57 protein-coding genes and 1 riboswitch (1 of these 58 only partly in view) are annotated in these 54,796 nt (G+C 72.1%); of the genes, 45 read left to right on the top strand and 12 right to left on the bottom strand.

The window, feature by feature from the left end:
• A riboswitch (cyclic di-AMP (ydaO/yuaA leader) is annotated at window positions 1-206 on the bottom strand; it reaches 19 nt to the left of the window's first position.
• Window positions 207-325: 119 nt separating this feature from the next.
• From BUE48_RS22335 to eboE, 8 genes are all read left to right on the top strand, one after another.
• Entirely contained in the window at window positions 326-886 is a 561-nt protein-coding gene (locus BUE48_RS22335) for an amino-acid N-acetyltransferase (RefSeq protein WP_012854789.1), read from the top strand.
• Between the two features lie 8 nt (window positions 887-894).
• On the top strand, window positions 895-1,623 hold the full coding sequence (locus tag BUE48_RS22330) for an RDD family protein (RefSeq protein WP_012854788.1): 729 nt from the start codon (window positions 895-897) through the stop codon (window positions 1,621-1,623).
• Between the two features lie 6 nt (window positions 1,624-1,629).
• Window positions 1,630-2,154: an RDD family protein gene (locus BUE48_RS22325; RefSeq protein WP_286990939.1), complete on the top strand. Its 525-nt coding sequence runs from the start codon at window positions 1,630-1,632 to the stop codon at window positions 2,152-2,154.
• Between the two features lie 692 nt (window positions 2,155-2,846).
• On the top strand, window positions 2,847-3,098 hold the full coding sequence (locus tag BUE48_RS22320; RefSeq protein ID WP_286990937.1) for a histone-like nucleoid-structuring protein Lsr2: 252 nt from the start codon (window positions 2,847-2,849) through the stop codon (window positions 3,096-3,098).
• A gap of 402 nt (window positions 3,099-3,500) precedes the next feature.
• Window positions 3,501-6,014, top strand: a complete 2,514-nt coding sequence (locus BUE48_RS22315) for an ATP-dependent Clp protease ATP-binding subunit (RefSeq protein WP_012854785.1) — start codon at window positions 3,501-3,503, stop codon at window positions 6,012-6,014.
• A 226-nt stretch (window positions 6,015-6,240) separates the two neighbouring features.
• Window positions 6,241-7,497 (top strand): ScyD/ScyE family protein, encoded by a 1,257-nt coding sequence (locus BUE48_RS22310; RefSeq protein ID WP_286990935.1) that lies wholly within the window; start codon window positions 6,241-6,243, stop codon window positions 7,495-7,497.
• Between the two features lie 146 nt (window positions 7,498-7,643).
• Complete coding sequence (locus BUE48_RS22305) at window positions 7,644-7,853, top strand: hypothetical protein (protein ID WP_012854783.1); 210 nt, start codon at window positions 7,644-7,646, stop codon at window positions 7,851-7,853.
• A 1-nt stretch (window position 7,854) separates the two neighbouring features.
• The gene (eboE, locus tag BUE48_RS22300) at window positions 7,855-9,006 is read left to right on the top strand and encodes a metabolite traffic protein EboE (protein ID WP_286990933.1); all 1,152 of its coding nucleotides are present in this window, start codon (window positions 7,855-7,857) and stop codon (window positions 9,004-9,006) included.
• A gap of 17 nt (window positions 9,007-9,023) precedes the next feature.
• Here eboE and BUE48_RS22295 read toward each other — a convergent pair whose 3' ends face one another.
• Entirely contained in the window at window positions 9,024-9,914 is an 891-nt protein-coding gene (locus BUE48_RS22295) for an HhH-GPD family protein (protein ID WP_286990931.1), read from the bottom strand.
• Window positions 9,915-10,058: 144 nt separating this feature from the next.
• Here BUE48_RS22295 and BUE48_RS22290 point away from each other — a divergent pair, with 144 nt between their 5' ends.
• Window positions 10,059-10,688 (top strand): hypothetical protein, encoded by a 630-nt coding sequence (locus BUE48_RS22290; RefSeq protein WP_052305587.1) that lies wholly within the window; start codon window positions 10,059-10,061, stop codon window positions 10,686-10,688.
• Here the strand turns inward: BUE48_RS22290 and BUE48_RS22285 are convergent.
• Window positions 10,651-11,148, bottom strand: coding sequence for a MarR family winged helix-turn-helix transcriptional regulator (locus BUE48_RS22285; RefSeq protein ID WP_012854779.1), 498 nt, complete (start codon window positions 11,146-11,148; stop codon window positions 10,651-10,653). The two genes, BUE48_RS22290 and BUE48_RS22285, sit on opposite strands and share 38 nt — an antisense overlap.
• Window positions 11,149-11,208: 60 nt before the next feature.
• Here BUE48_RS22285 and BUE48_RS22280 point away from each other — a divergent pair, with 60 nt between their 5' ends.
• Complete coding sequence (locus tag BUE48_RS22280; RefSeq protein ID WP_012854778.1) at window positions 11,209-11,634, top strand: MarR family winged helix-turn-helix transcriptional regulator; 426 nt, start codon at window positions 11,209-11,211, stop codon at window positions 11,632-11,634.
• Between the two features lie 272 nt (window positions 11,635-11,906).
• Here BUE48_RS22280 and disA read toward each other — a convergent pair whose 3' ends face one another.
• The 3 genes from disA to BUE48_RS22265 form a co-directional block, all read right to left on the bottom strand.
• Window positions 11,907-12,992, bottom strand: a complete 1,086-nt coding sequence (disA, locus tag BUE48_RS22275; protein ID WP_012854777.1) for a DNA integrity scanning diadenylate cyclase DisA — start codon at window positions 12,990-12,992, stop codon at window positions 11,907-11,909.
• A gap of 128 nt (window positions 12,993-13,120) precedes the next feature.
• A complete protein-coding gene (gene radA, locus BUE48_RS22270) occupies window positions 13,121-14,527 on the bottom strand; it encodes a DNA repair protein RadA (protein ID WP_286990926.1) in 1,407 nt (468 codons plus the stop codon).
• A gap of 37 nt (window positions 14,528-14,564) precedes the next feature.
• Window positions 14,565-15,263: a class I SAM-dependent methyltransferase gene (locus BUE48_RS22265; protein ID WP_502694622.1), complete on the bottom strand. Its 699-nt coding sequence runs from the start codon at window positions 15,261-15,263 to the stop codon at window positions 14,565-14,567.
• Window positions 15,264-15,501: 238 nt separating this feature from the next.
• On the opposite strand from BUE48_RS22265, the gene BUE48_RS22260 reads away from it, so the two are divergent.
• The 12 genes from BUE48_RS22260 (at window position 15,502) to BUE48_RS22205 (ending at window position 26,006) form a co-directional block, all read left to right on the top strand.
• On the top strand, window positions 15,502-16,386 hold the full coding sequence (locus BUE48_RS22260; protein ID WP_012854774.1) for a sugar phosphate isomerase/epimerase family protein: 885 nt from the start codon (window positions 15,502-15,504) through the stop codon (window positions 16,384-16,386).
• Entirely contained in the window at window positions 16,386-16,982 is a 597-nt protein-coding gene (locus BUE48_RS22255) for a TetR/AcrR family transcriptional regulator (RefSeq protein WP_012854773.1), read from the top strand. The genes BUE48_RS22260 and BUE48_RS22255 overlap by 1 nt, the downstream gene beginning before the upstream one ends.
• A gap of 67 nt (window positions 16,983-17,049) precedes the next feature.
• Window positions 17,050-17,820, top strand: a complete 771-nt coding sequence (gene ccmA, locus BUE48_RS22250; RefSeq protein ID WP_286990923.1) for a heme ABC exporter ATP-binding protein CcmA — start codon at window positions 17,050-17,052, stop codon at window positions 17,818-17,820.
• Entirely contained in the window at window positions 17,817-18,551 is a 735-nt protein-coding gene (locus BUE48_RS22245; protein ID WP_286990921.1) for an ABC transporter permease, read from the top strand. The genes ccmA and BUE48_RS22245 overlap by 4 nt, the downstream gene beginning before the upstream one ends.
• Before the next feature lie 107 nt (window positions 18,552-18,658).
• A complete protein-coding gene (locus tag BUE48_RS22240; RefSeq protein WP_148233080.1) occupies window positions 18,659-19,786 on the top strand; it encodes an LCP family protein in 1,128 nt (375 codons plus the stop codon).
• Between the two features lie 114 nt (window positions 19,787-19,900).
• Window positions 19,901-20,821: a proline dehydrogenase family protein gene (locus BUE48_RS22235; RefSeq protein WP_286990919.1), complete on the top strand. Its 921-nt coding sequence runs from the start codon at window positions 19,901-19,903 to the stop codon at window positions 20,819-20,821.
• 31 nt (window positions 20,822-20,852) lie between these two features.
• On the top strand, window positions 20,853-21,656 hold the full coding sequence (gene proC / locus BUE48_RS22230; RefSeq protein WP_012854769.1) for a pyrroline-5-carboxylate reductase: 804 nt from the start codon (window positions 20,853-20,855) through the stop codon (window positions 21,654-21,656).
• A 68-nt stretch (window positions 21,657-21,724) separates the two neighbouring features.
• Complete coding sequence (locus tag BUE48_RS22225; protein ID WP_012854768.1) at window positions 21,725-22,162, top strand: hypothetical protein; 438 nt, start codon at window positions 21,725-21,727, stop codon at window positions 22,160-22,162.
• Window positions 22,163-22,226: 64 nt separating this feature from the next.
• Entirely contained in the window at window positions 22,227-23,594 is a 1,368-nt protein-coding gene (locus BUE48_RS22220) for an efflux RND transporter periplasmic adaptor subunit (RefSeq protein WP_012854767.1), read from the top strand.
• Window positions 23,591-24,310 (top strand): ABC transporter ATP-binding protein, encoded by a 720-nt coding sequence (locus BUE48_RS22215; protein WP_012854766.1) that lies wholly within the window; start codon window positions 23,591-23,593, stop codon window positions 24,308-24,310. The genes BUE48_RS22220 and BUE48_RS22215 overlap by 4 nt, the downstream gene beginning before the upstream one ends.
• Before the next feature lie 37 nt (window positions 24,311-24,347).
• Entirely contained in the window at window positions 24,348-25,535 is a 1,188-nt protein-coding gene (locus BUE48_RS22210) for an ABC transporter permease (RefSeq protein WP_286990914.1), read from the top strand.
• Between the two features lie 261 nt (window positions 25,536-25,796).
• Window positions 25,797-26,006 carry a DUF397 domain-containing protein gene (locus BUE48_RS22205; RefSeq protein WP_286990912.1) on the top strand — a complete coding sequence of 70 codons (210 nt, stop codon included), beginning with the start codon at window positions 25,797-25,799 and terminating at the stop codon, window positions 26,004-26,006.
• Window positions 26,007-26,123: 117 nt separating this feature from the next.
• Here the strand turns inward: BUE48_RS22205 and BUE48_RS22200 are convergent, their stop codons facing one another.
• Entirely contained in the window at window positions 26,124-27,206 is a 1,083-nt protein-coding gene (locus tag BUE48_RS22200) for an alpha/beta hydrolase (RefSeq protein WP_286990910.1), read from the bottom strand.
• Between the two features lie 137 nt (window positions 27,207-27,343).
• Between BUE48_RS22200 and BUE48_RS22195 the strand changes: the two genes are divergently transcribed.
• The 6 genes from BUE48_RS22195 (at window position 27,344) to BUE48_RS22170 (ending at window position 32,416) form a co-directional block, all read left to right on the top strand.
• Window positions 27,344-28,582: an acetoin utilization protein AcuC gene (locus BUE48_RS22195; protein WP_012854762.1), complete on the top strand. Its 1,239-nt coding sequence runs from the start codon at window positions 27,344-27,346 to the stop codon at window positions 28,580-28,582.
• Window positions 28,579-29,421, top strand: coding sequence for a phosphatase (locus tag BUE48_RS22190; RefSeq protein ID WP_286990909.1), 843 nt, complete (start codon window positions 28,579-28,581; stop codon window positions 29,419-29,421). Before BUE48_RS22195 ends, BUE48_RS22190 begins: the two co-directional genes overlap by 4 nt.
• A gap of 110 nt (window positions 29,422-29,531) precedes the next feature.
• Window positions 29,532-29,735 carry a helix-turn-helix domain-containing protein gene (locus BUE48_RS22185; RefSeq protein ID WP_012854760.1) on the top strand — a complete coding sequence of 68 codons (204 nt, stop codon included), beginning with the start codon at window positions 29,532-29,534 and terminating at the stop codon, window positions 29,733-29,735.
• Between the two features lie 511 nt (window positions 29,736-30,246).
• A complete protein-coding gene (locus BUE48_RS22180) occupies window positions 30,247-30,345 on the top strand; it encodes a 30S ribosomal protein bS22 (RefSeq protein WP_012854759.1) in 99 nt (32 codons plus the stop codon).
• A 47-nt stretch (window positions 30,346-30,392) separates the two neighbouring features.
• A complete protein-coding gene (locus BUE48_RS22175) occupies window positions 30,393-31,493 on the top strand; it encodes an NAD-dependent epimerase/dehydratase family protein (RefSeq protein ID WP_012854758.1) in 1,101 nt (366 codons plus the stop codon).
• 38 nt (window positions 31,494-31,531) lie between these two features.
• On the top strand, window positions 31,532-32,416 hold the full coding sequence (locus BUE48_RS22170; protein ID WP_286990900.1) for a lysophospholipid acyltransferase family protein: 885 nt from the start codon (window positions 31,532-31,534) through the stop codon (window positions 32,414-32,416).
• Window positions 32,417-32,427: 11 nt separating this feature from the next.
• Here BUE48_RS22170 and BUE48_RS22165 read toward each other — a convergent pair whose 3' ends face one another.
• The 3 genes from BUE48_RS22165 to BUE48_RS22155 form a co-directional block, all read right to left on the bottom strand.
• On the bottom strand, window positions 32,428-33,300 hold the full coding sequence (locus BUE48_RS22165; RefSeq protein WP_012854756.1) for an HAD family hydrolase: 873 nt from the start codon (window positions 33,298-33,300) through the stop codon (window positions 32,428-32,430).
• A 62-nt stretch (window positions 33,301-33,362) separates the two neighbouring features.
• Entirely contained in the window at window positions 33,363-33,599 is a 237-nt protein-coding gene (locus BUE48_RS22160) for a hypothetical protein (RefSeq protein ID WP_286990899.1), read from the bottom strand.
• Window positions 33,600-33,641: 42 nt separating this feature from the next.
• Window positions 33,642-34,304, bottom strand: a complete 663-nt coding sequence (locus BUE48_RS22155) for a sigma-70 family RNA polymerase sigma factor (RefSeq protein WP_012854754.1) — start codon at window positions 34,302-34,304, stop codon at window positions 33,642-33,644.
• A 203-nt stretch (window positions 34,305-34,507) separates the two neighbouring features.
• Between BUE48_RS22155 and BUE48_RS22150 the strand changes: the two genes are divergently transcribed.
• The 8 genes from BUE48_RS22150 (at window position 34,508) to BUE48_RS22115 (ending at window position 42,956) form a co-directional block, all read left to right on the top strand.
• Window positions 34,508-35,836, top strand: a complete 1,329-nt coding sequence (locus BUE48_RS22150; RefSeq protein ID WP_012854753.1) for a putative quinol monooxygenase — start codon at window positions 34,508-34,510, stop codon at window positions 35,834-35,836.
• A complete protein-coding gene (locus BUE48_RS22145; protein ID WP_012854752.1) occupies window positions 35,833-36,090 on the top strand; it encodes a glutaredoxin family protein in 258 nt (85 codons plus the stop codon). Before BUE48_RS22150 ends, BUE48_RS22145 begins: the two co-directional genes overlap by 4 nt.
• A 340-nt stretch (window positions 36,091-36,430) precedes the next feature.
• Window positions 36,431-37,252 (top strand): redox-sensing transcriptional repressor Rex, encoded by an 822-nt coding sequence (locus BUE48_RS22140; protein WP_012854751.1) that lies wholly within the window; start codon window positions 36,431-36,433, stop codon window positions 37,250-37,252.
• On the top strand, window positions 37,249-38,553 hold the full coding sequence (locus BUE48_RS22135; protein WP_286990897.1) for a glutamyl-tRNA reductase: 1,305 nt from the start codon (window positions 37,249-37,251) through the stop codon (window positions 38,551-38,553). The genes BUE48_RS22140 and BUE48_RS22135 overlap by 4 nt, the downstream gene beginning before the upstream one ends.
• Window positions 38,550-39,485, top strand: a complete 936-nt coding sequence (hemC, locus tag BUE48_RS22130; RefSeq protein WP_286990896.1) for a hydroxymethylbilane synthase — start codon at window positions 38,550-38,552, stop codon at window positions 39,483-39,485. The genes BUE48_RS22135 and hemC overlap by 4 nt, the downstream gene beginning before the upstream one ends.
• Window positions 39,472-41,052 (top strand): bifunctional uroporphyrinogen-III C-methyltransferase/uroporphyrinogen-III synthase, encoded by a 1,581-nt coding sequence (locus BUE48_RS22125; RefSeq protein ID WP_012854748.1) that lies wholly within the window; start codon window positions 39,472-39,474, stop codon window positions 41,050-41,052. The genes hemC and BUE48_RS22125 overlap by 14 nt, the downstream gene beginning before the upstream one ends.
• A gap of 34 nt (window positions 41,053-41,086) precedes the next feature.
• Window positions 41,087-42,076 (top strand): porphobilinogen synthase, encoded by a 990-nt coding sequence (gene hemB / locus BUE48_RS22120; RefSeq protein WP_286990895.1) that lies wholly within the window; start codon window positions 41,087-41,089, stop codon window positions 42,074-42,076.
• Window positions 42,077-42,296: 220 nt separating this feature from the next.
• Window positions 42,297-42,956: a bifunctional DNA primase/polymerase gene (locus tag BUE48_RS22115; protein WP_012854746.1), complete on the top strand. Its 660-nt coding sequence runs from the start codon at window positions 42,297-42,299 to the stop codon at window positions 42,954-42,956.
• 25 nt (window positions 42,957-42,981) lie between these two features.
• Here the strand turns inward: BUE48_RS22115 and BUE48_RS22110 are convergent, their stop codons facing one another.
• Entirely contained in the window at window positions 42,982-44,655 is a 1,674-nt protein-coding gene (locus tag BUE48_RS22110) for a serine/threonine-protein kinase (RefSeq protein ID WP_169313047.1), read from the bottom strand.
• A gap of 214 nt (window positions 44,656-44,869) precedes the next feature.
• Between BUE48_RS22110 and hemL the strand changes: the two genes are divergently transcribed.
• The 7 genes from hemL to ccsB all read left to right on the top strand — a co-directional run bounded on the left by hemL (window position 44,870) and on the right by ccsB (window position 52,031).
• On the top strand, window positions 44,870-46,165 hold the full coding sequence (gene hemL / locus BUE48_RS22105) for a glutamate-1-semialdehyde 2,1-aminomutase (protein ID WP_012854744.1): 1,296 nt from the start codon (window positions 44,870-44,872) through the stop codon (window positions 46,163-46,165).
• A gap of 70 nt (window positions 46,166-46,235) precedes the next feature.
• Window positions 46,236-47,186 carry a LysR family transcriptional regulator gene (locus BUE48_RS22100; protein ID WP_286990894.1) on the top strand — a complete coding sequence of 317 codons (951 nt, stop codon included), beginning with the start codon at window positions 46,236-46,238 and terminating at the stop codon, window positions 47,184-47,186.
• 65 nt (window positions 47,187-47,251) lie between these two features.
• A complete protein-coding gene (locus BUE48_RS22095; RefSeq protein WP_041440234.1) occupies window positions 47,252-47,890 on the top strand; it encodes a histidine phosphatase family protein in 639 nt (212 codons plus the stop codon).
• Between the two features lie 45 nt (window positions 47,891-47,935).
• A complete protein-coding gene (locus BUE48_RS22090) occupies window positions 47,936-48,517 on the top strand; it encodes a TlpA family protein disulfide reductase (protein ID WP_286990892.1) in 582 nt (193 codons plus the stop codon).
• A 91-nt stretch (window positions 48,518-48,608) separates the two neighbouring features.
• Entirely contained in the window at window positions 48,609-49,370 is a 762-nt protein-coding gene (locus BUE48_RS22085; RefSeq protein ID WP_012854740.1) for a cytochrome c biogenesis CcdA family protein, read from the top strand.
• 1 nt (window position 49,371) lies between these two features.
• Window positions 49,372-51,006 carry a cytochrome c biogenesis protein ResB gene (resB, locus tag BUE48_RS22080; RefSeq protein WP_286990891.1) on the top strand — a complete coding sequence of 545 codons (1,635 nt, stop codon included), beginning with the start codon at window positions 49,372-49,374 and terminating at the stop codon, window positions 51,004-51,006.
• A gap of 5 nt (window positions 51,007-51,011) precedes the next feature.
• Window positions 51,012-52,031, top strand: a complete 1,020-nt coding sequence (gene ccsB, locus BUE48_RS22075) for a c-type cytochrome biogenesis protein CcsB (protein ID WP_286990889.1) — start codon at window positions 51,012-51,014, stop codon at window positions 52,029-52,031.
• Window positions 52,032-52,161: 130 nt separating this feature from the next.
• Here ccsB and BUE48_RS22070 read toward each other — a convergent pair whose 3' ends face one another.
• A complete protein-coding gene (locus tag BUE48_RS22070) occupies window positions 52,162-52,464 on the bottom strand; it encodes a PLDc N-terminal domain-containing protein (protein WP_012854737.1) in 303 nt (100 codons plus the stop codon).
• A gap of 130 nt (window positions 52,465-52,594) precedes the next feature.
• On the opposite strand from BUE48_RS22070, the gene BUE48_RS22065 reads away from it, so the two are divergent.
• Together BUE48_RS22065 and BUE48_RS22060 are read left to right on the top strand one after the other, a co-directional pair.
• Window positions 52,595-53,542 (top strand): hypothetical protein, encoded by a 948-nt coding sequence (locus BUE48_RS22065; RefSeq protein ID WP_012854736.1) that lies wholly within the window; start codon window positions 52,595-52,597, stop codon window positions 53,540-53,542.
• Between the two features lie 16 nt (window positions 53,543-53,558).
• Window positions 53,559-53,801 (top strand): hypothetical protein, encoded by a 243-nt coding sequence (locus BUE48_RS22060; RefSeq protein ID WP_286990887.1) that lies wholly within the window; start codon window positions 53,559-53,561, stop codon window positions 53,799-53,801.
• A gap of 546 nt (window positions 53,802-54,347) precedes the next feature.
• Here the strand turns inward: BUE48_RS22060 and BUE48_RS22055 are convergent.
• Window positions 54,348-54,554 (bottom strand): BldC family transcriptional regulator, encoded by a 207-nt coding sequence (locus tag BUE48_RS22055; protein ID WP_012854734.1) that lies wholly within the window; start codon window positions 54,552-54,554, stop codon window positions 54,348-54,350.
• Window positions 54,555-54,796 lie beyond the last annotated feature (242 nt).

Here is a 54,796-nt window from a genome sequence, read left to right as displayed (position 1 = left end):
TACCGGGTTAGCTGACGGGTTCGGGCTAGGAGCAGCCCTACCGCGACCGGCGCGCCCGGGTGCGCCGGAACGGATTCACCCCGGGGGAACACCCTCCATTGGGTCCGACGGAGCCGGCCGGCTCCTGCCTGCCCAGGGGAACTGTCGGTGGGTCCCCGGCTTCGCCGACCGCTGGCTGCGTCCGGCGAACTCGGCGGTTTCAGCGTCTGCATTCGCTGCGATGCCAGCGTCGCAGACTAACGAAGTCGCCGCGCGCTGCCAACCAGAACGGCGGAATTCACAGGCCTCCGAGAGAGTGATCCACACGACGGCGGCGGTGGGCGGTATGCCCGGCAACGGTGACCGATGGCGCTTGCCGACCGATTACGCTCACCTGATTGTGGAGGTCACGATCAGGCGGGCCCGGACGGCCGACGTCCCCGCGATCCGCCGGCACATCGACACGTACGCGGGCACCGGCAGGACGCTGAGGAAGTCGACCGTGACCCTCTATGAGGACATCCAGGAGTTCTGGGTCGCCGAGGACGCCGAGCTCGGCGTCGTCGGCTGCGGAGCACTGCACGTGATGTGGGAGGATCTGGCCGAGGTCCGCTCGGTCGCGGTGGACCCGCGCTGCAGCGGCCGGGGCATTGGGCACCGGATCGTCAGCAGGCTGCTGGAAACCGCCCGAGAACTCGGCGTGCGACGGGTCTTCTGCCTTACCTTCGAAGTGGAGTTCTTCGCGCGTCATGGCTTCCGCCCGATTCAGGGCACACCGGTGTCGCCTGAGGTGTACGAAGAGCTCTTGCGTTCTTATGACGAAGGCGTGGCCGAGTTCCTCGATCTCGACCGCGTGAAGCCGAACACCTTGGGCAACACCCGGATGCTGCTTCGCCTGGAGGAGTGACCATAGCGATGAGCGACCCGTACCGCGGGCGGCGACACTACAACCCGCACTGGCAGGGCGGCCATCCGCCCGCTCAGTGGCAGCAACAGCCCGCGCCGGGGCAATGGCAGGAACCGACGCCCTATGCCCATGGCGGGTATGGCGGTTATCAGGACTCGGCCGTGGACCTGCCGCAGGCGCCCATTCACCGCAGAGCGCTGGCCCGGTTGATGGACAACGCTCTTGTGGCGGTGTTCGGATTCGCGCTCGTGCTGCCGATCGCCTTCGGCGTGATCGGCCTGGACGCGCCGGGCAGCGATACCCGCACCGAGGGCGGAGTGTGGAACTGGCCGATCATCATCACGCTCTTCGTGGTCCTGGCGATCCTGCCTTTCATCTATGAGGCGGTTCAACTGTCCTTGTGGGGTCACACTCTCGGTAAGCGAGTGCTCGGGATGAGCGTGGTGCGGGCCGATCCGCTCGGCGATCCGATGACGGTGCCGCAGGCGGTCTGGCGGGCGGCCATCAACAACATCGGCTACCAGATCGGCCTGTTCTTCTTCTTGATCCTGATGGTCATGGTCTGGGAGTACGCCGCCTACGGGCTGCTGCTGGCCGCGGTGGGCACGCTGCTGGCCTATCTGTGGGCGATCTGGGACGAGCCGCTCCACCAGGCCGTGCACGACCGCTTCGCCGATACGGTCGTCGTCGATGACCGTATCGTCCATGAGGACGACCATTACGGCTACGACGAATAAACCCATATGCACGACGAGGGACACCAAGAGGGCCGTAAGGAAGAGGGCCTGGAGGAAGGGCCGGCCGAGCCTGCGCAACGGCTGGTCGCCCGGGTGGTGGACACCCTCGTGGTGGGGCTGCCGGTGATGCTGGTGGTCCACTCGCAGGCCCTGGGGCTGTCCAGGCCCACCGCGGATCTGGTCGCCGTGCCGGTCCTGGCGGCCCTGCTGCTGGTCTACGAGTGGCTCCAGCTGGCGCTGTGGGGCCGGACGCTCGGCAAGCGCCTGGTCGGCCTGGAGGTGGTGGCCGAGCGCCCGGGTGCGGGCCTGGGGCACCGCCGGGCGCTGCTGCGCTCGGCGGTGTACGCACTGCCGATCGCCCTTCGGCCGGTGCCGCTGCTGGGGCCGGTGGCCGGGCTGTTTTGGGTGGTGAACGCGGGTCTGGTATTGGAGGAGACGCGACGGCGGGCACTGCACGACCGTTTTGCGGGTACCGTTGTGATACGGCGCGCGCGGCCGCAGACAACGGCGGATGGCGCCCCCGGACGATGAGTACGCCGCGACCGGCACGGCGTGGCGGGCCGGCCCGGATACCGGCCGGCGAAGAGGGCGGGGTGAGCCGATAGGAGCTTTCCTGCCCTATCCGGCTCAGGTGAGTTGATAACCACCGGGGCGGGCCACTACGGATTTCGTGGCCTGAGCGCGCCTTCCGGTCTGCCGGGCCGCGCCGAGAGCCGATGTCACCGGCTCTGACGCTACCGGCGCATTCCGTAGCCTTGACCGGCTTAGCGATGTTACCCAAGGGTTAATCGAAGGAGCCGGAGGGGACCTGGGAGCTCCGTTAAGATGGTACTGGGCACATTTTTCCCGTATCTTTCTCTCTAACCGTGCCTTGTGGAGAGGCAGGGTCGCCGTGCAGGGCGGCTCTCGGTCTTTAGCCGGGATGCTTCGTTTCGCCCGCCGGCCCAAGATCGCCATCGTCCCCGGTGATCGGCCATGGCACAAAACGCCCATGCGAGGGCGGTCTGCCGCGATGGGCGGCCGGACAATTCAACCGCTGCGGGGCGGTCACCCTCCCCGCCCGCCGAGTAAGCCGGGCATAGCGGAATCGCTTCCCCCGATTACGGGGAGTTACCGCCCCTAGCCGGAAACTCCGTCGCGCCGCGTTGAATTGTCATCCGCAAGCCCTTCGGTATATCTTCAGAAACCGAATGTAGTTTGCTCCGGCGGAAAGGTCTGTCCCCATGGCACAGAAGGTTCAGGTGCTTCTCGTCGACGACCTCGACGGTGGCGAGGCGGACGAGACCGTGTCGTTCGCGCTCGATGTGGAGCACGCCCGGAAGGCGGGCACCACTCGTCGCCGTCGCTCCCGCGGTGCCTCCAGCCGCGAGCGCAGCGCGGACATCCGCGCTTGGGCCAAGGCGCGCGGCATCAAGGTCAATGAGCGCGGCCGGATTCCGGCGAGCGTCGTGGAACAGTACGAGGCGGCTCACTGATTGCGTCATCTGGCAACGGCCCGTCCGCCATCACCGGCGGACGGGCCGTTCGCTTGCGGCGAAGCGCCGCGGCGCCGCCGGCGGCCCGCCGGGTGCCCGCCGCGCCCGCCTGCTCGGCTCGAACCCCCTGCGGCTAGGGGAAACGCGCAGGTCAAGGCGGGTTTGAGAATCTTGTTGCCGTCCTTTGATGATCTCCTGACCACGATAGTGCCGTCGTTCGCTTGGGGCGTAGCGGGAACATGCCGCGCCCACGTGGTAGTTGGATGGGGATGAACAGCGCTTAGCTGGGGAACGTCTCCTGGTGGGAGTGCACCGGGTGGCCTCCTCGGGGCGGGCTAGCATGCGGAAGGACGGGTCCGGACATATCGGGCTTGATCCAACCGCTCTGTGAGGAGCGACGAGATGTTCGAGAGGTTCACCGACCGCGCGCGGCGGGTCGTCGTCCTGGCCCAAGAAGAGGCCCGGATGCTCAACCACAACTACATCGGCACCGAGCACATCCTCCTTGGGCTGATCCACGAGGGGGAGGGCGTCGCCGCCAAGGCACTGGAGAGCCTGGGGATCAGCCTTGAGGCGGTGCGGCAGCAGGTCGAGGAGATCATCGGCCAGGGGCAGCAGGCTCCTTCTGGGCACATTCCGTTCACTCCGCGGGCCAAGAAGGTGCTGGAGCTGTCGCTGCGCGAGGCGCTGCAGCTCGGCCACAACTACATCGGCACCGAGCACATCCTTCTCGGCCTGATCCGCGAGGGCGAGGGCGTGGCCGCCCAGGTGCTGGTCAAGTTGGGGGCGGACCTGAACCGGGTGCGCCAGCAGGTGATCCAGCTGCTGCACGGTTACACCCAGGGCAAGGAGCCCGCATCGACCGGGCCCTCGGAGTCGACCCCGTCCACCTCGCTGGTGTTGGACCAGTTCGGCCGCAACCTGACCCAGGCCGCCCGCGAGGGCAAGCTCGACCCGGTCATCGGCCGGGAGAAGGAAATCGAGCGGGTCATGCAGGTGCTGTCGCGGCGGACCAAGAACAACCCGGTGCTGGTCGGCGAGCCCGGCGTGGGCAAGACCGCGGTGGTCGAGGGTCTGGCGCAGAAGATCGTCAAGGGCGAGGTGCCCGAGACCCTCAAGGACAAGCAGCTGTACACCCTCGACCTGGGGGCGCTGGTCGCCGGGTCCCGCTACCGCGGTGACTTCGAAGAGCGGCTGAAGAAGGTCCTCAAGGAGATCCGCACCCGCGGCGACATCATCCTGTTCATCGACGAGCTGCACACCCTGGTGGGCGCCGGCGCCGCCGAGGGCGCCATCGACGCCGCCAGCATCCTCAAGCCGATGCTGGCCCGCGGCGAGCTGCAGACCATCGGCGCCACCACGCTGGATGAGTACCGCAAGCACCTGGAGAAGGACGCCGCGCTGGAGCGCCGCTTCCAGCCCATCCAGGTGGCCGAGCCGTCGCTGAGCCACACCATCGAGATCCTCAAGGGGCTGCGCGACCGGTACGAGGCGCACCACCGCGTCTCCATCACCGACGGCGCGCTGGTGGCGGCCGCCCAGCTGGCCGACCGCTACATCTCCGACCGGTTCCTGCCCGACAAGGCCATCGACCTGATCGACGAGGCCGGTTCCCGCATGCGCATCCGCCGCATGACCGCCCCGCCGGACCTGCGCGAGTACGACGAGAAGATCGCCCAGGTGCGCCGGGAGAAGGAATCGGCGATCGACGAGCAGGACTTCGAGAAGGCCGCCGCGCTGCGCGACAAGGAAAAGCAATTGCTGGCGGCCAAGGCGCAGCGGGAGAAGGAATGGAAGGCCGGCGACATGGACGTGGTCGCCGAGGTGACCGAGGAACTGATCGCCGAGGTCCTGGCCACGGCCACCGGCATTCCGGTCTTCAAGCTGACCGAGGAGGAGACCTCCCGGCTGCTGCGCATGGAGGAGGAACTGCACAAGAGGGTCATCGGGCAGGAAGACGCCATCAAGGCCCTCTCGCAGTCCATCCGGCGCACCCGGGCGGGCCTGAAGGACCCCAAGCGCCCCGGCGGCTCGTTCATCTTCGCCGGCCCCTCGGGCGTCGGTAAGACCGAGCTGTCGAAGACTTTGGCGGAGTTCCTCTTCGGCGACGAGGACGCGCTGATCCAGCTCGACATGAGCGAGTTCATGGAGAAGCACACCGTCTCGCGCCTGTTCGGTTCTCCGCCGGGATATGTCGGCTATGAGGAGGGCGGCCAGCTCACCGAGAAGGTGCGCCGCAAGCCCTTCTCCGTGGTGCTGTTCGACGAGATCGAAAAGGCGCACCCGGACATCTTCAACAGCCTGCTGCAGATTCTGGAGGACGGCCGGCTGACCGATGCCCAGGGCCGGACGGTGGACTTCAAGAACACCATCATCATCATGACCACCAACCTGGGCACCCGGGACATCTCCAAGGGCCAGTCGCTGGGCTTCGCCCGTCCCGACGACCACGTCGGCGACTACGAGCGGATGAAGGCCAAGGTCCAAGAGGAGCTCAAGCAGCACTTCCGGCCCGAGTTCCTCAACCGGGTGGACGACATCGTGGTCTTCCACCAGCTGACCCCCAAGGAGATCATCCAGATCGTGGATCTGATGATCGCCCGGGTGGACGAGCGGCTGCGCGACCGGGACATGGGCATCGAGCTCAAGCAGGAGGCCAAGCAGCTGCTGGCCGAGCGCGGCTACGACCCGGTGCTGGGCGCCCGTCCGCTGCGCCGCACCATCCAGCGCGAGATCGAAGACAGCCTGTCGGAGAAGATCCTCTACGGCGAGCTGAAGCCCGGTCAGATCGTGCTGGTGGGCGTGGAGGGCTCCGGCGAGTCGGCCAAGTTCACCTTCACCGGCATGCCCAAGCCGTCCACCGTTCCCGACACCCCGCCGCCGGTGGAGGGCGCGGTCAACTTCAACAAGGATTGACGGTCTGCAGACCGGCCACAAAGGGCCCGCACCGCCTTCGGTGCGGGCCCTTTGCCGTCGCCGGGCCGGCGCCGACCGGCCCGACACCCCCGGCCGAGACGCGCTTGCGCCGGTCATGATCAACCAGCCGGGGCGCCGCGCCGCAGGTGAAAAGCGGCGTGGCGCAGCTGGGCACCTTCCCCGGTGGCGCGGACTGGTGATCCGCGTGAGACCCAAGGGGAGGAAGATGAAGAAGACACGCATGCCCTGGAGCGTGGCCTGCCTGGCGGCCGCGAGCGGGGTCGCCCTGGCGCTGATTCCCGGAGCGGCGGCCCGGGCGCAGGCGCCGGCCCTCGAGGTGATCGCCGAAGGACTCAACAACCCGCGCGGCGTCACACTGCTGCAGGACGGCACCATCTTGGTGGCCGAGGCCGGGACGGGCGGCAAGGACATGTGCGTCGGCACCGGCGCAGGCCGGCGGTGCCTGGGCCGCAGCGGTGCGATCTACCAGATCAGGGGTCACCGCCAGGGCCGGGTGGTGCAGGGCCTGCCGTCGGTCGGCGACGGTGCGGGCCGGGAGGTCGTCGGGCCGGTCGATGTGACGGTCTCAGACGGGGAGTACGTGGTGCTCAGCGGCGCCGGGATGGACGTCCGGGAGCGCGCCCGCTACGGCCCGCACGCCCGGCCGCTGGGCACCGTGTACCGGGTGCCGGCGGACGGGCGCGACGTCCGGGTCATCGCCGACCTGGTGGCCTACGAGAGCCGGCCGGACCGGATGCGCACGCGCGACGGCGCGGTCTCCCAGACCGCGCACTCCAACCCGTGGCGGCTGGTGCCGGCGAGCGAGGGCTGGCTGGTGACCGACGCGGGCACCGACGACCTGCTCGGGGTGCGTGCGGACGGCACCATCACCACCGAGGCGGTTTTCGGGCACGATGCGACCGCCGCCACCGCCGGCCGGTCCGCCCGCGCCGACGCCGTCACCGAGCTGGCGGCCCACCTGGTGCCCGTCGGCACGGCCGGTGCGCAGCCTGTCGCAAAGAGCGGGAGGGCCAAGGGCAAGAAGGGGAGCAAGGCCGGGCGGGCCGCCGAGGCCACCGCGGTGCAGTCGCTGCCCACCGGCATCGTGCGCGGCCCGGACGGCGCCTACTACGTCGGCGAGCTGGCGGGCATGGTGCCCGGGGCGGCCCGGGTCTGGCGGTACGTGCCGGGGCAGCGGCCGCAGGTGATCGCCTCCGGCCTGACCGCGATCAGCGACATGGCGCTGGACGGGAACGGCGACCTGGTGGTGCTCAGCATGAGCGGCGGCTACGGCGCCGGCGGCAAGCCGACCGCCGGGTCGCTCCACCGGATCGACCTGCAGACGCTGACCAGAACGGAGATCCCCACCGGCGGCCGCCTGACGATGCCGACCGGCATGGCGATCGGCCAGGACGGCGCCATCTACATCTCCAACAAGGGCACCGGAAACGGGGCCGGGCAACTGGTGCGCGTGAGGTCCTGACCGTACCGGGGGCGTTGAACGCATGGCGGCCTCCGGACGGGTTCCGGAGGGCCGCCATGCGTGCGTCCGAGCATGCGGGGGAGTGGGAAATTCGGTCGTGATGTGGGGTTCTGGGCCACCCTCGCCCCTTAATGGACGAAGATCGGATGGTGACGATCCTCAAGCAGGCCCGGCGCCGAACGGGTCCGGTGACCCCCGCCGCGACCGTGCCCGCGGCGGGTTTCACCCTGGGCGATGTGGACACCGTTGTGTGGGACCATACGGCGGCCCGCCGCGGGCGGAGCGGCCGGCCCGCCCTCGCCGAGGCGGAACCCGTGACGTTCCACGCCGGCAATACCATCAAGCGAGGCGGATGACATGCGCTTCAGGCACCGCGACGGCACTCTCGTGCACGTGGCGTACTGCACCAACGTTCACCCTGCCGAGGACCTGGACGGGGTGATCGCCCAGTTCACCCGGTACGCCCGCCCCATCCGCGACCGGCTGGGCGTGGACCGGATGGGGGTGGGGCTGTGGCTGTCCCGCCCCGTGGCCGACACGCTGACCGCCGACCCCGGCGAGCTGCTGCGGCTGCGCCGCGCCGTCGAGAAGGCCGGGCTGGAGGTCATCACCCTCAACGGCTCCCTCTACCAGGGGTTCCAGTCCGAAAACGTCAAGTACGACGCCTACCATCCGGACTGGACCCAGCCCGAGCGCATGCGCTACACCCTCGACCTGGCCCGGATCCTCACCCGGCTGCTGCCGGAGGATGTGCGCTGGGGCAGCATCTCCACCCTGCCGCTGGCCTGGCGGGAGCCCTGGTCGCGAGCCCAAGACGAGCTGGCCCGGCGGCGGCAGGACCGGCTGGACCGGGAGATGACCGCGCTGGCCTCGGCCACCGGCCGGACGATCCGGGTGGGCTTTGAGCCCGAGCCGGGCTGCCTGGTGGACTCGGCCGCCCGGGCCGCCGAGCGCCTGCTGGGCGGCCGGCGTTTCCTGGGGGTGTGCCTGGACGCCTGCCACCTGGCATTGGGCTTTGAGGAGCCGGCCGAGGCCCTGCGGCGGCTGTCGGAGGCCGGCCTGCCGGTGGTGAAGTTCCAGGCGTCCTGCGCCCTGCAGGTCGATCGGCCCGCCGAACCGGCCGCCCGGCGGGCGCTGGCGGCCTTCGCCGAGCCGCGCTTTCTGCACCAGACCAGGGAGCGGGGCGTCGCGGACGGCGTCGATGACCTGGACGCGGCGCTGGAGGGGGAGCTTCCCGGCGACCAGGAGTGGCGGGTGCACTTCCACGTCCCGCGCAACGCCGTCCTTCCCCAGGAGCTGGGCACCACCCGAGCGGTGCTGGCCGAGGCGCTGGAGGCCCTGTTCGGCGGGGAGCGGGCGCTGACCGATCACGTGGAGGTGGAGACCTACAACTGGGACGTGCTGCCCGGGCACCGGCTGACCAAGGAGTCCCTCATCGAGGGCATCGCCGCCGAGCTGGCCTGGACCCGCGAGCAGCTGGTCCGGCTGGGGCTCAAAGAGGAGAGCTGACCGGCGGGCGCCGGCGGTCAGGAGGGGAGCGCGTAGCGGCCGTCCTCCAGCGGGTCGACCAGCCCGTCGGCGATCAGGCCGTCCAGGGCGCGCTCGCGCTGGATCGGGTCGGACCAGACCACATCCAGCGCGGCCTTCTCCACCGGGCCGTCGGCCTCGCGCAGCACGGCCAGCAGGCGGCCCCGGCACTGCCGGTCGGTGCCGGCATAGGCCTGGCCGCGCCGGGGCGGGCCGTCGTAGGCCGGGCGTCCGGCGCGCTGCCAGGCGCACTCGGCCAGCACCGGGCAGTCCACGCAGCGGGGGTTGCGGGCGGTGCACACCAGCGCGCCCAGTTCCATGATCGCCACCGACCAGCGGGCGGCGGTGGGCGCGTCGTGCGGCAGCAGGGACTCGGCCAGCGCGACCTCGGCGGCCGTCTGTGACCTGGGCGGGTACTCCACCCCGCTGATCAGGCGGGCCAGCACGCGGCGCACGTTGGTGTCCAGCACGGCGTGGCGCTGCCGGTAGGCGAAGCTGGCCACCGCCGCGGCGGTGTAGGCGCCGATGCCGGGCAGCTCCCGCAGCGCCTCGTAGGAGGAGGGGACCTGCCCGCCGTGCCGTTCGGTGATGGCCACCGCGCAGGCGTGCAGGCGCAGCGCCCGGCGCGGGTAGCCCAGCCGGCCCCAGGCGCGGACGGCCTCACCGGAGGGCTCGGCGGCCAGCGCGGCGGGGGTGGGCCAGCGCTCCATCCACCGCCGCCAGATGGGCAGGACGCGGGCCACCGGGGTCTGCTGCAGCATGACCTCGCTGACCAGGATGCCCCAGGGGGTGGCGTCCGGAGCGCGCCAGGGCAGGTCGCGGGCGTGCTCGGCGTACCAGCCCAGGATCGGCTCGGTGTAGCGGACGGCGTTCGGCACGGCTGTGGTCATGACAGCTCGCCATCCTGCCACGGAGCCGCCATGCGGCGGCCATGGCCCGGCCATGGCTCTGCCACGGCGCGTCGCCACGGCCGTCCAGTGCCCTAAAACCATACTGTCCGCATGTATCCAACTACCGAAAGTGATGACAATGCGGTGTACTGGCGTCGCCGGGCGGTGGTGCTCGGCGGGATGCTGGCGGTGGTGGGGCTGCTGGCGTGGGCGTGCGGCGGGGACGGCGAGCGGGCCGACATGGTGGGGGCGATGGCCACTCCCTCGCCTTCGCTGGGGGGAATCACCGCGGGAATCCCGCCGATTCCCACGCATACGCCGACGCCCGGGCCCACCGCGACCGGGTCCGCCAAGGCCGCCCGGTCCGGTGGGGCCCGCCAGAGGGGTGTCTGCGCGCCCCGCGACGTGGTGGTGACCTTGTCGATGGACGGGGAGGTCTACCCGGCCGGTCGCAAGCCCCGCTTCCACCTGTCGGTGGTCAACACCGGCCGCCGCACCTGCGCCTTCGACGTGGGGCCGGCGGCGCTGCGGCTGCAGATCACCTCCGGGCGGGACCGGATCTGGTCGTCGGCGCACTGCGCCGGGAGCGACGGGACGTCCCGGCAGCGGCTGCGCCGGGGCGTGCCGTACCTGCGGACGATCGTGTGGGACCGCCGGCGCTCGGCGGAAGGCTGCCCGCGCGAGCGCGCGGCGGCGCGGCCGGGCACCTATGTGGCCAAGGTGAAGGGCAAGGGCGTCATCCGGGACGGCACGCAGGTGTTCCGGCTTCGCTGACCCCCGCCCGCCGTGCCCGTTCCAGGCCCGCCACGAACCGGCTCAGCAGGCGGGCGAACTCGGCGCGTTCGGCGTCGTTCCAGTCCTCCATCGCCGCGGCGAACACCCGCCGCCGGAAGCGGTGCACCCGCTCGGTCAGCTCCCGGCCCTTGGCGGTGCGCTCCAGCAGGGTCCGCCGGCCGTCGGCCTGGTCGGCCACGCGCCGCACCAGGCCCGCCTCGACGGCGGCGGCGACCAGCCTGCTGGCCCGGGGCTGGTCGACCCCCAGCGCCGCGGCCGCCGCGCCGACCGTGACCGGCTCGCCGTCCGCCTCGGCGGCCTCGATGACGTCCAGCACGTCGAAGACTGCGCCGCTCACCGGGTCGGCCCCGCTCAGCGCGGCCAGCGACCGCCGCCGCTGGGAGCGCCGGATGGCGACCATGGCCCGCTCGATGGCGGCCAGTTCCGGGTTGCCGGCCATACCCCTCCAATGCATAATCAAATACAACTAGATGTAATTTTACATGTATTGGACGGGGCAATGCCGAACGGGACGGACAAGCCGATCGGGTACTGGGTGCGGTCCCTGGACGGGCTGCTGGAGACCCTGCTGGACCGGGACCTGGCCGACATGGGCGTCGGCCGCCGGCACTGGCAGCTGCTGAACACCCTCCAGGCCGGGCCGCTGGAGGAGGGCGCCCTCGCCGAGCGGCTGCGGCCGTTCTGGAGGGAAGGCGCGATCACCCTGGCCGAGGTCATCGGCGACCTGACCGAGCGCGGCTGGCTGGAACCGGACGGCGCCGGCCGTCACCGCCTCACGGCGGGCGGCAGGGCCGCGCACGCCCGCCTGGCCGAGCGCATCGCGGCCACCCGGCGGCACCTCGCCGAGGGCGTCACCGCCGAGGAGTACGCCGTCACCGTGGACGTGCTGCGCCGGATGACGGCCAACGCCCGGGCGCGGCTTTGAACGCCGCCGATCGCGGCCGAGACGTTCCCTTCCGGGATGCGCCGTGGCGGCGGGCCTTATCTCCGCCGCGCCGTTTCCGCGAGCCGGGACGGGTGCAGATCGCCCGGTTGAACCTCGCCGGGCGCGGCCTTTTCGGGACTTCGCCGCCGGCGGATGGCGATCTCAACCGCGCATGATCGCTGCAACGCCAGAGCCGAGGCGTGGGAAAACAAAAGACAACCCCGAAAAGCGGAGAAAAATCATGCACGGCGTCCCGCAGCGGGCGCCGGGGATCAAACGTAGCGTTCCAGAATGGAGGACTCGGCCAGGCGGGACAGCCCCTCCCGGACGCTGCGGGCGCGGGATTCGCCGACCCCGTTGACCGATTGCAGGTCGTCGATGCTGGCGGCCAGCAGTTTCTGCAGCCCGCCGAAGTGCTCCACCAGACCCTCCACGACCACGCCCGGCAGCCGCGGCACTTTGGCCAGCAGGCGGTAGCCCTTGGGGCTGACCGGGATGTCCAGGGCGTCCGGGCCGGAGTAGCCCATCACCTCGGCGACCGTGGTCAGGTCCAGCAGCTCGGTGGCGCTCAGCGCGTCCAGGGCCTGCAGTACCTCGGTGAAGTCGCGGGCGGACTCTCCTTGGGGCAGGTAGTCGCGCACGATCAGCTCACGGTCGGTGTCCACCCCGGAGACCAGCTCGTCCAGCTGCAGCGACAGCAGCCGGCCGTCGGTGCCCAGCTCCACCACATAGCCTTCGATCTCGTCGGCGATGCGGCGGACCATCTCCAGCCGCTGCACCACGGCGGTGACGTCCCGGACGGTGACCAGGTCCTCGATCTCCAGCGCCGACAGGGTGCCGGAGACCTCATCCAGGCGGAGCTTGTAGCGCTCCAGCGTGGCCAGCGCCTGGTTGGCCTTGGACAGGATGGCCGCCGAGTCCTCCAGCACGTAGCGGTGCCCGTCCAGGTAGAGGGCGATGATCCGCATCGACTGGCTGACCGAGATCACCGGGTGGCCGCTCTGCTTGGCCACCCGCTCGGCGGTGCGGTGCCGGGTGCCGGACTCCTCGGTGGGGATGGTCGGGTCGGGCACCAGGTGCACGGCCGCCCGCACGATGCGCGAATGGTCGTTGTCCAGCACGATCGCGCCGTCCATCTTGGCCAGCTCGCGCAGCCGGGTGGCGGAGAACTCCACGTCGAGCTCAAAGCCCCCCGAGCACAGCTTTTCCACGACCGGGTCATAACCCAAGACGATCAGGCCGCCGGTGTTCCCCCGCAAAATCCGCTCCAGCCCGTCGCGAAGAGCCGTGCCCGGCGCGACCGCGGCCAGCGTGGCGCGGCGCCTTTCGTCGTGCCCCTTGTCGTGTGTGACTCCCACTGGACCCCCGCAGGTCGCTGGACGGCGATTAGTTTACCGAGCCGCCTCGGCGGGCGGCTCGTCCTCAACGCCGCGGCAAACGTTGTGTGGATTATTGCGCACAGCTGACGCGGTGCTGACTCTGATGGTCAGGGAGCGGTGAAGGCGACCTGAAGCGCCTGGTTCAGGTTATCGACCTCCATGACCCGCATGCCCTCGTAACTGACCGCCTGGAGTTCGGCGCGGCGCAGCGGGGAGGCCTCGCCCAGCTCCAGCGAGCCCTTGGGGACGACGGCGGATTTGAAGCCCAGCCGGCCGGCCTCGGCCAGCCGCCGCGGCACGCCGGGCACCGCCCGCACCTCCCCGGCCAGGCCGACCTCCCCCAGCGCGATGACGTTGGGCGACAGGGGCTGCTCCACGGTGGAGCCGGCCACCGCCAGCGCCACCGCCAGGTCCACCGAGGTCTCCGCCAACCGCACCCCGCCGACCGTGGAGACGTACACGTCCTGGTCGTGCATGGCGATCTGGCAGCGCCGCGACAGCACCGCCAGCACCATCGCCACCCGCGAGGCGTCCAGCCCGCTGGTGGCGCGGCGCGGGGCCGGCAGGAACGACTTGGCCACCAGCGCCTGCACCTCGGCCACCAGCGGGCGGCGGCCCTCCAGCGTGACGGTCACGCAGGTGCCGGGCACCGGCTCCTCCCGGCGGGTCAAAAACAGCCCGCTGGGGTCGGCCAGCCCCACGATGCCGACCTCTGACAGGTCGAAGCAGCCCAGCTCGTCGGTGGGGCCGTAGCGGTTCTTGACCGCGCGGATCATGCGCAGCCGGCTGTGCCGGTCGCCCTCGAAGTACAGCACCACATCGACCAGGTGCTCCAGCAGCCGGGGACCGGCGATCGCCCCGTCCTTGGTGACGTGGCCGACCAGCACGGTGGTGATGGAACGCTCCTTGGCCACCCGGATCAAGTTGGCGGTGACCTCGCGGATCTGGGTGACGCCGCCGGGTGCGCCCTCCACCTCGGCGGCGCCGATGGTCTGGATGGAGTCCACCACCAGCAGCTTGGGCTCCACCTCCTCCACGTGCCCCAGCACGGCCGACAGCTCGGTCTCGGCGGCCAGGTACAGCCCGTCGGTGACCGCGCCCACCCGGTCGGCGCGCAGCCGCACCTGCTCGGCCGACTCCTCGCCGGTCACATACAGCACCGGGGTGCGCGCGGCGGCCAGCGCGGCGACCTCCAGCAGCAGGGTGGACTTGCCGATGCCGGGCTCGCCGGCCAGCAGCAGCACCGCCCCGGGCACCATGCCGCCGCCCAGCACCCGGTCCAGCTCATCCAGCCCGGTCGGCTGCATCTGCGCCGACTGCACGTCCACCTCGCCGATCGGGCGGGCGGGGGCGCTGACCGGGCCGGCGGTGATCACCCGCGGCGGCGCGGCGGCGCCCGCCTCGCTCACGGTGCCCCAGGCCTGGCATTCGCCGCAGCGCCCGACCCACTTGGAGGTCTGCCAGCCGCACTCGGTGCAGCGGTAGGCCGGTTTGCCGGTCTTCGCCTTCGCCATAACCCGAAACAGTATTGAGAGCGACCGACAGAACCGTTCAGTAGTGGCGCCACCAGAGGTTGACGGCGTAGTCGACCTCGCAGCCGGGATGCTCGGCCAGGAACGCCTCGGCCAGCTCGGCGGGGAACTCGATGCGCAGCACGGCGGCCAGGTCCTCGCGGCGCTCGAACAGCCAGCGGATCAGCAGCGGCTCCCGCTGGAACCCCTGGCGCGCCCAGAAGCGCTCCACCGCCTGCGGGTCGTAGGAGGGCAGCCAGCGGCGGAACCAGCCGCCGAAGGTGGAGCGGGTGGCGTCATTGTCGATGATCATGGCGGCCCCGCCGCGCCGCACCACCCGGCGCAGCTCGGCCAGCCCCGGCTCGCAGCCCGGCCCGAAGAAGTACGCCCAGCGCGCGTGCACCACGTCCACCGAGGCGTCCGGCAGCGGGATCGCCTGGGCGGCGCCGACGCGCACCGTCACGTTCGGCAGGTCGCGCACCCGCCGCCGGGCCGCCGCCGCCAGGCCCGAGTGCGGCTCCACGCCCACCACCCGCGCCGCCTCGCGGGCGAACATCGGCAGGTGGTAGCCGGTGCCGCAGCCCAGGTCCAGCACGTGGGCGCCGTCCCAGGGCCGGATCCGGCGCATGGCGGCCTCCAGCAGCCCGTCGGGGTCCACGGCGCGGTTTTCCAGCTCGTAGACCTGCGGGGAATTCCAGATGTTGGGGCTGGGCACGGCGCCCGCCGCGATCTCGACCACGACCTGTGAGGGTAGTGGGGTTCATCGGGCGGGAAGGCGGCCCCCAGGGTTCCCCGCGAATATTGAAAAAGATTCGGTGTTACCCGCATCATCGGCGTTGGAAGGACTGATCGCGCAAGTCAGCGCATAGGCTTTCGTTGCGCGGGTGTCGACGGGACGGGCGGCGGTGTTCGATCCGGCGGGGGACCGCACGGCGCTCGGCAGGGAAGCCAACGAGCGATCATCAGGCGAGGGAGCAGTGACTCCGCAGCACAACGGCGCAGTACCGGCGGGGCTCCGGTTGCCGGACGCCCCGGTGACGCTCTCGACCGCCTCGGTCTTCCCGGAGCGGACTCCCAGCGCCTTCGAGATCGCCGCCGCGCTGGGCTATGACGGCGTCGAGGTCATGGTGGCCACCGACGCGGCCTCCCAGGACGTCAACGTGCTGCGCCGGCTGTCGGACTACCACCAGGTGCCGATCAAGTCGATCCACGCCCCCTGCCTGCTGCTGACCCAGCGGGTGTGGGGACGCGAGCCGTGGGGCAAGCTGGTGCGCTCCAAGGAGGTCGCCGAGGCGCTGGGCGCCGAGGTGGTGGTGGTCCACCCGCCGTTCCGCTGGCAGCGCGAGTACGCCCGGGAGTTCATCCAGGGCCTGGCGCGCATGCAGGAGGAGACCGACGTCATCTTCGCCGTGGAGAACATGTTCCCGGTGCGGGCGCGCGGCGCCGAGGTGGGCATGTACTCCCCCGGCTGGAACCCGGTCGAGCTGGATTTCCCGCATGTGACGCTGGACCTGTCGCACACCGCGGTGTCGGGCTCGGACGCGCTGGAGATGGCCACCGAGCTCGGCGGGCGGCTGCGGCATGTGCACATGGCCGACGGCATCGGGATCAGCAACAAGGACGAGCACCTGGTGCCCGGCCGCGGCAGCCAGCGGTGCGCCGAGGTGCTGGAGAAGCTGGCCGCCGACGGGTACACCGGGCACATCGTGCTGGAGGTCAACACCCGGCGGGCGGCCAGCCGGGCCGAGCGGATGGAGGACCTGGCCGAGGCGCTGGCGTTCACCCGGCTGCACCTGGCCGCCGCCGACCGCACCTGGGAGGTCACGTCGGCCGGAGAGGTCTCCCGCCGGAGCGCGCGCTGATGGCGGCCGGCGCCTCCGAGCGGACCCGGGGGCGGCGGCCGGGCCCCACCGAGACCCGGGAGCAGATCCTGGACTGCGCCCGCCGGCTGTTCGCCGACAAGGGCTATGACGGCGCCTCGCTGCGCGCCATCGCCCGGGAGGCGGGCGTCGACCCGGCGCTGGTGCACCACTTCTTCGGCACCAAGCAGGGCGTCTTCATCGCGGCGATGAACCTGCCGCTGGACCCGGCGGCGGTCGTCGCCCGCCTGCGGGACGTCCCGTCCCGCCGCGAGCTGGGCGCGGCGCTGGCCGAGACCTTCCTGGGGGTGTGGGAGGACCCCGAGCGGCGCATCCCGATGCTGGCGCTGGTGCGCTCGGCCATGACGAACGAGCAGGTCGCCACGATGCTGCGGCAGTTCATCGCGGCCACCTTGCTGGGACCGCTCGCCGAGCGGTTCGGCATCGCCCCGATCCGGATGGAGGCCGCCGCCGGGCAGCTGGTCGGGGTGGCCATGCTGCGGTACGTCCTCGGCCTGGAGCCGATCGCCTCCGCCACCGCGCAAGAGCTGGTGGAGCTGCTGGCGCCCGCCCTCCAGCGCCACTTCGACGGGGACTGACCGGACTTTCGTACGGGACGCGCGACTCCTTGCCACTCCTGCTGCGGCGACATAAATTCAACACATGATGAGTTCTACTTCCGCGGGCCCGCCACAGGCCGCGGTGAGCGTCCGCGACCTGCACGTGGACCGCGGCGGCCGGCCGGTGCTGCGCGGGGTGAGCTTCGAGGTGCCGCGCGGTTCGGTGGTGGGGCTGCTGGGCCCCAGCGGCTGCGGCAAGACCACGCTGATGCGGGCGATCGTGGGCGTGCAGATCGTCAAGAGCGGCACCGTCACGGTGCTCGGCCGCCCCGCCGGCGACCCGGCGCTGCGCCGCTCGGTCGGCTACGCCACCCAGACCCCGGCCGTCTACACCGACCTGACCGTCACCGAGAACCTGCGCTACTTCGCCGCGGTGCTGGGCGCCTCCCACCGCCACGTGCACCGGGCCATCGAGGAAGTGGGCCTGCGCCCCTACCGCGACCGGCAGGCCGCCACCCTGTCGGGCGGTCAGCGCAGCCGGCTGAGCCTGGCGGTCGCCCTGCTGGGCGAGCCCGAGCTGCTCGTCCTGGACGAGCCCACCGTCGGGCTGGACCCGCTGCTGCGCCTGGAACTGTGGGAGCTGTTCCACCGCCTGGCCTCCCGGGGCACCACGCTGCTGATCTCCAGCCACGTCATGGACGAGGCGGCCAGGTGCCGGCGGCTGCTGCTGATGCGCGACGGCGAGATCCTCGCCGACGACACCCCCGAGGCGCTGCGCGCCCGCACCAAGGCCGCCGACCTGGAGGAGGTCTTCCTGCACCTGATCGCCGAGCGCCGGGAGAAGAACGGGCCGCGCGAAAAGGAGGGACGGCCATGAGCCCTGCCATCACACTGGCCACGGCGCGGCGCATCCTCAGCCAGCTTCGGCACGACCACCGCACCCTCGGGCTGATCGTCGGGGTGCCCAGCCTGCTGATGGTGCTGCTGCGCTACATCTTCGACCAGCCGGGGATGTTCGATCGGGTGGGCCCGCCGCTGCTGGGCGTGTTCCCGCTGGTCATCATGTTCGTCGTCACCAGCGTCGCCACGCTGCGCGAACGGGCCGGCGGCACGCTGGAGCGGCTGATGACGATGCCGCTGGGCAAGCTGGACCTGCTGCTGGGCTACGCCCTGGCCTTCGGGCTGGTGGCGCTGCTGCAGGTGGGGGTGGTGCTGGCCATCTCGCTGACCTGGCTGGGCCTGGAGCCGGCCGGATCGGTCGGCCTGCTGGTGGCGGCGGCCGTGCTCAGCGCCCTGCTGGGCGTCGCGCTCGGGCTGCTGGCCAGCGCGTTCGCCCGCACCGAGTTCCAGGCGGTGCAGCTGATGCCGGCGTTCGTGCTGCCGCAGGCGCTCTTGTGCGGCCTGTTCGTGCCGCGGGAGCAGATGGCCGGCTGGCTGGAGGCGATCTCCACGGTGATGCCGCTGACATATGCGGTGGAGGCGATGCAGGAGGTCGGCCGGGAACCGGAAATGACCGGGACGCTGGCGGTGGACATCGCGGTGATCGCCGGGTGCGTCCTGGCGGCCCTGGTGCTCGGCGCCGCCACGCTCCGCCGCCGCACTCCCTGAAGACCTCCTAAAAGCCCCGGAAAGCCGCGGGCCGATTGTGGTCGCGGAAGAAAAACGGGCATATGAAGCCGGTCGAAAGGGAGAAGACGGCTTGTAAACTCCGCGCCATGAGCACCCGGTCATCCCAGGAATTCCCCGCGGACGCCGATTCCCAGGACGGCGCATCCCCCGGCGCCGTCCCGGGCAGGGAGGGCGAGGCGGAGGAGACCTCGGCCGCCAAGGCGCGGCGCAAGCGCCGCCGCCGTACGCTCCTGCTGTCGGCGCTGGCCCTCCTGCTGATCGTCGTGCTCGGCGCGGGCGCCCTGGTGTGGCAGCGGCAGGCGTCCTACAACGGCAACATCGACCGGCTGCCCGGCACCATGCCGACCGGCCGGCGGCCCGGCCCCAACGTGGTCGGCACCGAGAACTGGCTGCTGGTGGGCTCCGACAGCCGGGTGCAGGCCAACACCACCGGCGAGGGCGGCCAGTTGTGGCGGCCGGGGCAGCAGCGCTCGGACACGCTGATGCTGCTGCACCTGCCGGCCAAGCGGGACAAGGCCTACATCATCTCCATCCCCCGCGACTCGTGGGTGGAGATCCCCGGCTACGGCTACCAGAAGATCAACGCGGCGTTCTCCTACGGCGGTCCGCCGCTGCTGATCCAGACGGTCGAGGCGCTGACCAACGTCCGCATCGACCATTTCGGTGCGATCGACTTCAACGGCTTCAAGGCCATGACCGACGCGCTCGGCGGCGTGGACGTGCACATCGACAAGACCGTGCACGACCCCATGAACCACGTCACCTGGCAGGCCGGCAAGCAGCACCTGGACGGCGAGAAGGCGCTGCTGTTCGTCCGGCAGCGCTACAACCTGCCCAACGGCGACTTCGACCGGATCAAGCGTCAGCAGGCGTTCTTGAAGGCCATCATCCAAAAGGCCGCCGAGGGCGGCACGGTCACCAACCCGATCAAGCTCGACCGCTTCCTGTCGGCGTTCACCAAGTCCATCAGCGTGGACGAGGGGGTGTCGGCCGGCCACCTGCGGTCGCTGGCGCTGAGCATGCGCAACGTGCGCGGCTCGGACATCAAGTTCCTGACCGTCCCGAACAAGGGCCCGGCGGCACGCGGCCGGCAGAGCGTGGTGCTGCTGGACGAGGAGAAGGCAGGCCGGCTGTTCGAGGCCGTGCGCAGCGCCACGATGGCCGAGTACATCGCCGAATACGGCGGGACCAACAGCGTCGGCAAGGTCTCCTAAGACCTCTGCCAAGGCCCGCCCAGCGGCCCTGTGCGCCTGCCGGAGCGCCCTGCGGGCATCCGCATAACCTGGACATGGGGGACAGCGTGGTCCCGTCATAGAAGGGGTTGCAGCGTGCTTCGTCGGGTTCTGCTGGCCGCCTCCCGCAGCGGCGGCGTCCGCAAGGCGATGGAGACCGCGCCGTTCTCCCGCGGCGTGGTGCACCGGTTCGTGGCGGGCCGGACGGCGGAGGAGGCGCTGACGGTCGTGCGGCGCCTCACCGGCGGCGGCCTGCTGGTCACCGTGGACCATCTTGGCGAGGACACCACCGACGCCCGGCGGGCCGAGACGGTCGTGGAGAACTACCTGGCGCTGCTGGACCTGATCTCCACCGCCGGCCTGGGCGCCCGGGCGGAGGTGTCGGTGAAGCTGTCGGCGGTGGGGCAGGCGCTCGATGAGGAGCTGGCCCTGGAGAACGCCCGCCGGATCTGCGCGGCGGCCAAGGCGGCCGGCACGGCGGTGACCCTCGACATGGAGGACCACACCACCGTCGCCTCCACCCTGCGCATCCTGCGGGAGCTGCGCGAAGACCACCCGGAGACCGGCGCGGTCGTCCAGGCGTACCTGCGCGACGCCGAACGGCACTGCGCCGAGCTGGCCCACGAGGGGTCGCGGGTGCGGTTGTGCAAGGGCGCCTACGCCGCTCCCGCCGACGTCGCCTTCACCTCCAGGCACGAGATCGACAAGTCCTACGTGCGCTGCCTGAAGGTGCTCATGGCGGGCCGGGGCTACCCCATGGTCGCCACCCACGATCCCCGGCTCATCGAGATCGCCGGGGCGCTGGCGGTCTTCCATGACCGCGCCCCCGACAGCTTCGAGTACCAGATGCTGTACGGCATCCGGCCCGCCGAGCAGCGCCGCCTGGCCGCCATGGGCTCGCGGGTGCGGGTGTACGTCCCCTACGGCGGGGAGTGGTACGGGTACGCCATGCGGCGGATGGCCGAGCGTCCGGCCAATTTGGCGCTCATCCTGCGCTCGGTGGTGAGCGGGTCCTGAGCGTCGCCTGCTCGTCGCTAGGCTGGGCTGCGTGGGCAGACTCATCGCGATTCTCGGCGCCGGCAAGATGGGCGAGGCGCTGTTGTCGGGGGTGCTGCGGGCCGGCCGCCGCCCGTCCGAGCTGATGGTGACCACCCGCCGGGAGGAGCGCGGCGTCCTGCTGCGCGAGCGCTACGGGGTGGAGGTGGTCACCAACGCCGAGGCCGCCAAGACGGCCGACACGTTGATCCTGTCGGTCAAGCCGCAGGACATGGACGCCCTGCTGGGGGAGATCCGGCCGCATGTGCCGCCCGGCCGGCTGGTGATCTCGATGGCGGCGGGCATCACCACCTCCTTCATCGAGCAGCGCCTGCCGGAGGGCGTGCCGGTGGTGCGGGTGATGTCCAACACCCCGGTGCTGGTGGACCAGGCGATGAGCGTGGTGTCGGCGGGCTCGCACGCCGGTGAGGAGCACCTGAAGCTGGCCGAGGAGCTTTTGTCGCCGGTCGGCAAGGTGCTGCGCATCCCCGAGTCGCTGCAGGACGCGGCGACCGCGCTGTCCGGCAGCGGCCCGGCCTACTTCTACTTCCTGGTCGAGGCGATGGTGGACGCCGGCATCCTGCTGGGCATGCCGCGCGCCGCCGCGCTGGAGATGGTGATCCAGTCGGCGGTGGGGGCGGCGATCATGCTGCGCGACTCCGGGGAGCACCCGGTGCTGCTGCGCGAGGCGGTCACCTCGCCGGGCGGCACCACCATCGCCGCCATCCGCGAGCTGGAGCGGCACGGGGTGCGGGCCGCCGTGCTGGAGGCCATCGAGGCCGCCCGCGACCGGGGCAGGGAATTGGCCGAGGGCTGAAAAGTCCCGGGCGGGATTTTCCGCCCGCCCGGTTGAGCCGGGCCGCGATCGCGTCCGTGATAAGGGGCATGAGAATTCTGCTGCAGATCCTGGTGGCCGCCGGGCTGGCCGTGGACGCGATCGTGCACTGGACGTTCGCCCCCGACATGGCCGGGCCCAAGCCCGGTCAGATCGACGGGGACACGCTGTTTTACGCGCAGGCGATCGTCGCGGCGATCTCGGGCGTGCTGGTGCTGGCATGGCCGCGGCGCTGGACGTTCGCCGTCGCCTTCCTGGTCGCCGCCAGCGCGGTGGGCGCGCTGCTGCTGTACTACTTCGTGGACGTGGGCCGGCTGGGGCCGATCCCGGCGATGCACGACCCGGCCTGGTACCTGGAGAAGACGCTCAGCCTGGTCGGTGAGGGCGTCGCCACGGTCGCCGCGCTGGCCGGGTTCTTCCTGCTGAACCGCGCCGGCCGGGACGCCTCGGCGGGGGCCGGGCAGCACCGGGCGGCCGGCGGCCGGTAGCCGTCGTCTCCGGTCGGCCTTCCAGGGGAGTTGATATCTTCCCTTTTGGGGCATCTGTAGGCAGGTGTCCGCTTTTTGTGAGGCAGGTGCAGCCACCCGGCGGTGCCTTCCGCTCGTCCTGACCGGGGCGCTGGCGATCGCCCAGCTCGGCGCCTGCGCCAAGAGGGACGAGCCCGAGGGAGTGCGCCTGGGCACGGTGACGCGCTCGGACGTGACCGAGGTGATCGAGGCGCCGGGCACGGTGACGGCACGGGCCACGGCGACGCTGCGCGCCCCGGCCGAGGGCGTGCTCAAACGGCTGCACGTGACCGACGGCGACCGGGTCCGCCGCGGCGAGATCCTCGCCGAGATCGACTCGCCGCAGGCCCGCGAGCGGCTCCGCCAGGCCCGCGAGGCCGACGCCGAACTGGCCGCCGGCACCCTCCCGATGGGACCGGAACCCTCGGCCTCCCAGCGGCGCAGCGACCACATCGCCCGCCAGGGCTTCCAGACCGCCCGGCGGGCGGCCGCCCAGATCCCCGACCCCGGGCGGCGCGCCCGGATGCTGGCCGAGATCGCACAGACCGAGGCCCAGTACGCCGCCGCCGCCGAAAGCGCCCGCGCCGCCGTCGAACGGCTCCACGCGGGCCTGGAGAACGTCACCTCGGCGATGCAGGCCGTCGCCGCCGCCCAGCGCGTCCAGGCCCGGGCCGCGCTGCGGGCGGCCGAGCGCACCGTGGCGGAGCTGACCTTGCGGGCACCCTTCGACGGCGTCGTCTCCCTGGGCGGCCCGGCGGCCCCCGCCGGGGACCTGGGCGAGCTGGCCGGCCGGCTGCCGCAGCGGCTCGGCGGCGGAGACGGCCTGCAGGAGCTGGGCGGCGGCGCGTCCGCCGAGGCCGCCTCCGTGGCCGAGGGAGCCCCTGTGACCGCCGGCGGCGCGGTGGTGACGGTCACCGACGTCTCCCGCCTCACCGTCTCCGCCGACGTGGACGAGGCCGACGCGCTGAAAGTCGAGCCGGGCGTGCCGGCCGAGGTGGAGGTGGACGCCGTCCCGGGCGCCGCCTACCCGGCCGAGGTCACCGGCGTCGGCGCCGGCCCGGCGCGCTCGGCCGGCGGCGGCGTGACCTACCGGGTCACCCTCGTCCTGCGGCGCGGCCGGCTCACCGACGGCGCCGAGGCGCCCTGGCCCAAGCCCGGGATGAGCGCCGTGGTGAACCTGCGGGTCCGCGAGGTCGCCGACACCGTCGCGGTGCCGTCCTCGGCGGTGCTGACCAGCGGCCGCGACAACGCGGTGTGGGTGGTCTCCGGCGGCCGGGCCCAGCGGCGGATCATCCGGATCGGCGCCCAGGGCGAGACCATGACCGAGGTCACCGCCGGGCTGCGGGTCGGCGAGCGGATCGTGGTGCGCGGCGCCGGCGCCGTCGAGCAAGGGCAGGAGCTTCCCGGCCGATGAGCGTCCCACCCGCCGTGGAGGCCATCGACGTCACCCGCGCCTACGAGCTGGACGGCACCCGGGTGCAGGCGCTGCGCGGGGTCAGCCTGCGCATCGGCGAGGGCGAGTTCGCCGCGATCGTGGGCCCGTCCGGGTCGGGCAAGTCCACCCTGATGCACCTGCTGGGCTGCCTGGACAGGCCCACCGGCGGGACGCTGCGGATCGGCGGGCGCGACGTGGCCGCCCTCTCCGACGCCGAGCTGGCCGAGCTGCGCAACAGCCGCATCGGGTTCGTCTTCCAGTCCTTCCACCTGCTGCCCCGCACCAGCGCCCTGGACAACGTGGCGCTCCCGCTGGCCTACCGGGGGGTGCCGCGCGGTGAGCGGCGGCGGCGCGCCGCCGAGGCGCTGGCCCGGGTGGGCCTGGCGCACCGCCTGGACCACCGTCCCGCCCAGATGTCCGGCGGGGAGCAGCAGCGGGTCGCCATCGCCCGCGCCCTGGTCGGCGAGCCCCGCCTGGTGCTGGCCGACGAGCCCACCGGCAACCTCGACACCGCCACCGGCCATGAGGTGATGGACCTGCTGGCCCGGCTGAACGCCGAACAGGGCGTGGCGGTCGTGCTGGTCACCCATGAGGCCGACATCGCCGAACGCGCCCGCCGCCAGATCCACATCCGCGACGGCCGGATCGAACGCGACACCTGCCCGACGCGTCCGCACGACGCCCAGCGGCTATGAGGCGACGTCCGGAAAAGGGCGGGGAAGGACGCAGGAGATGAGGCTGGCCGAATCGCTGCGGGTGGCGCTGGAGGCGCTGCTGGTCAACCGGCTGCGCAGCGCGCTGACGATGTTCGGCGTGGTGATCGGGGTGGCCGCGGTGGTGGTGCTGGTGGCGCTCGGCAGCGGCGCCCGCGACCTGGTCCAGCGGGAGATCGAGGGGCTGGGCTCCAACATCGTGTTCGTCGGCCCCGGCGAGTTCTCCCTGACCGCCGCGCCCACCGCCGGGCGGCTGGAGCTGACGGACGTGGAGTACCTGCGGCAGACCCTCGGCGAGGACTGCCCCATCGCCGTCTCGCTCAGCTCCGGGGAGACCGTCCGGGCCGGGCGCAACGAGGCGTTCGCCACCGTGCTGGGCACCAACGAGGCCCTGCCGGAGGTCTTCGACCGCCCGCTGCGCCCCGGCGGGCGCTACCTCACCGAGACCGACGTGGAGTCCCGCCGCCGCGTGGTGGTGCTCGGCCCGCGGGTCGCCGAGCGCATCTTCGGCGACGTCGACCCGGTCGGCCGCCAGACGATCATCGCCGGCGCCCGCTTCCGCGTCATCGGCGTCCTGGAGGAAAAGGGCCAGACCTTCGGCCAGGCCCGCGACAACGACCTGCACATCCCGGTGACCACCGCCCAGCGCCTGCTGGGCGTGAACCGGGTGGACTTCCTGGCGCTGCGCGCCCCCTCCGCCGCCGACACCGGCCGCCTGCGCGCCGCGGTGGTGGACGCGCTGGAGCGCCGCTACCCGGGCGAACGCTTCTCGGCGATCACCCAGACCCAGCTGCTGGGCACCGTCGGCACCGTGCTGAACGCGCTGACCGGCGTGCTGGCCGCCATCGCCGCGGTCTCCCTGCTGGTCGGCGGGGTCGGGGTGTCCAACATCATGCTGGTCGGCGTCCGCGAGCGCACCCGCGAGATCGGCCTGCGCAAGGCCCTGGGCGCCCGCCGCCGCGACATCCTCGCCCAGTTCCTGGCCGAGTCGGTCCTGCTCACCTCCATCGGCGGCGCGATCGGCATCGCCCTGGGCATCACCGGCGCCCTGGCCATCACGACCCTGTCCCCGGTCCCCGCCACCATCACCTGGTGGTCCCCCCTCCTGGCCTTCACCGTCTCGGCCGCCGTGGGCATCTTCTTCGGCGTCGCCCCCGCCCGCCGCGCCGCCCGCCTGGACCCCGTCACCGCCCTCCGCACCGAATGACCACGCCCGCCCGGCGACCTGCCGCTTCAGGCACAGCCCGCAGCAGCCGGTGCCGATGGCTCGTTCGTTGTCCTCGGCTACGCCGACCCGCTTGATCCGCGGCATCGCTTACTCGGAGGGCGTACGGCCATGCCCGCATCAGAAGCGCCGAACATGTGGCCCGCTGTAATGTGCCGTTCGGCTGTATGCGGGAAGCGGCACTCGATGAGGACGAGTCCTGAAGTTCATAGCCGATCTCGCCACCGAGCCCAGGTAGCCGCCATGCGCATCTCCCCGGATCTTTCCCGTGTCACCTGGCGCAAGAGCTCCAAGAGCACCACCACCGGCAATGAGTGCGTCGAGCTCGCCGCGTTCGGTGACGTCGTCGCCGTTCGCGACTCCAAGAATCCGGACGGGGCGAGGCTGGTTCTGCGGTCGGCGGGCTTCCGGCGGCTGGTCGAGGACGTCCGTCGCGGTCGCCACGGCATCTGACCAAAGTTCGGTGACTTCGGGGGCGCCGGCTCGGCCGGGGGGCGGGCGGCCTTGCCGGGGTTCGCTGATCGTCCGGTGACCGTGTCGCGCCGGGGTGCTCTCGCGGGCGTCCGGTCGTCAGGCGACGGCGCCGGAGCCCGAGGCGGTGGGGTCGGTGAGGACGGACCGGATGAAGCGGGCGGTCTCGTCCATCGCGGCGCGGGCCTCCGGCAGGAAGCGGTTGAGGAGCTGGAAGACGTGGAACTGGCCCTCCCAGACCTGCAGGCGGCAGTCGGTGCCGGCCTCGGTGAGGGCCGCGGCCAGGCGTTCGGCCTCCGGGCGCAGCGCCTCGGCGCCGCCCACCTGGATCAGCACCGGCGGCACGCCGTTCCAGGAGCACTCCAGCAGCGCCAGGCGCGGGTCGTTGAGTTCGGCCTGGCCCATCACCAGGCGGCCGATCCGGCGGACGGTGTGGGCGCTCAGGTAGGCGTCGCGCACCTGGGCGTCGTATTCCAGGGACAGCTCGCAGGTCAGGTCGACCCAGGGGGAGTAGAGCACCAGCCCGGCCGGGGTGGGCAGGCCGGTGCGGCAGATCTCGCCGGTCAGCGAGGCGGCCAGGTGCCCGCCGGCCGAGTCGCCGGCGATCACGATCCGGGAGGCGGGGTAGCCCTCCTCCAGCAGCCACCGGTAGGCGGCCAGGGCGTCCTCCAGCGGCGCGGGGAAGGGGTGCTCGGGCAGCAGCCGGTAGTGCGGCACGAACACCGGCAGCTGGGTGTCGACCGCCAGCCGGGAGGTGATCGGACGGTGGCTGCGCGGCGAGCAGATGATGTAGCCCCCGCCGTGCAGATACAGCACGGCGGCGTCGCCGACCTGGCCCTTTTCCGGTACGAGCAGCTCGCCTGCCAGGTGGCGCCCGTCGCCGTCGGCGTCTTCCAGCGGGATCCGCACGCCCCGTACCCGGGTGCCGGGATGGTGGCCGACCAGTAATGAGGCGGCCTCCACGGCGGTGCGGGCGGTGCGGATCCCGACCGGGTGGCCGGGCAGCCGGTGGACGATGGGCCGCAGCCCGAGCCGCAGCGCGCGGGAGAGCACCGCGCTCTGCACGCTGGGACGGCGGCCGGAGGAGAAGCCAGGTGCGGTCGTCGGATCGACGGCCGGATCTGCGGCGCTGGCCTCGGGCGGCCGGCAGGCCGCCGGAGGTTCCGGTGACGTCGGCTCCATCGGCACCCCACAGGTCGATGTTTCTTAGGTGTTAACTAATGCCCACTTGCGCGGATAATTCACGTCTACGGTTGTTTGTCGCATCTTCGTGAGAGTCGGCCGGGCGCGCCGGCGGCGCGGGGCGATAGCGTGAGGGCATGAGCAGCGCTGCGCCATCCGACCGTCCCGGCCCCTGCAACCTGCGGGTTCTCTGGGACGACCGGCTCATCTCCTACGACTTCGGGCCCACCCACCCGCTCAACCCCGTCCGGGTGGAGCTGACCATGGCGCTGGCCCGCGAATACGGCGTGCTCGACCAGTCCGGCGTGGAGGTCACCGGCTTCGAACCGGCCGGGGAGGTGCTGCTGGAGCTGATCCACGACCCCTCCTACATCGCCGCCGTGCGGTACGCCGGCTCCACCGGGATGCCCCAGCTGCGGCACGGCCTCGGCACCGCCGACAACCCGGTGTTCATCGGCATGCACGAGGCGTCCACGCTGGTGGCGGGGGCGTCGGTGGCGGCGGCCGAGGCGGTCTGGACCGGCCGGGCCCAGCATGCGGCCAACATCGCCGGCGGGCTGCACCACGCCATGCGCTCGGCGGCCAGCGGCTTTTGCGTCTACGACGACCCGGCGCTGGCCATCGCCTGGCTGCTGGAGAACGGGGCCGAGCGGGTCGCCTACGTCGATGTGGACGTCCACCACGGCGACGGCGTCCAGGCGGCCTTCTACGACGACCCGCGGGTGCTGACCATCAGCCTGCACGAGACGCCGCGCACGCTGTTTCCGGGCACCGGCTTCCCCGAGGAGATCGGCACGGGCGAGGCCAAGGGCACCGCGGTCAACGTGGCGCTGCCGCCGGGCACCGGGGACGCCGCCTGGCTGCGGGCCTTCCACGCGGTGGTGCCGCCGCTGCTGCGCGCCTTCCGGCCGCAGGTGCTGCTCACCCAGCACGGCTGCGACACCCACGTGCTGGACCCGCTGGCGCACCTGACGCTGACCGTGGACGGCCAGCGGGCCGCCTATGCGGCGCTGCACAAGCTGGCGCACGAGACGGCGGGCGGGCGCTGGATCATCACCGGCGGGGGCGGCTATGAGCTGGTCCAGGTGGTGCCGCGGGCCTGGACGCACCTGCTGGCCGAGGCGTCCGGACGGCCGCTGGAGGCGGGGACGGACACCCCGGAGGCCTGGCGCGACTTCACCCGGCGGCGCACCGGGCAGACCGCCCCCCGCCGGATGACCGACGTACCGCCGGAGCGGGCCGGCGAGACCGAGGGCTGGGAGGAGTCGGCGTGGGGGAACGGCTACGATCCGAGCGATCCGGTGGACCAGGCGATCCGCGCGACCCGCAAGGCGGTCTTCCCCGAGCACGGGCTGGATCCACTGGGCGAGCCGTGACCGTTCCCTCCCGCGCCGAGCTGCGCGAGCACCTGATCCGCACGATGATCGCCGGGGATGTGGCCACCCCGCGGCAGAGCAATCTGCTGCACTACCGGCGGATGGCCAAGGGCGACCCCTACTACCGGTTCGGGCTGGACCTCAAGCGCTCGTGGACCGAGCGCGAGGTGCTGGAAATGATGGTGCGGATGTGCGGGGTGAACCCGGACCGGATGCACCTGTACGGGGACGACACCATCGACCCGGACAAGACCATCGACGCCCTGGAGCGCATGGCCGAGCGGATCGGCCAGGCGGCGCGGCGCCGGGAGAAGGTGGTGCTGGCCACCGGGCACCCGGCCACGCTGATGCCGATCTACCTGGCGCTGGGCCGGGCGCTGCGCGAGCGGGGCTGCACCGTCCTCACGCCCGCGGCCGGCTGGTCCTATGCGGCGGAGGTGGGCGCCTCCGCCCCGCAGCGGCGCCGCATCCGCTACGAGGAGGGCATGGTCGCCGCGCTGGAGGACGATGACGGGCGGCTGCACCACACCCACGATCCGTTCCCCATGGAGGCGATGCTGTCCGAGGCGGCAGGGACTTCTAACGGTTCGGATAGCTCTGCGCCAGCGGAATCTAAAAATTGGCCGGATCTGGCCATCGCCGATCATGGCTGGGCCGGGGCGGCCGGCCAGGCCGGGATCGACACCGTCGGCTTCGCCGACTGCAACGATCCCGCCCTGTTCGCAGGGGAAGTGGAGGGGCGGATCCTGGTCACCGTGCCGATGGACGACGGAGTGCACCCGGCTTGCTATGAGCCACTGACGGCATACCTGATGTCCCATGCGGGGCTGATTGCCTGAACTTCCCTCTTGCGACTACGGTTGCACGATTTACGCTGGGGGAAGAAACACGTGCGTGATCGAAGTCACCTGAAGGGTCGGTGCTCAGCACGTGTGGAAGAGGGCGTCCGATGGGCTCAGGCGAGCGACCTCTGAGTGAGGTCAGGTTCCTGACAGTGGCCGAAGTGGCGGCGGTGATGCGGGTGTCCAAGATGACCGTTTACCGCCTCGTCCACTCTGGCGAGCTGCCCGCCATCCGGGTGGGCCGCTCGTTCCGGGTCCCCGAACAGGCCGTACACGACTACCTGCGCGACGCGTTCATCGAAGCCGGATGACCGCGGGCGCCGCGGGGCGCGAGGCCTCCGCGGACGCCGGGAATCCAAGGCGCAGGCCGGTCGGCGGCATGGGGGGAGGAGAACACGACAACAGGCCCGGTGGCCCGGCCACCGGGCCGGGACGAGACCGGCGGGGGCCGGTGGAAAGACCGGCGGCCCCGCTCCGGACGGCCGGGCGAACCGGCCGTCCGGAGCCGGCATGCCGGAAAAAGAAAGCGCCGCCGCATAGGCGGTGGATCTCCCGCGGGGAGCGATCGCACGGATCACAGTGACGGCCGTGCGGCTCCCGGGCGCGCCCGTGTCCCATGGCACGTTCTGGGGACGTTCTCGGGATGTCCCCGACCCGGTAACGGACACGCCGGTATTGCACACAGGAGCGTGCGGGTACGGGACCTGCGGCATGGTATGCGCTCCAACAGCGGTACGCTTGACCGTTGGACAGCGCCCCGATGCCTTAGTCGCCGGGGTGTCGTGTGTCCATCCCCTGCACACCCTGGACGAGTGAGGTCACGTGGGCTCTGTTATCAAGAAGCGTCGCAAGCGGATGGCCAAGAAGAAGCACCGCAAGCTGCTGAAGAAGACTCGCGTCCAGCGCCGCAACAAGAAGTGAACAAGCCGGCCACATAGCCGTAAAGGGTGGGGTGCACTGTGTCCGGTATGCCCTCCGCCGCCGCCCGTGTCGTCCTGGTCACGGGGGTGTCCAGGTTCCTGGGAGCCCGCGTGGCGGGCGCCCTGCAGGCCGAACCCGGCATCGAGCGGGTCATCGGCGTGGACACGGTACCCCCCACGGCGTCGCTGGGACGCACCGAGTTCGTACGCGTCGACATCCGTACGCCGAGCATCGCCAAGGTGATCTCTTCGGAGCGGGTCGACACGGTGGTCCACCTCAATCTGGAGACCGCCCCGGTCGGCCCGCGCTCGAAGATGAAAGAACTCAACATCATCGGCACCATGCAGCTGCTGGCGGCCTGCCAGCGCTCGCCGGACATGCGCAAGCTGGTGGTGCGCTCCTCGGCCGCGGTGTACGGCTCCTCGCCGCGCGACCCGGCGGTCTTCACCGAGACCGACGAGCCGGCGGAGGCGCCCTCCTCCGGATACGCCAAGGACGCGGTGGAGGTGGAGGGCTATGTCCGGGGGCTGATGCGGCGCCGCACCGACCTGACGGTCTCCCTGCTGCGCTTTGCCAACTTCCTGGGCCGGGAAGTGGACTCCCCCCTCACCCGCTACCTGCGGCTGCCGGTGGTGCCGACCGTGCTGGGGTTCGACCCCCGGCTGCAGTTCGTCCACCCCGACGACGGGGTGGAGGTGCTGCGCCGGATGACCGTGGAGGACCACCCCGGCTGCTACAACGTGGCCGGCGACGGCGTGCTGCTGCTGTCGCAGGTGCTGCGGCGGGCCGGCCGGCCGTCGGTGCCGGTGCCGGAGCTGTCCGCGCAACTGTTGGGCGATCTGGGCCGCCGCTTCGCCGGGCTGTCGGGCTTCTCCTCCGACCTGCTGCGCTGGCTGATGTACGGACGGGTGATCGACTGCTCGAAACTGGCGGCCGAGCTGGGCTGGCGGCCCAAGTACTCGGCCGAGGCGGCGCTGGAGGACTTCCTGCAGGCCGCCGAGCCCGGGCACAGCCCCATGCAGGAGGCCGTGGAACGGCTCATCGGCCTGCTGGGCGAACGCGCCCGGCCGCCGGCGCGGCCCCAGCCGCCCCCCTCCCGCTTTGAGGGCCTGACCACCGTCCCGCCCCGGAACGGACCGCGGAGATGAGCGCGCGCAGACCCCGAGAAGGCGCGAGTGAGCCGCCCATGGCTCAGGTCATCCCGATCAACCCCGATGCCGCCACCGACTCGCCCGGACGCAGCCGGCTGGAGGAGCGGCTGGCCGCCGGGCTGGACTTCCTGCACCGCCGCCTGTCCGGGCGCTATGAGGTCGACGAGTTCGGCTTCGACCCCGAACTGACCGACGCGGTGCTGATCCCGGCGGCCCGTCTGCTGTATGAGCACTGGTTCCGGGTCGAACTGCGGGGCCTGGAGAACGTCCCGCCTGAAGGCGGCGCGCTGGTCGTCGCCAACCACTCCGGGACGCTGCCGCTGGACGGGCTGATGCTCCAGGTGGCGCTGCACGACCACGCCCACCGCGACGTCCGGCTGCTGGGCGCCGACCTGGTCTACCAGCTGCCGCTGCTGGGCCACCTGGCCCGCAAGGCCGGGCACACCCTGGCCCACCCGGCCGACGCCGTCCGCCTGCTGACCAAGGGCGAGCTCGTCGGGGTCTTCCCCGAGGGCTACAAGGGGATCGGCAAGCCCTTCCGGGAGCGCTACCGCCTGCAGCGCTTCGGCCGCGGCGGCTTCGCCGGGATCGCGCTGCGCACTCAGGTCCCCATCGTGCCGTGCGCGATCGTCGGCGCCGAGGAGATCTACCCCAAGATCGGCGACATCCCGGCGCTGGCCCGGCTGCTGGGCCTGCCCTACTTCCCCGTCACCCCGACGTTCCCGCTGCTGGGCGCGCTGGGCGCGGTGCCGCTGCCGTCCAAGTGGCTGATCCGCTTCGGCGAGCCGGTGCCGATGGACGGCCTGGGCCCGGAGGACGCCGACGACCAGATGACGGTGTTCGAGCTCACCGACCGCGTCCGCGAGACCGTCCAGCAGATGCTCTACGACACCCTCCTGGAGCGCGGCCCGGCGTTTTAGCCCCGCGGCCGCTAGGCCCGGTGGTAGTGGCGGCGCAGCGCGATGCCCGCGGCCACCCCGCCGGCCAGGGCGCCCGCGCCGGCGGCGGCCGGCAACGCCATCATCGTCACCTTGCGCCCGGTGCGGAAGTCGTGGATGGGCCAGCCGTGGGCCTTGGCGTGCTCGCGCAGCGCCGGGTCGGGGTTGACGGCGTGCGGGTGGCCGACGGTGGTGAGCATCGGCAGGTCGTTGATGGAGTCGCTGTAGGCCGAGCAGCGCGACAGGTCCAGCCCCTCGCGCTGCGCCAGCGCCCGCACCGCCTCGGCCTTGGCCGGGCCGTGCAGCAGATTGCCCACCAGGCGGCCGGTGTAGACGCCGTCGCGGGTCTCGGCGACGGTGCCCAGCGCCCCGGTCAGCCCCAGCCGGTGGGCGATGACCCGGGCCACCTCCACCGGGGTGGCGGTGACCAGCCAGACCTGCTGGCCGGCGTCCAGGTGCGCCATGGCCAGCTCCCGGGTGCCGTGCCAGATCCGGTCGGCCATGATCTCGTCGTAGATCTCTTCGCTGAGCCGGACCAGGTCCTCGACCTTCTGCCCGGCCACGAAGGCCAGCGCGGCCTCCTTGGCGGTGCCGATGTGCTCGGCGTTCTCCACCCCGCGCAGCCGGAACGCCGCCTGCCCCCAGGCGAACATGGCCAGGTCCCGCAGCGTGAACAGCTTGCGGGCGGCCAGCCCGCGGGCGAAGTAGTAGATGGACGCGCCGCGCATCATCGTGTTGTCCACATCGAAGAAGGCCGCCGCCGCAGGGTCCGGCTCGGGCCTGACCGCGCGCGGCTTGGCGGCCGCGGCCGCCGCCTCGCCCGCGCGCACATGGTCCGTCTCGGCGCGCCGCCAGAATCGCCGCATGCCTGGCAGCCTAATCAACGCGGCCCGCAATGCCGCGCATTCGGCTGCAAAAGCGATGCCACTCACGTGTCCGCCTTCCGTGGTTCCCACGCGGCCCGCGGGTCCTCGGGCGTCGTCGTGGTGGAGCGGGGCGTGTCGCGCGGGCCGGACGGCGCGGCGGACACCAGCCGTTCCCGCAGCGCCGCCCGGAAGTCCGCATCCGGCCCGACCCGGGCGCCCCGCAGCCGGGAGAGCGCCTCCAGTTCGGCGCGCCGGCGGCGGTAGGCGCCGCGGCGCCCTCTTCTCCCGCTCCTCGCCATGCCCGCAAGAACGAGCGGACCGCGGGCGGGTTACGCGCGGCGTCAAAAATCCGGGGGCAGCATCCGGGCCAGGGAGCGGACCGCCCGGTACTGCAGGGCCTTGATGGCGCCGGTCTTCTTGCCCATGATCAGCGCCGTCTCGGCCACCGACAGGCCGTGCAGGAAGCGCAGCACCAGGCACTCTTGCTGTTCGGAGTTCAGCCGGCGGATCGCCTCCAGCAGCGCCCGGTGGGTCATCGCCTCCAGCACCCGCCGTTCGGGGTCCTCCACCTCGCAGCCGGGCGCGGCCGGCTCCGGTTCCAGCAGCTCGGCGGTGCAGACCTCCAGCCGAAACCGGCCGGATTTGAAGTGGTCGGCCACCAGGTTGCGGGCGATGGTGACCAGCCAGGCGCCGAAGTCCTTGCCCTGCCAGCTGAAGTCGCCGATCCGCCGCAGCGCCCGCAGGAAGGTGTCGCTGGTCAGGTCCTCGGCGAGCGGGTGCGACCCCACCCGGTAGTAGACGTAGCGGTAGACCAGCTCCACATAGCGGTCATAGAGAGCGCCGAACGCTTCGGCCTCGCCTTCGCGGGCCCGCAGCACCAGGGCCTTGATCTCGTCCCCGCTCGCCGCGGGGGAGCGGCCGGCGGCCGGTTGCCGCAGCGCGCCGCCGGGCCGGGATCGCCAGGAGATCGCTGGGGAGTGGACGTCGAGGGTCAGGCTGCCCATGCGTTCTCCTCGGGCTGATGGGGCCTCCGGCGGGAATGGACACTCTAGATACCCGTGGGTAGACAGGCAACGCCGGTGTCTGGACGTGCTCGTGGGCCCGGGAAGACCCGTCCCGGCGGGGCCTTGGGAAGTGTCCGGGTGGTCACTGTCTTTCGCCCCTCGGTACGCGTCACTCCTTTCGATCAGGCACCATAGGGCGCGAGATGCTTCAAGGTATCCCGGCGCTGCTGGCGACCCTTGGTGCCTTGGCGGCCACCGGGTTGCTCATCCAAAGCGCCAGACGAGAACGGCTGCCATATCTGATCGCCTGGTGCCTGGCGCTGGGCGGCGTCTCCGTCGCGCTGATCGGGATGACGCTGGGATTCCTGCTGGGTTTCCGCGGCCTGTTGTTCCGGCTGATGGAAGTCGGCGGCGCGCTGCTGGCCCCGGTCTGGCTGGCCCTGGGAATGGCGGTGCTGATCACCCGGGTGATGCAGCTGCGCTTCGCCTCCTGGCTGCTGGGCATCTCCTACACGGTCGTGGCCGTGGTGATCTTGCTGTTGGACCCGCTCAAGGGGTCCTTCACCAGGTCGCTGCCCAATCCCGGCCGGCACTACGACACGCTGCCGCTGGTGTTGATCGACCTGGCGCACGGGGTCGCGGTGCTGTCGCTGGTGGCCTGCCTGGCGATGCTGGCGCTGCGGGCCGCCAAGCAGGACGGCGAGGCCTACGCCCTGCTGATGCCGGTGGCGCTGGTGGCGCTGGCCGAGGTCCTGGTGATCTGCGGCACCCGCGGCTTTCTGCCCGGCTTTCTGGCCGCCCTGGCGCTGGCCGGCGCCGCCGGGCTGGTCTGGTACGGCGTGGGCCGTCTGCCGTCGCCCGCCGAGCAGGGCGGGGACGGCTACGACGAGTACGGCGACGGCTATGGCGATCATGAGCACGCCGAGCCCGGCTATGAGATGCACACCGGCTACGACGATCATGACGCCGGCCAGGAGTACCAGGGCGGCTACGACGATCAGCACTACGACGATCAGCATTACGGCGAGCAGCCCTACGACGAGCAGGCCTATGCGGCGGCCCCCGTGGACCCGGCCGCTACCCAGGTCCAGCCTCCCGGCGGCCATCCGCCCGTGCCGCCGCAGCCGTCCGGCGGGCGGGTGCCCACCGGCGAGCGGCCGTTGCCGGGCGAGCCGCCGGTGCCGCCGCCGGCCTCTCCGCTGTGCGGGCGGATCACCGTCTACACCCTGGCCGACGGGGCGGGCGAGGCGTTCGACCGGCTGGCCGCCGAGGCGATCCGCGCCGCCCGCCGGCAGGAGCCCGACACCTTGGTCTTCGCCTGTCACGAGGTGACCGGCGCTCCCTCCCAGCGCATCGTCTACCAGCTCTTCCGCGACCAGACCGCCTTCGCCGACCACCAGCGGCTGCCGCATGTGCAGCGCTTTTTGGCCGAGTCCCGGCCGTATGTGACGGCCACCAACGTGATCGAACTCAATCTGACCGCGGCCAAGATCGTGCCGCTGTCCTCGCTGACCGCTCAGGACCGCTCATGACCGCTCCGGTGACCATCACGCTGCTCGGCAAGCCGGGCTGCCATCTGTGCGATGAGGCCCGGGAAGTGATCGTCCGGGTGGCCGAGGAGATGGGGGCGGACTGGGAGGAGCATGACATCACCCAGTCGCCGGAGCTGCTGCGCCGCTACTGGGAGCAGATCCCCGTCACGCTGGTCAACGGTGTCCAGCACGATTTTTGGCGAGTGGATGAGGCTCGCCTGCGCGAGGCCGTCGCCAAAGCCCGCCACGGCTGACGAACGAATAGAACTCGAAAAAGCGGGCATGTCGCTTATTGGCGGATCGCCAGTAAACTGCTGGAAACGTGGCTGTGTTCCGTGGGTCACAGCCAAGGTGGTGCGATCGGGTGCCCCCGGCGCTGCCCGGCTCCGGCTGCACCCCTTCTGACCTGCGGAAACGTCAGCCGGCCAGGATTGCCGAGCAGGGTGGTCGATCGGGCATGGGCTTTGTGCGCATGTTCACAAGGGTTAATCTGGGTGACGGCCCAAGGCGGCCGGGCCGCAGTCACCCGCCCGGCCGTCGGCAGATCGGGCCTGGTCAGACTCAACCCTGGCGTCAAGCCCAAAAGAGCAGGCCGTGACACGTCGACACAACCGCACCCGCGCCGATCGCGGGATTCCCGAAGCCACGGTGGCGCGGCTGCCGGTTTACCTGCGCGTGCTGCACAGCCTGCAGGAACGGGGAGTGGCCACCGTCTCCTCCGAGGAACTGGCCGCCGCGGCCGGGGTCAACTCCGCCAAGCTCCGCAAGGACCTGTCGCACCTGGGCTCCTATGGCACCCGGGGCGTCGGGTACGAGGTGGACTACCTCGTCTACCAGATCTCCCGTGAGCTGGGCCTCACCCAGGACTGGGTGGTGGCCATCATCGGGGTGGGTAACCTGGGCCGGGCGCTGGCCGGTTACGGCGGGTTCGCCTCCCGCGGTTTCCGGGTGGCCGCCCTGTTCGACTCCTCCCCCTCCGTGGTGGGCGAGCGCATCAGCGGGCTGACCGTCCGGCACATCGACGAACTGGAAAGCGTGATCGCCGAGCAGGGGGTGTCCATCGCGGTGATCGCCACCCCCGCGGCGGCCGCCCAGAGCATGTGCGATCGCGTGGTGGCGGCGGGCGTGACGAGCGTGCTCAACTTCGCCCCGGTCGTGCTGTCGGTGCCGGAAGGCGTGGACGTGCGCAAGGTCGACCTGTCCATCGAGCTGCAGATCCTGGCCTTCCACGAGCAGCGCAAGGCCGGCGGCCCGGGCGATGCCGAGCCGGCCGAGACGGCGGAAGAGGACTGGACGGGAGAGATGGCCGATCGCCTGAAGACCGATCCGGACGCAAGTGCGGATGCGCATGGTGATCGGCAGGAGGGGGAAAAGCCCTCCGGCACTTCGCAGTACATAGAGGCGGTTGAGGCATGACCATCCTGGTGGTCGGGCTCAGCCACCGGAGTGCGCCGGTGGCCATGCTCGAACGCGCGGCGGCGGCCGGCGATGAACTGACCAAGCTGTTGCACGAGGTGCACGAGTCGGCGCACGTGGCCGAGGCGCTGATCGTCTCGACCTGCAACCGCGTCGAGGTCTACGCCGTGGTCGACAAGTTCCACGGCGGCGTCTCCGACATCTCCGAACGCCTGGCCCGGCACGCCGCGCTGCCGCTGGAGGAGCTGAGCCGGCACCTGTACGTCCACTACGAGGACCGTGCCGTGCAGCACGTGTTCTCCGTGGCCTGCGGGCTGGAGTCGATGGTCATCGGCGAAAGCCAGATCCTCGGCCAGATCCGCGAGGCGTTCAAACTGGCCAAGGCCGAGGGCACGGTCGGCCGCGACCTGCATGAGCTGATCCAGCACGCGCTGCGGGTCGGCAAGCGGGCGCACTCGGAGACCGGCGTGGACAAGGCCGGGGCGTCCCTGGTCAGCGTGGGCCTCCGCGTCGCCGAGAACTACCTGGGCGAGCTGGCCGGACGGCGCGCCCTGGTGGTGGGCGCCGGGTCGATGAGCGGGTTGGCGGTGGCCACCCTCTCCCGCGGCGGGGTCGGCGAGCTCATCGTCGCCAACCGCACCCACGAGCGGGCCCAGCGGCTGGCCGCCTCCGCCGAGGTGCCCGCCCGCGCCATCCGCATGGAGGAGCTGCCCGGCGCGCTGGGCGAGGCCGAGCTGGTGGTCTCCTGCACCGGCGCCACCGGGCTGGTGATCACCGCCGACCAGGTCCCGCCGGCGCCGCACCGGCGCTTCTTCCTGGACCTGGCGCTGCCGCACGATGTGGACCCGGCCGTGCGCGACCTGCCCGGAGTGGCGCTGGCCGGGCTGGACGACCTGCGCACCGCCGAGGAGGCCGCCAGCGCGGTCGGCCCCAAGGCGGTGGAGGCGGTGCGCCGGATCGTGGCCGATGAGGTGACCGCCTTCCTCAGCGCCGCCCGCGCGGCGGCGGTGGCCCCCACCGTGGTGGCGCTGCGCAGCAAGGCGGCCAAGGTGGTGGAGGCCGAACTGGCCCGCCTGTCGGGCCGGCTGCCCTCGCTCAGCGAACGGGACCGCGCCGAGATCGCCCAGACCGTGCGGCGGGTGGTCGACAAGCTGCTGCACGCCCCGACCGTCCGGGTCAAGGAGCTGGCGGCGGCGCCCGGCGGCGACACCTACGCGGCCGCGCTGCGCGAGCTGTTCGACCTGGACCCCAAGGCGCCCGAGGCCGTGGCGCGCCCCGACATCGAAGGACCCGCATCATGACCGCACTGCGCCTGGGCACCCGCAAGAGCCTGATGGCCACCACCCAGTCCCGGCGGGTGGGCGACGAGCTGACCCGGCTCACCGGGCATGCGGTGGAACTGGTCGGGGTAACGACCGAAGGTGACATCTCCAGGGCGCATCTGGCGCAGATGGGCGGCACCGGCGTGTTCGTCAGCGCCCTGCGGGACAAGCTCATCTCCGGCGAGGTGGACTTCGCGGTGCACTCGCTGAAGGACCTGCCCACCGCGCCCGCCGAGGGCATCACGCTGGCGGCGGTCTACCGGCGCGACGACCCCCGCGACGCCCTGTGCGGCCCGCTGAAGCTGGCCGACCTGCCGCGCGGCGCCCGCGTCGGCACCGGCTCGCCGCGCCGCGTGGCCCAGCTGCGGGCGCTGCGCGGCGACCTGGAGATCGTCCCCATCCGGGGCAACGCCGACACCCGGCTGCGCAAGGTGGCCGATGGGGAGCTGGACGCGGTGGTACTGGCATATGCGGGCCTGGGCCGGATCGGCCGGCGGGACGCGGTCGTGGAGGTCTTCGACCCGGCCGACATGCTGCCCGCCCCCGGCCAGGGCGCGCTGGCGCTGGAGTGCCGCAGCGACCGCCTCGATCTGATCGAGCTTTTGGCGACGGTCGACCACGCGCCCACCCGGGCCGCGGTGACCGCCGAGCGCACCGTGCTGGCGGTGCTGGAAGCGGGCTGCTCGGCCCCGGTCGGCGCCTACGCCACCGTCGAAGACAGCGCAGAGGAAGAACAACCGAGCCTGCACCTGAGTGCGTGCGTCGCCGGCATCGACGGCGCCCGTCAGGTACGGCTTTCCGGCAGCGGCCACCCGGAGCGGGCCGAGGAGATCGGGCGCGAGCTGGCCGCCCGGCTGCTCGCCCAGGGGGCCGACCAGTTGATGGGGGAGCGTCACATTGAACCCCGCTAACAGGAACACCGAGGGCAACGCACCGGCCGAGGTCTCGTTCGTGGGAATGGGACCGGGCGACCCGGGACTGCTGACCTTGCGGGCCGTCGACAAACTCCGCCAGGCCGACACGGTGGTGGTGGACCGGGCGATCTGCCCCGCCGAGGTGCTGGCGCACTGCCGTCCGGACGCCGAGATCCTCGACGTCGCCGACGGCGACCCGGTCAGGCTGGTCGGCGAGGCCGCCAAGGCCGGACGCACCGTGGTGCGGCTGCTGCGCGGCGACCCGGTGCTGGGCGGCTCGCTGGCCGAGGAGGCCGCGATGTGCGCCAAGGACGGGATCCCGTTCGAGATCGTCTCCGGGGTCTCGTCCGTCACCGGCGTGCCGGGGTATGCCGGCATCCCGCTGACCGACTCGCGCACCCGCGAGGTCCGCGTGATCGACGCCTCCCGCGGCGGGGTCGACTGGGAGGAGTTCTCCTCCCCGGACGCCACGCTGGTGATCCTGGGCGCCGAGGGCATGGTGGCGGAGGTGGCCAAGGGCCTGATGGCCGCCGGCCGCCCGGAGTCCACCCCGGCCGCCATGACCAGCATGGGCACCACCACCGAGCAGGAGACCGTGGTCACCACGCTGCAGCGCCTGGTGCCCGACACCAAGGGCATGGAGTCCCCGGCGATGATCATCGTAGGGGACGTGGTGGGCTGGCGGGAGCGACTTTCGTGGTTTGAGACCAAGCCGCTGTTCGGCTGGCGGGTGCTGGTGCCGCGCACCAAGGAGCAGGCCGCCTCCCTGTCGGAGCGGCTGCGCTCTTATGGAGCGGTCCCCGAAGAGGTGCCGACCATCTCGGTGGAGCCGCCGCGCACCCCCCAGCAGATGGACCGGGCCGTCAAGGGCCTGGTCACCGGCCGCTACGAGTGGGTGGTGTTCACCTCCACCAACGCGGTGCGGGCGATCAAGGAGAAGTTCGACGACTACGGCCTGGACGCCCGCGCCTTCGCCGGGCTGAAGGTCGCCGCGGTCGGCGAGCAGACCGCCAAGGCGCTGATGGAGTTCGGGGTCACCCCCGACCTGGTGCCCACCGGCCAGCAGTCCGGAGAGGGCCTGGTGGAGGTCTGGCCGCCGTACGACAAGGACCTGGACCCGATCAACCGGGTGCTGCTGCCGCGCGCCGACATCGCCACCGACACCCTCATCGCCGGGCTGACCGAGCTGGGCTGGGAGTGCGACGACGTCACCGCCTACCGGACGGTGCGGGCCGCGCCGCCGCCGGCGCCGATCCGCGAGGCCATCAAGGGCGGCGGGTTCGACGCGGTGCTGTTCACCTCCTCCTCCACCGTCCGCAACCTGATCGGCATCGCCGGCAAGCCGCACAACGTCACGGTGATCGCGGTGATCGGCCCGCAGACCGCCAAGACCGCCCAGGAGTACGGGCTGCGGGTGGACGTCATGGCGGCCAAGCCCTCGGCCCTGGAGCTGGCCGACGCACTGGCCGAGTACGGTGCCAAGCGCAGGGCCGCCCAGATCGAGGCGGGCGAGCCGCTGCGCAAGCCGAGCCAGATGCGCCGCGGCGCCCGCCGGCGCCGCTGACGGCGCGTTCCCTGCCACGTGCGAGGTGAAGAGCATGACCGCCCGTTTCCCCGTCGCCCGGCCGCGGCGGCTGCGGCGCAGCGCGGCGCTGCGCCGCCTGGTGGCCGAGACCAGGCTGGACCCGGCCGGCCTGATCCTGCCGATGTTCGTCAAGGAGGGCATCGCCGAGCCGCAGCCGGTGCCGTCGATGCCCGGGGTCGTCCAGCACACCCTGGACTCGCTGCGCAAGGCCGCCCACGAGGCGGTGGAGGCCGGGGTCGGCGGGATCGTGCTGTTCGGCGTCCCGGCGCATAAGGACGGCACCGGGTCGGCGGCCGACGACCCCGACGGCATCGTCCAGCGGGCGCTGCGCGAGCTGTCCCGCGACCTGGGCGAGGACACCGTGCTGATGGCCGACCTGTGCCTGGATGAGTACACCGACCACGGCCACTGCGGCATTCTCACCCCCTCCGGCGAGGTGGACAACGACGCGACGCTGGAGCGCTATGCCTCCATCGCCGTGGCGCAGGCCGCCGCGGGCGCGCACGTGGTGGCGCCCAGCGGGATGATGGACGGCCAGGTGGGCGCCATCCGCGCCGCGCTGGATGGGGCCGGGTACCACCAGGTGGCGATCATGGCGTACTCGGCCAAGTACGCCTCCGCCTACTACGGCCCGTTCCGGGACGCCGCCGAGTGCGCGCCGCGCTTTGGGGACCGCTCGGCCTACCAGCAGGACCCGGCCAACGCCGCCGAGTCGCTGCGGGAGGTCATGCTGGACCTTGAGGAGGGCGCCGACATGGTGATGGTCAAGCCCGCCGGCCCCTACCTGGACATCGTCCGCCGGGTGCGCGACGCCGTCACCGTGCCGGTCGCCGCCTACCAGGTCAGCGGCGAGTACGCGATGATCGAGGCGGCCGCCGAGCGCGGCTGGGTGGACCGCGAGCGCGTGATCATCGAGTCGCTGATCGGCATCCGCCGGGCGGGCGCGGATCTGATCCTCACCTACTGGGCGGCCGAGGTGGCCCGCCGGCTCACCTCCCGCTGACCCGAGGAGCGGCCCCGGTTTTCCCTCATGTCACACATGTCACATAGGGATCATGTCTTCCTAGTCAATTGGGATCGTTTCCGGGGGTTGGTGCTCGTCCGGAAAATGGCGCCCGTCATTATCGGGTAACGGAGGACGAAGGCACCGGCGCACGCGTCGGCATTCGCGGGTCGCCTCGGCCGAGGCCATCCGGCGGCCCGCTGGACTGGGGGGAGCCATGATGCTGACGGTTTCGGCGGCCAGGCGGCAGCGGGCGCGGGGCCGCCTTCGGGCCGCGGCCAAGGAGTACGCCGCCCTGGGATGGCCCTGCGTACCCGGGGCGCGTCCGCTGTTCGACGGCGACCGCGCCTGTTCCTGCGACCGGGTGGGCTGTCCCGCCCCGGGGGCGCATCCGGTCTCGGCGGCCTGGGCCATCCAGGCCACCACCGACCTGGAGACGATCAAACGCTGGTGGGACGACGACCGGCAGCCCAACATCATCCTGCCCACCGGGCGGGTCTTCGACGTCTTCGACGTCCCGGCGGCGGCCGGGCGCATGGCGCTGGAGCGGATCGGCCGGCGCTACTCCGGCCCCGGCCCCACCAGCCCGGTCGGCCCGGTGGCCGCACTCGGCTCCGAACGCCACCTGTTCTTCGTCGCCACCCGGGGCGCCCCCGAGGACGAGGACGAGTGGTGGTCGTGCCACCTGGACTGCTCCCCGGAGACCATCGACGACTCCCCGGGGCTGCGCTGGCACTGCCGGGAGAGCTACGTGGTGGCGCCCCCCTCCATCCTCCCCGGCGGCGAGGTCACCTGGGTGCGCCCGCCGGACGGGGCGCTGCTGCCCGACCCGGTGCGGGTGCTGGAGATCCTCTCCGACTGCTGCGAGGCGGTCTGCTGAGAGCCCGCTGAAGGCGGGTGCGCCTTCAGCGGGGGGCGGTGATCGAGACCGGCTGCCCCCACCTGGCGTAGGCGGTGCGCAACGTGACGGCCTTGTCGCCCGAGCCGACGGTGACATGGAGCCGGTGGGGCAGCCCGGAGGAGTCCAGGGCGAGCGCGAACACCGCCCGCTTCGCCCCGGTGGCGCGGGTCAGGTCGTTGTAGAGCGGCTCGTCCACCAGCGCGGCCATCGGGACCACGCCCCGGTAGGTGCGTCCGACCTGGCGCAGCGAGGTGCTGCCCTGCACCAGCTTGGCGACGTTCGCCACGGACGTGCCCCCGCGCACCCCGGCCGCCAGCGGCGCATACCCCTGGGTCTGCGCGCCCGCCGAGGGGACCGGCTGCCAGGACGCGCCCGTGCGCACGTAGGCGGTGTCGTCGATCAAGATGGTGCGGGCCGTGCGGCGGGTCTGCGGGTCGCTGCTGGACACCAGCATCGAGTAGGCGGGCTCCCCCCCGCTCACCAGCCGGAACCGGCCCTTGGCGGTGACGGCCGCCCCGCAGCAGCCCGAGCGGCGGAAGGAGAAGGACGCGCTGGGATGGCGCGCCGCCGTCCGCTCGATCCGCGCGGCCAGCGCCGCGCCCGGCCCCGGGGTGGGCGACAGGTCCGGCCGGGGGCCTTCGGCGGCGGCCGTCGGCAGCAGCACGTCCTGCCCGCCGGGCCGGTCCTGCCCGCCGCTCAGGACGTGCACCGCGCCCCCGGCCAGCGCGATCGCCGCCACCGCCCCGGCGGCGCCCACCAGCAGCCGCCGGCTCCGCAGGCCGGCGGCGGGGGCCGCGGAACGGGCGGTGCCGGCCGGTTCGGGCCGGGCGGGCGGCGGGGCCGACAGCGTCGCGGTGACCATGTCCGTCAGCCGCCCGGCGCCCTGGGCCTCCCAGGACGGCCCGTAGGCGGAGACGGCGGCCTCCTCCAGCATGGCCAAAAAGTCCTCGGCCGAGCCGGGACGGTCACCGGGGTCCTTGGCCAGGCCCGCCAGGATCAGGCCGCGCAGCGGGCCGGGCACCGCGTCGGCCGGGATCGGCGCCTCCCGGTGCGCCTTGGCCAGCGCGGCGAGCGCCTTGCCGCCGTTTCCCGCCGCATCGAACGGGCGGCGTCCGGTCAGGCACTCGTAGAACACCACGGTCGCCGCATACAGGTCGGAGGCGGGGGAGGCGGGGGCGCCGTCCCACAGCTCGGGCGCGGCGTAGGCGGGCGTGCCGGGCGGCTCGTCCCCGAAGGCGCGCGGCGGGACGATCCCGAAGTCGGTGACCAGGATCTCGCCGGTGGGCTCGACCAGCACATTGCCGGGCTTGAAGTCCTGGTGGACCACCTCGGCCTGGTGCGCGGCGCCCAGCGCGGCCAGCGAGCCGCCGAAGACCGCCAGCGCGGCCAGCGGACCGGTGGGGCCCTGGACGTCCAGCATCCGCCGCAGGCTGATCCCACGGGCCAGCTGCATCACCACCGCGCCCGCGCCGCCGGGCCCCTCCACCAGGTCGTACAGGTCGGCGATGGCCTCGTCTTCGACCTGGGTCATGCGCCGGGCCACCGCCCGGTACCGCTGCATCCAGGACGCGTCCGACCACAGCCGCTCGTCCAGGTACTTGATGGCGACCTCGGTGCGGGTGACGTCGTCGACGGCCAGCATCACCCGCCCGGAGGCGCCGCGCCCCAGCTCTTTCACGTGTGTGAAGCCGGGGACCGTCCAGCCGTCCACCACTTCTTTTCGCTTCCCTCCGGTTCGTGCGGCCCGGCAGACGATCAGCAAGCCTCGGCCACCGGCCCGGGCACCGACCCTTGTCGACGGCGAACCCCGCACTGATTTAGATGGGTGGATATCGGCCATTGACGGCCCGGGTCAAGTGTCTTCATCGGATTGCGACTGAGAGACTGGTCGGATGACTGGCATCGATCACTCCCAACGGCTGTTCGAGCGGGCGAACGCGGTGGTGCCGGGCGGGGTCAACTCGCCGGTGCGCGCCTTCCGGGCGGTGGGCGGCACCCCCCGGTTCATCGCCTCCGCGCGCGGCCCGTACCTCATCGACGCCGACGGCAACGAATATGTGGACCTGATCTGCTCGTGGGGGCCGCTGATCCTCGGCCACGCCCACCCGGCGGTGGTGGAGGCCGTCACCCGGGCCGCCGAGCGCGGCACCTCCTACGGCGCCCCCACCCCCGGCGAGGTGGAGCTGGCCGAGGAGATCGTGGCGCGCACCCCGGTGGAGATGGTGCGGCTGGTCAACTCCGGCACCGAGGCCACCATGTCGGCGATCCGGCTGGCGCGCGGCTTCACCGGCCGCAGCAAGGTGGTCAAGTTCGCCGGCTGCTACCACGGGCACGTGGACTCCCTGCTGGCCGCCGCCGGCTCGGGGGTGGCCACGCTGGCGCTGCCGGACACCCCGGGCGTCACCGGCGCCACCACCGCCGACACCATCGTGCTGCCCTACAACGACGCGGCCGCGGTGGAGGAGGCCTTCGGCCGGCACGGCCACGAGATCGCCTGCGTGATCACCGAGGCGTGCCCGGCCAACATGGGCGTGGTCCCGCCGCTGGAGGACTTCAACCGGCTGCTGAAGGCGCTGTGCGAGCGGCACGGCGCCCTGCTCATCATGGACGAGGTGCTGACCGGCTTCCGCGCCTCCCGCACCGGCTGGTACGGCCTGGAGGGCGTGGCGGGCGACCTGATGACCTTCGGCAAGGTCATGGGCGGCGGGCTGCCGGCCGCCGCGTTCGGCGGGCGCGCCGACGTCATGGCGCACCTGGCCCCGGCCGGTCCCGTCTACCAGGCCGGCACCCTGTCGGGGAACCCGCTGGCCACCGCCGCCGGGCTGGCCACGCTGCGCAACGCCACCGAGGAGGTCTACCAGACCATCGCCCGCGCCGCCTCGGTGGTCTCCCGGGCCGCCAGTGAGGCGCTGGCCAAGGAGGGCGTCCCGCACCGCCTGCAGGTCGCCGGCACGCTGTTTTCGATCTTCTTCACCGATGAGCAGGTCCGCGACTTCGCCGCCGCCCAGCGGCAGAACACCAAGGCCTATGCCGCCTTCTTCCACGCCGCCCTGGACCGCGGGGTCTACCTGCCGCCGTCGGCCTACGAGGCGTGGTTCCTGTCGGCCGCCCACGACGAGGCCGCCTTGGACCGCGTGGTGGAGGCCATGCCGCACGCCGCCCGCGCCGCCGCCGAGGCGCTCGGCTGAGACCGGCCCGCCGTCCTGATCGTTTTAGAAGCCGGTGGAAGTGCGGTTTTTTCAGATTTAGATTTACTTCATGCTCGATCTCGATCGGCTGCGCGCGCTGCACGCGGTGGCCGTCCACGGCTCGGTCAGCGCCGCCGCCGAAGCGCTGCACGTCACCACCTCGGCGGTCTCCCAGCAACTGGCCAAGCTGGAGCGGGAGACCGGGCACAAGCTGCTGGAGCGCAGCGGGCGGGGAGTCCGGCTGACGGACGCGGCGCAGCTGCTGGTCGCGCACGCCGAGAGCATCCTGGCCATGGTCGAAAAGGCCGAGGCCGACCTGGAGGCGCACCGCGGCGCGGTGGTGGGGGAGCTGACGATCGCGGCCTTCCCCACCGCCGTGCGCGGCCTGGTCCCCGCCGCGCTGGCCGCGCTGCGCGCCGACCACCCCGGATTGCGGGTGCTGGTCCGCGAGTACGACCCGTTGGAGAGCCTGCCGCTGGTGGCCCGCGGCGACATCGACCTGGCGATCGTCCAGGACTGGAACAACGAGCCCTTCGCCGTCCCCGACGGCCTGGAGAAGGGAAGCATCTGCGAGGACGTGGCCGATGTGGCGCTGCCGGCCGCCCACCCGCTGGCCGGGCGGGACGTGGTCGGCATCGAGGAGCTGGCCGGGGACTGCTGGATCAGCTCCACCCCCGGCTCGATCTGCTGCGACTGGCTGGTCCGCACGCTGCGCTCGGTGGAGCGCGAGCCGCGCATCGGCCACATGGTCTACGAGTTCGCCAGCCAGCTCGCCCTGGTCGCCGCCGGGCTGGGCAACGCCGTCCTGCCCCGGCTGGGCCGCTGCGACATCCCGCCGGGCGTCAGCGTCGTCGCCCTGCGCCCCACCCTCATCCGCCGCATCTACGCCGTCTGGCGCCAGGAGGCGGCCCGCCGCCCGGCCATCTGCGCCGCCCTGGACGCCCTGCGCGCCTCCGCCCGCTCCCCGCAGCCGGCCGGAAGGGACGAGAAGACGACGGTCGTGGCCGCGCAGCGGCCCTGACGGGGGCCTTCGGGGTGGGGCCGTGGACGGCGGTGGTCGTGCGCGCAGGTAGTCTGGCCTCCGCCATGAGTGAGAAGACGATCGTTCATCTGTTGCGGCACGGCGAGGTGCACAACCCCGAAGGGATCTTGTACGGACGGCTGCCGGGGTACCACCTCAGCGAAGACGGCGTCCTCATGGCACAGGCGGCGGCCAAGTGGTTCGCCGACCGTGACGTCGCCGCCATCTTCTCCTCCCCGCTGGAGCGGGCGCTGGAGACCGCGGCGCCCATCTCCGAGCTCTTCGGCCTGCCGGTGACGGTGGACGAGCGGCTGATCGAGGCCGGCAACCGCTTCGAGGGTCTGACGTTCGGGGTGGGGCAGGGCTCGCTGCGCCGCCCCGCGCACTGGCCGTTCCTGATCAACCCGTTCCGGCCGTCCTGGGGAGAGCCCTACAAGCAGATCGCCGCGCGGATGAAGGCCGCGGTGATCGCCGCCCGGGACGCGGCCCGCGGCCGGGAGGCGGTGTGCGTCAGTCACCAGCTGCCGATCTGGACGCTGCGGCGGTACGCCGAAAAACGGCGGCTGTGGCACCACCCCAAGCACCGCCAGTGCCAGCTGGCCAGCGTGACCAGCCTGACGTTCGAAGGGGTCCGGCTGGTGGGGGTGAGCTATGCCGAGCCCGCCGCCGACCTGGTGCGGCGCCCCACGGTCCCGGGAGCCTGAACCCCCCACTACAGTGATGTACTACGTCGTGTAGTAGGAGTTCCCATGCCCAGAGTCAAGGCCGCCGCCGCGGCCGTCGTGGCCGTCTGCGCGCTGCTGGCCGGATGCGCGGGCACCACCGCCTCCCAGGGCGGACCCGACAGCGGAGACGAGCGCTTCATCGCCGGCGACGGCACCGCCCAGGTCATCGCGCCCGCCGCCCGCAAGACCGTCGCGAACGTCGCGGGCACCACCCTGGACGGCGAGCCGCTGGCCCTGGCCGACCTGCGCGGCAAGGTCGTGGTGATGAACTTCTGGGCGTCCTGGTGCGCGCCCTGCCGGGGCGAGGCCCCCACGCTGCAGAAGCTGTCGCAGGAGCACAAGTCCAAGGGCGTGGAGTTCGTCGGCGTCAACTTCAAGGACGCCAAGGACCAGGCCCTGGCCATGGAACGCAGCTTCGGCATCACCTACCCCAGCCTCTTCGACGGCGACGGCCGGCTCATGCTGGCCTTCCGCGACATCCCGCCCAACGCGGTGCCCAGCACCCTGATCTTCGACCGCCAGGGCCGGGTGGCGGTGCGCGTCATCGGCGCCACCACCTACTCCAAGCTCAACCCGCTGATCAACCGGGTCGTCGCAGAGGGATGAGCTGCGCCAGCGGCCGCGGCAGGGCCGAGACGAGCGACGCCGGAACGCGGGAGGAGCGGGCCGTGCCCCCGCGCGGAGGACGAGCGCTGCCATGACCATGACAGGGATCACCGAAGGGGTCGCCGAGACCGTCGCCGGCGGCTCGCTGCTGCTGGCCATGCCGCTGGCGGCGGCGGCCGGGCTGGTCTCCTTCGCCTCCCCGTGCGTGCTGCCGCTGGTGCCCGGCTACCTGTCCTACGTCACCGGCATGTCCGGGGTGGACCTGCAGCGGCAGCGGCGGGGCCGGCTGGTGGCCGGGGCGGCGCTGTTCGTCGCCGGGTTCACCGTGGTGTTCGTCAGCGCGGGAACCGCCTTCGGCGGGCTGGGCCGCTGGCTGCTGGAGTACGCCGACCCCATCACCCGGGTGCTCGGCGCGCTGACGATCGTGTTCGGGCTGGCGTTCATGGGGCTGATCCCCGGCCTGCAGCGCACCGTCAAGTCCGGGCGGCTGCCGGCCGCCGGGCTGGCCGGGGCGCCGCTGCTGGGCGCGCTGTTCGGGATCGGCTGGACGCCCTGCATCGGCCCCACCCTGGCGGCGGTGCAGGCGCTGTCGTTCAACGAGGCCAGCGCGGGCCGCGGGGCGCTGCTGTCGCTGACCTACTGCCTGGGGCTGGGCGTGCCGTTCGTGGTGACGGCGCTGGCCTACCGGCGGGCGCTGGGCGCCTTCGGCCTCATCAAACGCCGCTACCGCCTGGTGACGCGCCTCGGCGGCGGGATGCTGGTGGCCATCGGGGTGCTGCTGGTGACCGGGCTGTGGGGCGAGCTGACCCTTGAGCTGAAGTCGTGGATCGGCGGCTTCGAGACGGTGATCTGACATGACGCACACGCAGCAGGCCGCCACCGAAGCGCCCGCCGCTCCACAGGACCCCCAGGCGCCGCGCGGCCTGGGACCGGTCGGCTGGCTGCGCTGGAGCTGGCGGCAGCTCACCTCCATGCGCACCGCGCTGATCCTGCTGTTCCTGGTGGCGCTGGGCGCGGTGCCCGGATCGTTCCTGCCCCAGCGGGGCCAGGCCCCCGAACAGGTCGCCCGGTACCTGGAGGAGCACCCGACGCTCGGTCCCTGGCTGGACCGGCTGTCGCTGTTCGACGTGTTCGCCGCCCCCTGGTTCGCGGCCATCTACACCCTGCTGTTCGTGTCACTGGCCGGCTGCGTGATCCCGCGGGCCCGCCAGCACTGGCGGGCGATGCGCTCCCAGCCGCCGGCCGCCCCCCGCAACCTGTCGCGGCTGCCGCAGTCGGCGTCCTTTGAGACCGACCGCGACGCCGAGCAGGTGCTCTCGCAGGCCCGGGCCCTGCTGCGCGGCCGGCGCTTTCGGGTCGCCGACGGGACGGGCTCGGTCGCGGCCGAGAAGGGCTACCTGGGCGAGATCGGCAACCTGGTCTTCCACCTGGCGCTGCTGGTGCTGCTGTTCGCGGTGGCGGCGGGCGCGCTGCTGGGCTACCGCGGCAACATCCTGCTGACCGAGGGCGGCGCCTTCGCCAACACCCTGGCCTACTACGACCAGTTCTCCCCGGGACGGCGCTTCAGCCCCGACCGGCTGGCCCCCTTCTCGATCCGGCTGGAGGACTTCAAGGCCGAGTACGTCCTGGAGGGCGAGCGGCGCGGGCAGCCGCTGGACTACACCGCCAAGATCTACTACCGGGAGGGCTACGACTCCCCCGAGAAGGCCTATGACCTGAAGGTCAACCGGCCGCTGGGAGTCGGCGGCGCCAAGGTCTACCTGCTGGGCCACGGCTATGCGCCCCGCTTCACGGTGCGCGACGGCAAGGGCGACATCGCCTTCCGCGGCGCGGTGCCGTTCCTGCCGATGGAGGAGGGCGCCTTCACCTCCGAAGGCGTCATCAAGGTCCCCGACGCCCGGCCCGAGCAGCTGGCCTTCCAGGCGGTGTTCTGGCCCACCGCCGTGGCCGACACCGACAAGGGCAGGGTGCTGTCGGCCTTCCCCGCCCCGCTGAACCCGACGATCTCGCTGATGGCCTTCAAGGGCGACCTGGGCCTGGACTCCGGCACCCCCCAGTCGGTGTACCGGATCGAGGGCATCGGCAAGACCCTCCAGCCCATCAAGGGCGGCTCGAAGATCCTGCGGCAGGGGGAGACCTTCGAGCTTCCCGGCGGAGCGGGGTCGATCACCTTCGACGGCACGCAGGAGTGGATCAGCCTGGCCGTCAACCACGACCCCGGCCGGCTGCCCGCCCTGATCGCCGCCGTGATCGCCATCGCCGGCGTGGTCGTCTCCTTCACGGTGCGGCGCCGTCGGGTGTGGGTGCGCGCGACCCCTGCCGGGGGCGGGCGTACCGTGGTGGAGATCGGCGGGCTGACCTTGGGCAACCCGACCGCCGAATTCGACGACCTGGTGGCGGCACTGCGCCGTGCCGTCCCGCCGGCCGGCCCCGGGGACGACCCCTCCGGCGCCGGCGCAAGCGACGCAACCGACAAGACCGAGGAGTGACCAGCGTGGCCGACAGCGACCTCGCGAATCTGAGCGACCAGCTCGCGCTGGGCGCCGTGCTGCTGTACGTCGTGGCGATGGTCGGCTACGCGCTCGACCTGGGCTTCGGCCTGCGCCGGCGACAGCGGGAACAGGCCGAGCAGCCCGCCAAGGTGCTGGTCGGCGCCGCCGTGGACGCCGGCGGGTCGAGCGCCGTGGCCGCGGCGGAGGCCGCCGAGGAAAGCGAGAGCGGCGCCGAGGAGGGCGGTGGACGCGGCAAGACCGACTGGGGCCGGTTCGCCGTCCTGATCACCGTGCTGGGCTGGGGCGCCCACCTGGGCACCCTCGTCACCCGCGGCTGGGCCGCCGAGCACTGGCCGTGGGGCAACATGTACGAGTTCCTGACGGCCATCGCGTTCGCCGCCGTCACCGCCTACCTGGTGGTGCTGGCCCGCTACCGGGCCCGCTTCCTGGGCGCGTTCGTGATGATCGCCGCGGTGCTCGCCCTCGGCGTGGCCACCATCTGGCTGTACACCCCGGTGGGCCCGCTGGTCCCGGCGCTGCGGTCGTACTGGATCGCCATCCACGTCACCGCCGCCATCGTCGCCACCGGCGCGTTCACCGTCGGCGGGGCGGCGACCATCCTCTACCTGCTGCGCGCCCGCCGGCAGGAGCGCGAGGAGGCCCGGGAAGAGGCCCCCGGGGAGAAGAAGGGCGGGCTGCTGGCGCTGCTGCCGGACGCCGAGGTGCTGGACCGGCTGGCCTACAAGGTCACCGTGTTCGCCTTCCCGATCTGGACCTTCGCCATCATCGCCGGCGCGATCTGGGCCGACGAGGCGTGGGGCCGCTACTGGGGCTGGGATCCCAAGGAGGTCTGGTCGTTCGTGACCTGGGTGATCTACGCCGGTTACCTGCACGCCCGGGCGACCGCCGGCTGGAAGGGCCGCCGGGCCGCGGTCATCTCGCTGGTGGGCTTCGCCGCCCTGCTGTTCAACTTCTTCGGAGTGAACTACATGTTCGAGGGGATGCACTCCTACGCGGACTGACCCTCCCCGCTGAGGATGAGGCGATCGCAACCGGCCGGGGCCAGTGCGGCCTCGGCCGGTTCGCGTCCGGGACGCATGGGTGCGGCCGGGCGGGAAACTGTGACCTGAGCGGCTGCGAAGCGGGGCTTTTTCAGTCCTCGCCGCGGATGCGGCGGTCCAGGCTCCGCAGGAACTCCGGGTCGTCGTCGGGCCCGCGCGGCGCCGCGGGACGCGGCGCGGAAGAGCCCAGGGCGGCGCCGGAGGGGTCCACCGGGATGCGGGGACGGCCCAGGGCCAGCCACAGCAGCGCCCCCAGGATGAAGCCGAACAGCACGATCAGGAACCAGCCGAACTTGGGCAGCAGCCGCACCTCGGCCTCGTCGGTGGTGAGCGCGTCGAACAGACAGAACAGCCAAATCCCAACGATGATCAGGCCCAGCACCACATAGAGCATGCATTGAGCGTAACCGGTGACCCGAGTGCTGACCTCGTGTCGACGCGGCACCGGCGCGCGCTTTACCCTGCCATGGACGGCTCCGGCGGCGCACCGGCCGGGCACCCGGACGTTCCGAGAGGCGGGGTGGATGCGGTACCGAGGAATTCGCCGTAGGTCCCGCGAGCGGCCGGAGGAGGACTTCGCCTCCTCCCCTCCCGAACAGCCCCCCGCCGGGCGCGGGCCGCGCTGGCTGCCCACCCGCCCCCGCGCCAGCCAGCCGCGCGACAGGTGGGGCAGGTTCCGCAAGGGCGGGCGGGACGACGACCTGACGGTGCGGCATGGAGCGGACGGCCGTACCGAACGCGGCGACCGGCGCCCCGCCGTCCCCGGGGCCGGGCCCGCCGTGGCCGAACGCCCCGGCTACCGGTTGCGGGATTTCGAACTGGACCCCGAGCTGCCCCGGGCTCAGCCGCACCCGCCGGACGTGCCGCCGCGCGGCGACGGCCTGCGGCACTGCGGCGTCCTGGAGGGCATCTTGCACCGGCAGTGGGACGCGGCGCAGGGCGCGCCCAGCCCGGAGGTGGTCCGGGCGATCGACAGCCTGGCCGAGCTGCCCGATGCGCTCAAGGTGCGGTTGGCCGGCGAGCTGGAGGGCATCTATGTGGGCCAGGGCGGCGTGCCGCAGCTGGACCACATGGGGCACCTGTCCGGCCGGCCGCTGCCGTCGGGCCGGGCCACCTGGGACATCTGCGCCGGGGCCTATGGCGACCGCAAGATCGTGGTGGGCGACCGGCCCTCGCCGACCCCGGATGTGATGATGCACGAGGTGGGGCACGCCCTCGACGACATCGACGGGGAGGGCGGGCGCTGGCGGTCCGACAGCGCCGATTTCCGCGCGCTGTACGCCCGCTGCCTGCCGTATCTGGCCAGCGATTTCCACCGCCAGCCCGCCGAGCTGGGCCGGCGGGAGTTCTTCGCCGACGCCTTCGCCGCGATCTCGTCCCGGCAACGGCCCGCACTGGTCGACATGCTCGGCGGCAACATCCGGTTGGCGCTCGATGTGATGCTGTTCTTCAACCGCAGATACGGAATTTGAGCCGAGGTGATCGACGGTGTACGTGATCCGGCTTCCCGACGGCACCCTGCGCGTCCCACACAGCGCCGTCACCGAGGACGGGAACACCATCGGCCAGGGCTATGTGGAGATCGCCCCCGGGCACCCCGACTACGACCGGCTCGTCGCCCAGGCGCTGACCGAAGAGGAGCTGGAGGACAGGCGGCGGGGCTGGCGGGCCGGAGACGAGGCGCTGCGCCGGCGGTTCGAGGAATGGAAGGCCGCGCAGACCGAGGAATGAACCCCCATTTCGACCCCCCGTTTCCACAGGAAGTGAACTTTTTCGACATGCCGTTCCCCGGGGCGGTGAAGTCAGGGCGATGCGATGCCCACAAGGGCGACAGGCGCTGTCGAGACCCCCGTTACCGGCATTGTGAGACCACGTGGTGAAGAAGCGTCGGTAGGGCTGCCGGTGGCATACGCCGCGACGACGCGGAAGGAGCGCGTCGCCGGGGCCGGTGTGCTCACTTCCCGGAACCGTGGCTTGAGAGGAGGCCCGGTGACCGCGCTGCCGACGGGGCGCATCGAACCGCTGCGCGCAGCGACTCGGCTCCGGCCGCCGAGGACAGGGCCGCACCCGCCGCGGGCGAAGGCCGCGACAGACCCTCAGTGCCTCCCGATGACCTGGCAGATCACATCCCCGTGAGCCGGCTGCGGCTCTGTGACCTGCATCGCGGCCGGGGCTGCCGGGCGGACCGCCACGGCGGCCGGCAGGGCGCGGCCCTATGCCGGTGCCCCGCAGGTCTCGGCGCGACTGCCCGCAGAGGCCGGCGCGGCCTGTGCCGCTTCAGCGGCCCGACGACTGCTCGGCCAGCGGCTCTTCCCCGCGCAGCAGCGCATGCACCTCGGACTCGCGGAAGCGACGGTGGCCTCCGGGTGTACGGATGCTGCTGATCCGGCCCGCCGCGGCCCACCGGGTCACCGTCTTGGGATCGACCCTGAAGAGCGCGGCCACCTCTCCGGGGGTCAGCAGGCGCTCGCTGGTGCTTTCCACGTTGTTCTCTCCCCCTTTGTCCCGCTTCCGGTGCGGGTGGACAGATTCTTAGTGTGCCGGGCGGGGACCGATTTCTCCCTTGGTTTCGCAAAACATCACGGTGAGTAGTGGCATGACCTGCAAAGATAACGGGAAGTAAACGTGAGCTTTGGTCACATCCGTCGCAGCGTCCCGTATGTCCCCACTGGGCACCGCCGGGGACCTGCCGTTATGCCCTCTTCGGCCCCGCCGCGACCGAGCGC

The sequence above is a fragment of the Thermomonospora sp. CIF 1 genome, from assembly GCF_001896795.1.
GTDB classification, from domain to species: Bacteria; Actinomycetota; Actinomycetes; order Streptosporangiales; family Streptosporangiaceae; genus Thermomonospora; species Thermomonospora curvata.
Note: the sequence above shows the minus strand (reverse complement) of the source record. Positions and strands in the feature narration are given on the sequence as shown.

Bases quoted from the DNA above. Each gene is read 5' to 3' on its own strand.
- BUE48_RS22325 (WP_286990939.1), top strand. From the start codon at position 1,630: ATGCACGACGAGGGACACCAAGAGGGCCGTAAGGAAGAGGGCCTGGAG.
- BUE48_RS22155 (WP_012854754.1), bottom strand. From the start codon at position 34,304: ATGGGCAGCCTGACCCTCGACGTCCACTCCCCAGCGATCTCCTGGCGA.
- BUE48_RS22335 (WP_012854789.1), top strand. From the start codon at position 326: ATGCCCGGCAACGGTGACCGATGGCGCTTGCCGACCGATTACGCTCAC.
- BUE48_RS22295 (WP_286990931.1), bottom strand. From the start codon at position 9,914: ATGACCACAGCCGTGCCGAACGCCGTCCGCTACACCGAGCCGATCCTG.
- BUE48_RS22330 (WP_012854788.1), top strand. From the start codon at position 895: ATGAGCGACCCGTACCGCGGGCGGCGACACTACAACCCGCACTGGCAG.
- BUE48_RS22175 (WP_012854758.1), top strand. From the start codon at position 30,393: ATGCCCTCCGCCGCCGCCCGTGTCGTCCTGGTCACGGGGGTGTCCAGG.
- BUE48_RS22320 (WP_286990937.1), top strand. From the start codon at position 2,847: ATGGCACAGAAGGTTCAGGTGCTTCTCGTCGACGACCTCGACGGTGGC.
- BUE48_RS22195 (WP_012854762.1), top strand. From the start codon at position 27,344: ATGAGCAGCGCTGCGCCATCCGACCGTCCCGGCCCCTGCAACCTGCGG.
- BUE48_RS22090 (WP_286990892.1), top strand. From the start codon at position 47,936: ATGCCCAGAGTCAAGGCCGCCGCCGCGGCCGTCGTGGCCGTCTGCGCG.
- BUE48_RS22160 (WP_286990899.1), bottom strand. From the start codon at position 33,599: ATGGCGAGGAGCGGGAGAAGAGGGCGCCGCGGCGCCTACCGCCGCCGG.
- BUE48_RS22225 (WP_012854768.1), top strand. From the start codon at position 21,725: ATGAGAATTCTGCTGCAGATCCTGGTGGCCGCCGGGCTGGCCGTGGAC.
- BUE48_RS22085 (WP_012854740.1), top strand. From the start codon at position 48,609: ATGACCATGACAGGGATCACCGAAGGGGTCGCCGAGACCGTCGCCGGC.
- BUE48_RS22205 (WP_286990912.1), top strand. From the start codon at position 25,797: ATGCGCATCTCCCCGGATCTTTCCCGTGTCACCTGGCGCAAGAGCTCC.
- BUE48_RS22245 (WP_286990921.1), top strand. From the start codon at position 17,817: ATGAGCCCTGCCATCACACTGGCCACGGCGCGGCGCATCCTCAGCCAG.
- BUE48_RS22145 (WP_012854752.1), top strand. From the start codon at position 35,833: ATGACCGCTCCGGTGACCATCACGCTGCTCGGCAAGCCGGGCTGCCAT.
- hemC (WP_286990896.1), top strand. From the start codon at position 38,550: ATGACCGCACTGCGCCTGGGCACCCGCAAGAGCCTGATGGCCACCACC.
- BUE48_RS22310 (WP_286990935.1), top strand. From the start codon at position 6,241: ATGAAGAAGACACGCATGCCCTGGAGCGTGGCCTGCCTGGCGGCCGCG.
- BUE48_RS22070 (WP_012854737.1), bottom strand. From the start codon at position 52,464: ATGCTCTATGTGGTGCTGGGCCTGATCATCGTTGGGATTTGGCTGTTC.
- hemB (WP_286990895.1), top strand. From the start codon at position 41,087: ATGACCGCCCGTTTCCCCGTCGCCCGGCCGCGGCGGCTGCGGCGCAGC.
- BUE48_RS22065 (WP_012854736.1), top strand. From the start codon at position 52,595: ATGCGGTACCGAGGAATTCGCCGTAGGTCCCGCGAGCGGCCGGAGGAG.
- BUE48_RS22165 (WP_012854756.1), bottom strand. From the start codon at position 33,300: ATGCGGCGATTCTGGCGGCGCGCCGAGACGGACCATGTGCGCGCGGGC.
- BUE48_RS22100 (WP_286990894.1), top strand. From the start codon at position 46,236: ATGCTCGATCTCGATCGGCTGCGCGCGCTGCACGCGGTGGCCGTCCAC.
- BUE48_RS22305 (WP_012854783.1), top strand. From the start codon at position 7,644: ATGGTGACGATCCTCAAGCAGGCCCGGCGCCGAACGGGTCCGGTGACC.
- radA (WP_286990926.1), bottom strand. From the start codon at position 14,527: ATGGCGAAGGCGAAGACCGGCAAACCGGCCTACCGCTGCACCGAGTGC.
- BUE48_RS22200 (WP_286990910.1), bottom strand. From the start codon at position 27,206: ATGGAGCCGACGTCACCGGAACCTCCGGCGGCCTGCCGGCCGCCCGAG.
- BUE48_RS22095 (WP_041440234.1), top strand. From the start codon at position 47,252: ATGAGTGAGAAGACGATCGTTCATCTGTTGCGGCACGGCGAGGTGCAC.
- resB (WP_286990891.1), top strand. From the start codon at position 49,372: ATGACGCACACGCAGCAGGCCGCCACCGAAGCGCCCGCCGCTCCACAG.
- BUE48_RS22315 (WP_012854785.1), top strand. From the start codon at position 3,501: ATGTTCGAGAGGTTCACCGACCGCGCGCGGCGGGTCGTCGTCCTGGCC.
- BUE48_RS22170 (WP_286990900.1), top strand. From the start codon at position 31,532: ATGGCTCAGGTCATCCCGATCAACCCCGATGCCGCCACCGACTCGCCC.
- hemL (WP_012854744.1), top strand. From the start codon at position 44,870: ATGACTGGCATCGATCACTCCCAACGGCTGTTCGAGCGGGCGAACGCG.
- BUE48_RS22285 (WP_012854779.1), bottom strand. From the start codon at position 11,148: ATGGCCGGCAACCCGGAACTGGCCGCCATCGAGCGGGCCATGGTCGCC.
- BUE48_RS22255 (WP_012854773.1), top strand. From the start codon at position 16,386: ATGGCGGCCGGCGCCTCCGAGCGGACCCGGGGGCGGCGGCCGGGCCCC.
- BUE48_RS22115 (WP_012854746.1), top strand. From the start codon at position 42,297: ATGCTGACGGTTTCGGCGGCCAGGCGGCAGCGGGCGCGGGGCCGCCTT.
- ccmA (WP_286990923.1), top strand. From the start codon at position 17,050: ATGAGTTCTACTTCCGCGGGCCCGCCACAGGCCGCGGTGAGCGTCCGC.
- BUE48_RS22185 (WP_012854760.1), top strand. From the start codon at position 29,532: ATGGGCTCAGGCGAGCGACCTCTGAGTGAGGTCAGGTTCCTGACAGTG.
- BUE48_RS22240 (WP_148233080.1), top strand. From the start codon at position 18,659: ATGAGCACCCGGTCATCCCAGGAATTCCCCGCGGACGCCGATTCCCAG.
- eboE (WP_286990933.1), top strand. From the start codon at position 7,855: ATGCGCTTCAGGCACCGCGACGGCACTCTCGTGCACGTGGCGTACTGC.
- BUE48_RS22150 (WP_012854753.1), top strand. From the start codon at position 34,508: ATGCTTCAAGGTATCCCGGCGCTGCTGGCGACCCTTGGTGCCTTGGCG.
- BUE48_RS22280 (WP_012854778.1), top strand. From the start codon at position 11,209: ATGCCGAACGGGACGGACAAGCCGATCGGGTACTGGGTGCGGTCCCTG.
- BUE48_RS22215 (WP_012854766.1), top strand. From the start codon at position 23,591: ATGAGCGTCCCACCCGCCGTGGAGGCCATCGACGTCACCCGCGCCTAC.
- BUE48_RS22210 (WP_286990914.1), top strand. From the start codon at position 24,348: ATGAGGCTGGCCGAATCGCTGCGGGTGGCGCTGGAGGCGCTGCTGGTC.
- BUE48_RS22135 (WP_286990897.1), top strand. From the start codon at position 37,249: ATGACCATCCTGGTGGTCGGGCTCAGCCACCGGAGTGCGCCGGTGGCC.